We start from the raw sequence: 56,120 nt of genomic DNA, 5'->3' as shown, positions 1-56,120 counted from the left end.
GTGCCCTGGCACCACCCAGGGTGGCAGCGTCGAAGAACGCCGAGACCGTACCGGCGTCCCGGCGGCCCTCTGCGATGCGGGCCAGGTGCGTGCCGACGTCGATGCCCTTGATCAGGTCCGGTGGGAATGAATCCGTTCCCAGGCACATGTTGACCCCGGCGGCTGCGAAGGCGTCAAAGGATTTGAGCATGCCTGAGTAGTGGAACGACGTCAGGGGGCAGTGAATGATGCTGACGTCATGCCGGGCCAGCACATCCAACGGCCCGCCTTCTGCGCTGGAGGACGGGTCGGTGCCGTCGATGACAACCCCGTGCGGGATGAGGAGCCGCGTGTCCAGCAGGCCTGAATCCGCAAGCTGCTCAAGGACTGTACGCCCCGTGAGCTTGACGAGGAAACCGTCTTCATTGGTCCCCTGGAGGCAATGGAGGCGGACCAGCGCGTTGCGTTCGGTGGCCAGTTCGGCAGTCCGGCGCATCAGTTCGTCCGAGAGTGTCTCGATCCGGCATGGCAGCAGGACACCGGTAAGCAACGGGTGTCCTAGCTCGTCGGCGTAGTCGAGGAACCGTGCGGCGTCGGCGAACCCTGTGCGTCCCTCCTCCTCGTCGAAAAGGATCACGCGCTGGCCGTCGTGGTTAGTGACGTTGATCCCCGAACGGTACGCGGAGCCCAGGAAGCCGCGCAGTCCGAGCTCGATGCTGGACTGCGCCATCCCTTTGAGTTCCTCGAAGGTTTCCGCCCAGGAGCTGTGGATCTCCGAGGCAATCGGCATGTAGGTGGTCACGCCGTGCAAGGCCAGCTGCGCCAGCGCAAACTTGCGTACGCTCTGGCGCTGCGCCGCGGTGAAGACATCGCGGCGGCGGTTATGGAAGTAGTCTTCGGACCATTGCAAGCCCGGAGCGATTTCCTCGGTGGGCCAGGAGTCGAAGATCATGTGATCAATGTCCGCCAAGGCGTCGAGATCGATGAGGCCAGGGGAGATGAGGCTCTGTCCAAAGTCCCGGCGTTCGTCAACGGGACCGGCGTAGTCGGTACCCACGTAGATGATCTCGTCATCCCTCATCACCACGTGCCCATCCGTGTGCATGACGTGCCCGGTCCCGTCATAGCCAAGGACGTACCGGGCAGAAAGCTGAGTGATCATAAACCCTCCAAATTTGGTATCCCAAGGTCAAAAAGCTGCACACCGAGTCCGGCATCGGACGATCACGCGAATGCCCTAGGTTTGGGGAATCCGAGCAGCTTTTGTGACATGTCTTGCATTGCGATGTGATCCACCTTACCATCTTTGGTATACCAAATGGCATGGATGTATCCGTCCCTCGCCACTGCAGCACACGAAGGGTGCACAACAATGAAGAACCAATCCACAACCACTCCGGAGGTGGATACGCCCGTAGTCAACGTCGATCACGGACGGGCCCGCCTCTTCACCCCGACCGCACGGCAATGGGGATCGATGATCCTGCTGTCCACAGCCGTCTGCGCCGTCGCCATCCTGGCCGGAACACACAAGATTCCCCTCGGCAACGCCGCTATCGTACTCATGCCCGTCTTGTGGGCCGTGCTGATGGGCGCCGTCATCGGCGTCCAGAAGGTGCGCCCCATGTCCGGCCAGAGCCGTGCCGTGGCCTCGGTATTGCTCAACGTCAGCATCGTCATGTTCCTCGGAGCCCTCGGCACCCAGGTGGGACCCTCCTTCGCCAAACTGACTTCCCTCGGTCCGGCCATCCTGCTCCAGGAAGTCGGCCACATCTTCGGAACCGTCATCATTGCCCTGCCGGTCGGCGTCGCGCTGGGCATGGGCCGCACGGCCATCGGGGCCACCTGGGCAATTGACCGGGAATCTTATTTGGCCTATGCACTGCAGCGTTTCGGCGTGAAGTCCCCGGTCTACCGCGGCGTGTTCTCCGTGTGGCTGCTGGGCAGTGTATTCGGCGCCGTCTTCATCTCCCTCCTGGCCGGCTTGCTCGGCGGAATGGGCATCTTCGACCCGCTTGCACTCGCGTTAGGCCTGGGCCTCGGCTCGGGATCCATGATGCTTGGCGGCGTCGCGGCCCTGTCCATCCTGTATCCCGGGCAAGCACCGGAGATCATGGCGCTTGCAGCCCTGTCGAACCTGGTGACGAACCTTGTGGGCTTCTACGCCGGAGCCTTCCTTTCGTTGCCGATGTCTTTGCGGCTCTACAAGTTCTGGTCGCGCCTCTTCCGCCGCGATGACGAAGGCAAGCGCCTTGACCGCAACGGGAACCCCGTTGCCGCGAAGCTGCGCCGGCCACAGGACCGATCCAAAGTGGACGTTTCAGCCGTGCTCCAGGACCCCGAAGTGCGCACGAAGCCCTCAACGTGGATTATCGCTTTCGGTGCAAGCATCGCCGCGGGCGTGGTCCTCAACGCCTTGGGCACCAAGTCCACCAGTATCAACGACGTCATTGGCGTGGTGATCCTTGGCCTCCTTACCGCGCTGGCATTCGTACTGGCCAAGTACGTTCCCGCCGTGCCGTCGAGCGTATGGGTTCTTGCGCTCGCCACGTTGGCAACAGCTCCGATTCTGCCTTTCAGCGGCTTGATCGTCTCCTTCACCCACAACCTTGACCCGCTCTACGTGGGCCTTGGCTCGATCGCCCTGCTCGGCATGAACGTTGGACGCGACATCAACGCGCTGAAGACACTCAACTGGCGCACGGTCATTGTGGCGACCATCACGTTCTCCGCAAGTTTCATAGCGGCCGCGGCACTTGCACAATTCGTCATCCACGTCTGAGGGCTGACGCCGGACGACTGACGCCGAACAAGGGCGGTGGAATGGACTCTTTCGTCCATTCCACCGCCCTCTCGTGTCTCCGCCCGCCCTCGGCGGCGCCCACGGGTGATGTTCGACGCATCGCGGTTCCTTGATCCCCGGAGCCGCGCGACATACCGAGTCAGATGAACGGCTGAAGGACTCCAGACCATCTATGGCTTGCTAAGATCTAAAGGCTCAACCGGTCCCCCGGAGAGCCCCCATCAACTGGCCCGGAAACGGACGCGCCCCTTCGCGCCCGATACTGGCCGCTGCCCGACCCCAGGAGACCCCTGCTCTCATGACCGCATTGGCCGAACCGGACTATTTCGAGGTCCACGACGAGGATTACCGCACCGAACTGGACTCGCGGTACGAGGAAGGTTTCGGGCGCGGCCCCGAGCTCGACGACGACTACGGCACCGGCTACGACGAACTCGACAAGCTCTTCGATGGTCTGTTTGACGACGAGGATGATGACCTGGACGCCCCGGCCAAGGCCGAAAAGAAGGTTCCGGCCAAGAAGGACGCTCCGAAGGCTGCTGCCGCAAAGACGGCCACACCGAAGAAGGCGCCCACAAATTCGGTGCCCAAGGCCAGCCCGGTCATTACCCGCAGGGTGGTCCCTGCGGCCGCTCCCGTCGTCGAACCCGCCGCCGAACCGGTCGCCACCGTCGTCGAACCCGCCGCCGAACCGGTCGCCACCGTCGTCGAACCCGCAAGCTCCGAAGCGGCTCCCGCGGAAGAATCGGTGACTCCCGCGGTTCCGGACAGCCCTTTCTTCGCCCCGCACATCGCTCCGGTCAACCAGCATGTGGAGTTCCTCCGCAAGCTCCGCCCTGGCTTCGAAGTCCCCTACGTGGATCCGATGCACTCGGTGGAGGATTGCCGGATTGTCAGCCTGTTCTCCAACACCAGCGAGGCCTCCCCACGGGGCGTTGTGTGGGCCGGAGACGACGCCGCCGCCACCCGGCTGCTGGGTCTGCAGTTCCAGCTCGGCCTGCGCCCGGAATGGATGATGCCGTGGAACACCCACCCGTGGTTTACTCCGGGCGAGGCGAACGGAAAACTGACCCCCGAGCAAGTCAGTGCCGGGCTCAAGCCGCTCATCGCGTTCCTCAAACTCGTCCCGCGCGCATCGGCGATCGTCGCGCACGGAACGGAAGCCAACCGCCTGGCGCAGATGCTCCTCAAGACTGACAACCAGCTGATCTGGCGCCGCGGCCTGAAGGTCTACAAGGCCCGTTCGCTGCACGGGCGCGCCTTCGCCGGTTCCAAGGAACGCCAGACCGAATGGCTGATCGAAATGGGCCGCTCCTACGCGGACGCCATGGCCCGCGCGGGTCTCCAGGCGGGTCGGCGCTAGGAATCCTAGCGCCGCGATTTCCGGGCTGGCTTCCCGGCAAACAGTCTCCGGTCCAGCGAAACCGCCCCGGAACCGATGAAGGCGAACGCCAACGCCAACGCGATATACAGGATGAGCAGTTCAGCGTTGATTCCGGGGCTATCGCTCAACAACGGTTTGCCCGATTCGGTGACAAACCAGATCCCTGCGTACATGAGGGCCGCCAGGAAGCCAGCCACCCGCGTCAGGGCGCCGAGCACCAAAAGTGCGCCCAGCCCGGTTTCACCCCAGATGACCAGCCAGGACATCAGCTCCGCTTTTTGAACACCCATCGCGGCGATGGTTGCCTCAAACGCAGGCTGCCCCGCGAGCAGCTTCTGGACTCCGTGCACCAGCAAAAGGCCGCCGAACACGATCCTTAGAAACGCGATGCCGCGCGAAGACGAGGTCTGCGAAGGAAGGAGGAATTTCACCCGATCCAATCTTCCATGCCGAGGGCACAGCTCAAAACAGCCGCTCCGTCCACGGCAGAATGGAAACCGCAGCGGACCTCGGTGGGAGGGCCGCAGGACAGGATGGATGAAGCCGGGATGGATGTTGACGTCGTCGTAGTCGGCGGAGGCGCGATGGGATCAGCTGCGGCCTGGCAGCTCGCACTCAAGGGGCGATCGGTGGTTCTCCTTGAGCAGTTTGAGGAGGGGCACCATGTAGGGGCTTCCCATGGTGCGACGCGCAACTTCAACACGGCCTACGCAGAGGGTGACTACCTCGCCTTGGTCAGCGAAGCGAGGAACCTCTGGGACAGGCTCGCGGAGGAAACCGAAACGCAGTTGTTGGATCTTGTGGGTCTGGCCAACCACGGAAATGTTGCCCGGCTCCGGGAAGTTCGGACCGCGCACGCTGAGCGGGGCATCGCAAGCCAGTTCATCTCCGCCAAGGAGGCGTCAGAGCGTTGGCGGGGCATGGTGTTCCGAAGCGATGTCCTCTTCGTGCCGGAATCGGGCCGGGTCCGGGCGGCCGAGGCCCTCAAGGCGCTGCGCACATCGGCCGAGGCACACGGTGCCCGCTTCGAGTATTCGACCCCTGTTCGCGAGATCCGCGTGCTCGGCGAGGATCGCGCCGTCGTCGTGACCGATTCGCTGGAAATCACGGCGCGCCGGATTGTCATCGCGGCGGGCGCCTGGACCAGCAAGCTTGTCGGGGCGCAGGTCCCACTCCCCCGTTTGGTGGTCACCCAGGAGCAACCTGCGCATTTCACGCCCATCGATGATTCCCAGTCCTGGCCGAGCTTCAACCACGCGCCGGACCCGGGAGATCCCCGTGACGACTATTGGTACAGCCCTGTCTATGGGATGCTCACTTCAGGCGAGGGGGTCAAGGCGGGGTGGCATGGCGTAGGGCCTGTCACCGATCCGGATGCCCGCACATTCGAACCCGAGCCGGTTCAGCTGGAGGCCCTCCGCCGCTACGCTCGTGAATGGCTGCCCGGGGTCGACGCCGAATCGGCGGTTCCCATCAGCTGCACTTACACGAGCACGGCCAACGAAGATTTCCTGCTCGACCGTTTTGGACCGCTGGTGGTCGGCGCGGGGTTCTCAGGCCACGGATTCAAGTTCACCCCGGCTATTGGCCGCGTACTTGCCGATCTTGTCGACGGGATTGACGCGCCGCGCCGCTTCCGCCGCGCTTAAATGCAACTAGCTCGCAGTTGTTGTCGTTCTGAGCGCTCAAAACGACAACAACTGCGAGTTGGGTGGGCGGGGCGCCTAGTTCAGGGTGGCGACAACCTCGTTGAGCTTTGCTGAAGGTCGCATCACGGCCTCCGCCTTGGCGGCGTCGGGGCGGTAGTAGCCGCCGATGTCGGCAGGCGAACCCTGGACTCCGAGCATCTCGGCAATGATGGTGTCCTCGTTGGCCGTCAGGGCCTCGGCGACGGCGGAGAACGCGGCGGCGAGCTCCGTATCGTCGCTCTGCTGGGCCAGTTCCTGTGCCCAGTACTTCGCGAGGTAGTAGTGGCTGCCTCGGTTGTCGAGTTCGCCCACCCTGCGCTTCGGGGACTTGTTGTCGAGCAGGAACGTGCCGGTGGCGCGGTCGAGCGTGTCCGCGAGGACCTGTGCCCGGGCGTTGCCGGTGGTGGTGGCGAGGTGCTCGAAACTGACGGCCAGGGCAAGGAATTCGCCCAGGCTGTCCCAGCGCAGGTGGTTTTCCTGCAGGAGCTGCTGGACGTGCTTCGGAGCCGAGCCGCCGGCACCGGTCTCGAAAAGGCCGCCGCCGTTGATCAGCGGGACCACGGAGAGCATCTTGGCGCTGGTGCCAAGCTCGAGGATTGGGAACAGGTCGGTGAGGTAGTCACGCAACACGTTGCCGGTCACCGAGATGGTGTCTTCGCCCTTGCGGATCCGCTCCAGCGTGAACGCGGTGGCCTTCTCCGGGGACATGATCTCGATCTGCAGGCCCTCGGTGTCGTGGTCCTTCAGGTATTCCTTGACCTTGGCGATCAGCTGGGCGTCGTGGGCGCGGGTTTCGTCGAGCCAGAAGACAGCCGGCATCTTGGAGGCGCGGGCACGGGTGACGGCCAGCTTGACCCAGTCGCGGATCGGCACGTCCTTGGTCTGGCAGGCGCGCCAGATGTCGCCCGGGGAGACCTGGTGTTCGATCAACACGGTTCCGGAAGAATCCACAACCTGCATGGTTCCGGCGTACTCAACTTCGAAGGTCTTGTTGTGGCTGCCGTATTCCTCAGCCGCTTGTGCCATCAGGCCGACGTTCGGAACCGTACCCATGGTGGTGGGATCGAAGGCGCCGTGGGCACGGCAGTCATCGATGACCACCTGGTAGACATCTGCATAGCAGCTGTCCGGGATGACCGCGAGAGTGTCGGCTTCCTTGCCGTCCGGTCCCCACATGTGGCCGGAGCTGCGGATCATCGCCGGCATCGAAGCGTCAACAATGATGTCACTGGGAACGTGGAGGTTGGTGATGCCCTTGTCCGAATCGACCATGGCCAGCGCCGGTCCGTCTTCCAGGCCCTTCTTGATGGCCGCCTTGATGCCTTCGCGGACGTCTTCCGGGAGTTCATCGAGGCCGTTCAGGATGGAGGCGAGGCCGTTGTTGGCGCTCAGGCCGGCAGCAGCGATCTGCTTGCCGTAGGTGTCGAAAAGCTCAGAGAAATACGCCTTGACAACGTGGCCGAAGATGATCGGATCGGAGATCTTCATCATGGTGGCCTTCAGGTGTGCCGAGAACAGCACGCCTTCTTCCTTGGCGCGGACCACCTGGGCAGCCAGGAACTCGTCCAGGGCAGCGGCGCGCAGCACGGTGCCGTCCACTACTTCACCGGCGAGGACGGGGAAGGCCGGCCTGAGGACCTTGACGGTGCCGTCTTCGCGGACGATCTGGATCTTGATGGTGTCGTCGGCCGGGATGACCACGGATTTCTCGTTGGAGCGGAAGTCGTTCTCCGTCATGTGCGCAACGTTGGTCTTGGAGTCGGCGCTCCAGGCACCCATGGAGTGCGGATTCTGGCGGGCGTAGTTCTTCACCGACAGGGGCGCGCGGCGGTCCGAGTTGCCTTCACGCAGGACCGGGTTCACGGCCGATCCCTTGATCTTGTCGTAACGCGAGCGGATGTCCGTCTCTTCGTCGGAGGAGGGGTTGTCCGGGTAGTCCGGAAGCGCGTAGCCCTGACCCTGCAGTTCGGCAATGGCTGCCTTCAGCTGCGGGACGGACGCGCTGATGTTGGGAAGCTTGATGATGTTCGCTTCGGGCTTCTTTGCCAGTTCGCCCAGTTCAGCCAGTGCGTCACTGATCCGCTGCTCTTCAGTCAGGTAGTCACCGAAGACGGCGATGATTCGGCCGGCCAGCGAAATGTCGCGGGTCTCGACCTCCACGCCGGCCGTTGAGGCGAAAGCTTCCACAATCGGCAGGAACGAGTACGTCGCCAGCATCGGCGCTTCGTCAGTGTGGGTATAGATAATCTTTGCCATTGGCGGGGCATCTCCCTGAAAGTCTGCAGATTTCAACATCTCTAACTTACCTGAGGGGGCCGGATTGGCGCGTACCGGGACGGCCTCAAGCGAGCTGTGCAACGTCATACCGCGCCGAACCTTATGTACCTCCGCGCCAAATCGGAGTAGGTTCATTGGGTCAAACTGTGGCCGACAACACGTGGCCGCCAAACGATTGGCAGGACAATCATGACAAAGAAATCACTCCCCATCACTGGTCTCCTGAGCCTCATTACCTCCGCCGTTTTGACCCTCTGTGCCGCTGGAGGGGCGGCAGCCGCAACGCCTACTGCGGTTTCGAGCTTCGCAGCGCCTGGGACGCAGCAGCTCGTCAGCCTGGCGACAACAAACACCGACCCCACGGGGTACTGGACTCCCGAACGGATGCGAGCAGCCATCCCGGGCGATGTCCTCGCCCGCAAAGCCCTCGCACGAGGTGGCGCCACCGCCAGCGGCACGGTCGAAACCGGCCCGCCAGTGAAAATCGCCAGCGCCAAGGGCAGCAGCTCGAGCCTGCACCAAGACGAAGACCCTATTGACCACGTCGGCAAGGTCTTCTTCACCATGGGCGCCTTCGCTTACGTCTGCTCCGGCAACGTCGTCGTGTCGGACAACGACAGCACAGTGGCGACCGCGGGCCACTGCGTCAACGAGGGTCCCGGAGCCTTTGTCCAGAACTTCGTGTTCGTTCCGGCCTATCTCAACGGCAATGCTCCTTACGGCATCTGGCCCGCCAAGGCCCTCTACACCACGCCCCAGTGGCGCACCGCCGGCGACATCCGCTATGACACCGGTTTCGCAGTTACTGCCACAGTGAAAGGCAAGCACTTGGCCGACGTCGTTGGCGCGTCCGGCGTGGAATTCAACCAGGACCGGGGACTGAGCTACCAAGCCTTTGGCTACCCTGCCGCCCCGCCGTTCGACGGACAATCGCTGAAGAGCTGTTCGGGTGACGCCACCAAGGACCCCATCAATCCACAGTTCAAGGCGCAGGGCATTCCCTGCGATATGACCGGTGGGTCATCGGGCGGACCCTGGATGGTCGACTCGGGCCGGGATTCCTACCAAAACTCCATTACGAGCTACGGCTACCCTGGTGGCCCGGCTGTGATCTACGGGCCTTATTGGGGCTCCGTCATCCGGGATGCCTACGATACGGCGTCCACATCCTAGGTCTTTCGGCCAGTTGGAAACTAGGCAGAATTCGCATCTTGTCAAACGAAAGTCAAATCTCACAAAACTTGAACAATTTCTTTACATGCTTGTCACGGCTTCGGTAGTTTCGGTTCCGTCAGTCGGCGGCCTCCACAAACCGGCCGCCGTCCGCTCGATATCTAGGACAACTGTGATGAGAACCAAGACCTTGGCCACAAGCCTGCTCGGCCTCACTGCCGCCGCCTTACTCGCGCTGGGCGCCGGCAGCGGGGCCACCGCGGCCCCGTCCATAAGCGATGGCACCGATGCGTCGACCGTGAGCAGCAATTCGGCGTCGGACGCGAACACCGCTGACTATTGGACTCCTGAACGGATGAAGAACGCCGTCTCCGGTGACCTTCTGGTCACCAAGGCGCTGACCCGGACACAGGCCGCGGTTGGCCTTTCGGACATACCAACTTCTCCCGATCGGGTTTTTCCCGGGCTTGGCCGCGCACTGACAATCGAAGGCCAGAATGCCACCAGCACTGCAGCGCCGTCCCCCGCCGTGGATCGTAAAGCCAACGCAGGTGAGTCTCCCGTTTCACACATCGGAAAAGTGTTCTTCACACTCGGCGGGGTGAACTATGTCTGCTCCGGCAACTCCGTCACCTCCGCCAACCAGAGCACCGTGTCCACCGCCGGCCACTGCCTCAACGAAGGCCCCGGGGCGTTCGCGGGCAACTTCACGTTCGTTCCCGCCTACCAGGACGGCGCCGCGCCCTACGGAAAGTGGACGGCCAAGGCGCTCTACACAACCAGCCAGTGGTCCTCAAGTGGAAACATCCAGTACGACACCGGATTTGCCGTCATGAACACCCTCAATGGCCAAAAGCTCTCAGCCGTGGTGGGCGCCTCAGGCGTCCAGTTCAACGCTGCCCGAGGACTGGCGTACAAGTCGTTCGGCTACCCCGCGGCATCGCCCTTCACCGGGGAATCGCTCAAGAGCTGCTCAGGCACTGCCACAAACGATCCCAACAACCCCCAGTTCAAAACCCAGGGGATCCCCTGCAACATGACGGGTGGCTCCTCCGGTGGCCCGTGGTTCCTTGGAAGCAGCGCCAGCGGATACCAGAACTCGGTGAACAGCTACGGCTACGGAAGCAACTCCACCACGATGTACGGCCCGTACTGGGGCACGGTCATCCAAGGCACGTACCAGACAGCGTCCACAGCCCCGTAACCTCCCCGGCGCAGCAGGGACATGCCCCCTGTTCGCTCCCAGGGTTGGACATATTGCGAATATGCCCAGCGCCGACCACCAAAAATGGACATGTCCTCCCGGGAGGACATGTCCATTTTTTGGTGCCGCGAGTGGACCCGGTGCGAGCGCCCGGACCTAGAGAAAGGACCTAGTGGAAGAAGTGCCTTGCGCCGGTGAAGTACATCGTGATGCCGGCGGCGTTGGCCGCAGCAATGACTTCCTCGTCGCGCACCGAACCGCCAGGCTGGACGACGGCGCGCACACCGGCGTCGATCAGGATCTGGAGGCCATCGGCGAACGGGAAGAACGCGTCGGAAGCGGCCACGGCACCGCGGGCGCGCTCGGGTGCGCCAGTCGCGACGGCGTTGGAGGCACCGCCGGCACCGTCGACGTTGGACTCCACCTGGACGCCCAGGGTGTTGGCGCGCTCAACGGCCAGTTTGCACGAGTCGAGGCGGTTGACTTGGCCCATGCCGATGCCGACTGCCGCCCCGTTGTTGGCGAGGAGGATCGCGTTGGATTTGGCGGCGCGGCAAGCAGTCCACGCGAACGCGAGGTCGGCCAGCGTGGCGTCGTCGGCGGCAACGCCTGCGGCGAGGGTCCAGTTGGCGGGGTTGTCGCCGTCGGCGTCCACCTTGTCGGCCTGCTGGACGAGGACGCCGCCCGAGACCTGGCGGAGTTCCGTCGGGTAGCGGCCGTAACCGTCCGGCAGCGCCAGAAGGCGGATGTTCTTCTTCTTGGACAGGATGTCAACGGCTTCCGGCTCGAAGCCCGGGGCGATGACAACCTCGGTGAAGATCCCGGCCACGGTCTTGGCCATACCGGCCGTGACAATGCTGTTGGCCGCGATGACGCCTCCGAAAGCGGACACCGGATCGCAAGCGTGGGCCTTGGCGTGGGCGTCGGCAATGGGGTCCGCGGCATCGGCCGAACCCACGGCCACACCGCACGGGTTGGCGTGCTTGATGATGGCGACGGCCGGCTCGGAGAAGTCGAACGCGGCGCGGAGGGCGGCGTCGGCGTCGACGAAGTTGTTGTAGCTCATGGCCTTGCCGTGCAACTGGTCTGCCTGGGCGATGCCGGCGGGGGCCGCCTTGTCCACGTACAGCGCGGCCTGCTGGTGCGGGTTTTCGCCGTAGCGCAGCACCTCGGAGCGCTCAAGGGCGAGGCCGGCGTAGGCGGGCCAATCGATGACGCCGTCACCGTCTTCGTCGAGGAACTGGCTGGCGGTCCAGGTGGCAACGGCGGTGTCGTACGTTGCGGTGTGGGCGAATGCCTTCGCGGCGAGGCGGCGGCGCGTCTTCAGGTCGAAGCCACCCGCGGCGGCGGCTTCCACGACGGCGCCGTAGAAGTTCGGGTCAACAACGATCGCGACGGCGGCATGGTTCTTGGCGGCCGAACGCACCATGGCGGGGCCTCCGATGTCGATCTGCTCGACGACGTCGTCCTGCGCAGCGCCGGAGCGGACGGTCTCCACGAAGGGGTAGAGGTTGACCACAACGAGGTCGAAAGGCTCGATCTCCATCTTGGCCAGCGTTTCCATGTGGGCAGGAACGCGGCGGTCGGCCAGGATACCGCCGTGCACGCGCGGGTGCAGGGTCTTAACCCGGCCGTCGAGCATCTCCGGGGAACCGGTGACTTCTTCGACTTCCTTGACCGGAATACCGGCTGCGGCGATCTTCTTCGCGGTGGAACCGGTGGAGACGATGGCGACTCCTGCTGCATGCAGGCCCTTCGCGAGCTCCTCCAGCCCCGTCTTGTCGTAAACCGAGATCAGTGCACGGCGGATGGGAACACGGTCAAGCTGCGTCAAGCTCACAAAAGTCTCCGTCTTATATCGCGGGATTCCGCGGTTGCTGGGGATATGGACGAGTTTATCGTGTTGTGGCTCCTCTTCGTTTTTCGAGACGTGGCCGCGTCCGCAACATATGGTTGGGCCATGGATTCCGCGGATGTGATTTTGGTAGCCGACGTCGGCAAGAGCCGATGCCGGGTTGAACTCAGGCGAGGCGATGAGGTGGTGGGCTCGGCGGACCAGCAGGGCTTCCCCGGCCTCGGCATGGACGACGGCGCCCGGCTCGCCTTCGAGCTGCTCGCGGACACCGCGGCCATGCTGCCGCGGGGGCTTCCGGCAGCATTCCCGGAAGGTTCGTTGCTTGGAATCGGCGCCGCCGTGGCCGGGGTTGAGGCCTCAACGGCCAACTCCCACGAACTCGCCGTCCTCCTTTCCGAGCGCTTCAAGGTCCCGGCCGCGGTTCTCTCGGACGCAACCGCGGCCCAGCTCGGCGCCCTGCACGGCGCACCCGGAACGGTGCTGATTGTTGGCACGGGGGCTGTTGCCTTCCGCTTCGACGACGCCGGAACCCTCCACCGTGCCGATGGTTGGGGACCGCTCTTGGGCGATCGCGGAAGCGGCCGCTGGATCGGCCAGCAGGGCCTTCAGGCCGCACTACAAGCTCACGACGGCGGCCCTGCCACGTCGTTGCTCGGCGCGGCTGCCGCGCTTGTAGGCTCCCCCGCGCAACTTCCGGCGTGGCTCGCCGAATCCGGCAACCCGGCACGGACGATGGCGCGTTTCACGCCCGTGGTGCTGAAAGAAGCGGAGGCGGGAGACGCCGTCGCACGCGGCATTGTGGACGAAGCCTGCAGGCTTCTCGTGAACACCGTGGCCCTTGCCGCGGGCGACACGAAGCAGGTGGCGCTCCTTGGCGGCGTCGTGAAATCGGAGTTCTTCGGCGGGCTCTTGCACAACGCCCTCGCTTCGGCTGGGATTGAGGTGGTTGCGGCTCTCGGCGATGGCTTGGACGGGGCCGCCCTCGCAGCGAACCGCCGCGGGCTCCTCCAGGAAAGGTACATTCACCGTGACGGAACAGCCTGACGCTTCTTCCCCCGGTACCCCGGACTCCCCCGACGGCGACGGGCTCGAGGAACTCCGTTCGGAGCTCGCGGGCCTGCAAACCGAAGCCGCGTTGCCCGCGCTCAGTGAGTTGGACACCATGGGCACGGCCGAACTCGTCGCGGCCATGAATGAGCAGAACCGCGGCGTCCCGGCCGCCGTCGAACAAGCCAGCGGGGAAATCGCCGCAGTGGTCGACGCCGTTGCGGAACGCCTCGCCCGCGGCGGCCGGTTGCTCTACGTCGGCGCCGGAACGGCCGGGCGGCTCGGGGTTTTGGACGCGAGCGAATGCCCGCCCACGTTCGGCACTCCCCCGGGGCTCGTCGTCGGGATCATCGCGGGCGGCACCCAAGCCATCCAGAAGCCAGTGGAGTACGCCGAGGACAACGCCACTGCCGGAGCCCGGGACCTGCACGACATCAGCGTGACCGAGGCGGACGCCGTCGTCGGAATCTCGGCTTCGGGACGCACACCGTACGTGATCGGCGCCCTTGAGGAGGCCCGCAGCCGAGGCGCTTTCACCGCCTCGATCGCTTGCAACCACGCTTCGCCCATCAGCAAACTGGCGGACGTGGCGATCGACGTCGTGGTTGGTCCCGAGTTCGTTGCCGGTTCAACGCGGCTGAAGGCCGGCACGGCGCAGAAACTCGTCCTCAACATGATCAGCACGCTCGCGATGGTCAAGCTCGGGAAGACCTACGGAAACCTGATGGTCGATCTGCGGGCAACCAACAACAAGCTCCTCGCAAGGTCCCAACGGACCATCCAACACGCCACCGGAGTGGACGCAGAGACGGCGATTCGCGCGCTGGATTCCGTGGGCGGATCGGTCAAGGCAGCCATCCTGGTAGTGCTGACGGGGATCGATCCGGGGCAGGCCAAGAGCGCTTTGGACGAGGCCGGCGGCTTCCTGCGAAAGGCGATCGAGAAGCACGGATAGAGTTTTCCCCAGGAGGGGAAATGAATACTTACACGACCGTCCCGAGCGGCGAACAGGTTGTCCAGGAGCTGCCGTGGCGGTGGAAGGTCCAGGGCAGGATCTTCCTGATCGGGGGCCTCGGCTTCATGTTCGATGCCTGGGACGTCACCCTCAACGGCATCCTCATTCCGCTGCTTTCCAAGCATTGGTCCCTCCAGCCCGCCGACGCCGGATGGATCGGGACCGCAAACCTGATCGGCATGGCCTTGGGCGCCTTCGCCTGGGGTACCATCGCGGACACCATCGGCCGGAAACGGGCCTTCACGGCCACCCTGCTGATCTTCTCCATCTTCACGGTGCTGGGCGCAGTCGCGCCGGACATCGTGTGGTTCTGCATCTTCCGCTTCATGGCCGGCTTCGGGCTGGGCGGCTGCATTCCCGTGGATTACGCACTCGTCGGTGAATTCACCCCGCGGAAGCATCGCGGCAAGGTGCTTACCGCTATGGATGGTTGGTGGCCCGTAGGGGCCGCCCTGTGCGGCTTCATTTCGGCCGGACTTGTTGCGGCCTTTGCCGATTGGCGCCTCACCATGCTCGTGATGGTGTTGCCTGCCTTGCTGGTGTTCTGGGTCAGGCGGAGCGTGCCCGAATCCCCGCTCTTCCTCATCCGCAGGGGCCGGCGCCAAGAAGCCGCCGACGTCATCGACAGCCTCGTCCTGGCCACGGGAGCCGAGCCGCGCGCCTACAGCCTGCCCGCGCCACAAGATGCTCCGCGCCTCTCCGCCGGCAGCGCGTGGCAGCAACTGCGACGGATCTGGCAGTTCAACTGGAAGATCACGACGGCGGCCTGGGCCCTGTTTTTCAGCATCCTTCTGGTCTACTACTTGAGCTTGACGTGGATGCCGCGGATTCTGATCGGCGCCGGGTTCGAGGAGTACAAGGCCTTCGTGACGACAGCCGGGATGGCCGGCGTCGGGCTCCTGGGCGTGGCGGTCGCGGCAGTGCTGGTGGAGCGGGTGGGCCGCAAGTGGATCCTGGCCATCACCGCGCCGCTGTCCGCGTTGGCCCTGGTGATCGTGTCATTGGTGGTGGACATTCCGGACGCGGCGGTGTTCTGGCTCCTGGCGTTCGGCTTCGTCATCCAGGTGGCCATCCCGGTGCTCTACACCTACGTGTCGGAGCTCTACCCCACGGAGCTTCGGGGTTCCGGCTTCGGCTGGGCCTCGACCTTCTCACGCGTTGGTGCCGGGATCGGGCCACTCGTGTTCGCTTCGTATTTCTGGCCCGAGCTTGGCCTGGCCACGTCTTTCGCCTTGGCTGGCGGGCTCATCGTGGTGGCGGTGCTGTGGATGGCGTTGTTTGCGCCGGAGACCAAGCAGCTCGAGCTCGACTGAGCATGCCCAACGGGGGTGCCCAACTGACTCGCATTTGTTGTCGTTATGAGCCGCCAAAACGACATCTAATGCGAGCTAGTTGGGCCGAACGGAGGACTTAGGCGTGCTTTCCCGCCGCGAGCTCTGCGAGCGTCCGGACCAGGAGCCTACGCTCCACCACCTTGATGCGTTCGTGCAGGGTGTCCTCGGTGTCGTCCGGGGCGATGTCCACCGCTTCCTGGGCGATGATGGGCCCGGTGTCCACGCCGGCGTCGGCCCAGTGGACAGTGCAGCCGGTCACTTTCACACCATAGGCCATGGCATCGCGGACTCCATGGGCTCCCGGGAAAGCGGGAAGCAGCGCGGGGTGGGTGTTGAGGTACTTGCCTTCGAAGGCATCGATGAACTCCGGACTCACAATCCGCATGAACCCGGACGAGACCACCACGTCCGGATCGTACGAGGCAACGGCTTTGGTAAGTGCCGCGTTCCAATCGGCCCTGTCCGCGTAGTCCTTGAAGTCCACCACGAAGGTGTCCAGTCCGGCTTCGGCAGAGCGTTCCACGCCGTAGGTACCCGGCCGGTCGGCTCCCACGGCTGCGATCTCAATGTCCAGCTCGCCCGCCTTCACGGCGTCGATTACTGCTTGGAGGTTGGAACCGGTGCCGGAGACGAGGACAACAATACGCATTGCACTAGCTTATGGCTGGCTCGCGTAGGCTGGAAAACATGAATTCCGGCGTTGGACCCACCCCGCAGCATCAGCCTCAGAGCGAGGCTGCCAAATCAGCGCTTGCCGTTACCCACACGCTGTTCAGGACTTTCCTGCTGACCGTGCTTGGCGCCCTGTTCGTCTATATCCTGAACATCAGCTACGTCTGGCTCAGTGGAATCCTCACCGTCATCGCCGCGGTGCTTGGAGTGGTGGTCCTCGTGCGGGCGATCCGGTTCAAGCAGCCGCGCATCGTTCTGTTCGGCACCATTTCCGGGCTCGTGGTCACGGCCATCATGTGCCTGCTGGTGCTCACCGCAGTCGTCTTCTTCCAACAGGTCACCACCTTGGAGAACTGTGCACGAGGCGCACTGACGCTCCACGCCCAGAACTCGTGCCAGGTGGATTTCCAGAATTCCCTTCCCTCCGGATTGCGCTAGCCGGGGCGCAAGCCAGGTGAGGCAGGCACCTTAGCGGCGGTCGCCGTCGTACACGGAATCGTCGAGATCCGCTTCGCGGAGCTTCTGCCGCCTCTCGAGCCAGGGCCCCACCCAATAACCGATCACGACGCCGATCCCCACCTCCGCGGCGATCCAGACTGCCGTCCACCGCGGGTCCGGGCCGATCTCGGTGAGACGCCCGATCCCGGCGGAACCGCGCGCCAGCCAGGCGAGGCCTCCGGCCAAAGCCCCTGCGACGGCCCCGATGAGCGCGCCGAGGATCAGCGTGGAAACAGGAGCCGTGAACCAGCGCGCCTTGATCTTGATGGAGAGCCATTCGTCGAAGTGGTTCTCCCCCGCCCGCAGGAACCACCAGCCCGCCAACACACCGGCGATCACCGGCAGGGCGAGGGCCGCGGCGCCGAAGTCGAGCTGCCCGGTGGGCAGTGCGCCGAAGACGGGGATCGCGGGCAGCGGCCCGACGGCGGTGCCCAGCGGCCCGACGTGTGAGCCGATGCCGAGGGAGAACCCTGCGCCAGAGGACCAAGCCAAAGCGAATACCGCCAGATTGGGGAGGTAGCCGAGCTGGGCGATGGTCAGGACGCCACCGCCGAGGGCGCCGGCTTTCAGGCCTTCGTAGACGGCGATGATGTCCGTCCAGTGGATGACAAGGTCGACGGCGAGCAGCGTCGCTGAGAGTGTCAGGGCTGCCATGATCGCGACGAATCCGGCCTTGATGGCGGAGCCGAAGTAGGAACCGGCCCAGCGGGAATGTTGGCTTGTGCGTGCAAGCCAATCGACGGCGTCGACCCCAATGAGCCTGCTCCACGAGCCCGACTCACGCCGGGCACCCACCACCATGCCGAGACCGAACGGGATTAGCGGAAGTAAGGCAGCGAACCAGATGTTGATGACGACGTCCTGCGTCCGGCACACGAATCCGGTGGCCGCGCCGAACGCCCCGTAGACAAGCAACGCTCCGAAGAAGGCCTGCCACAGCTGGTCCGTGTAGGAAGCCCTGGCCAGCCGGCGGCCCGCGCGCCACGCCAAAAGGAAGGGGACCAGCGTCAGTCCGAGCGGGATAAGGGACAACATCCCGGAACCCGGTAGGCCCGCGGTTCCCATGTTCACAGTGGCAAGTTGCAGCGGAACGCCGTGGACCAGCAACCAGGCTTGGCCAGCCAGGCGTGCCAGGAAATCGACGGTGTGGTTCTGGAATCCGTCAGTTGCCCAGACACCGATCAGCGGCAGGACCACCACGAGCGCGGAGATGATGGCGGCCTGGGCCGACTCAAGGGCACCCTGCAGCCACAAAGGCATGGGCAGGCCATGGTTACCAGTCTGATCAGCGCGCAGTTTCATCGTGTTCTATCGTGCCACGGCGTGCCCCGCTCCCCCGGCAGGCGCCCGCACGGCCCGCCAATCCCCCAACGCCCGCTCACTTATGAGGCGTTCCGGGCGGACGCTCGCTCACCAATGAGGCTTTCCGGGCGGACGCTCGCTCACCAATGAGGCTTTCCGGGCCAACGCCCGCTCACCAATGAGGCACGCCGGGCCAACGCGCGCTCACTCCGGCCGCACCGCTGTCGTCGTATATGTGTGCGAGCGTTGGCAGGAAACCCGACATACGTGAGCGAGCGTCGGGGAAAACCCACCGTAGGTGAGCGAGCGTCCGGGGCGCGCAGTGCCTGTTGGGGCCGCCGGGCACGCCGCCGCCAGGCCGGCCGGACGCCGCCGCTCCAAGCGCTTTTTGCATAAGTCAGACGTAAAATTGGATTGTTCGCAATAGGTGGATGGAGGGCATAAATGACTACCGCAACCCCACATGCACATGGTGTTCACTTTGGACGGACGGACATCCAGAACATCGGCATGGGTGTAGGTATTCTGATGGCGCTGGTGGGCCTTCTCGGATTCATTCCGGGAATCACCATGCGGTACGGGGAATTGCAGTTCTTCGGGCCAAATTCGCACGCAATGCTCCTGGGTGTGTTCCAAGTGTCGCTGCTGCTCAACATTGTGCAGCTCCTCATCGGTGGAACCAGCTGGGCGATGTCCCGCTCGGGCGGCCATAGCGCACGCAATATCCTGATGAGCTTCGGCGCCTTGTACATCGTGTTCAGTGTGTACGGACTGAGTGTCGGGGTTGATTCGGCGGCCAACTTCCTGTCGCTGAACACGCTCGACAACTGGACGTTCATGGTCTTGGGCATCCTGATGATTGCCGCTGGCTGGATGTTTTCACGGCATCTGGCCGACGACGCAAAGTAGCCCTATTCAAAGCCCGGATTGAGTTAGCCCGGGATTACAGGAGCCGCCGATGGGTAGGATCTACAGCTAAATCTGAATAGTCATACAAGCGGTTGGTGCAGTTCCTGCGGTGAAGAAGCCGGGAGCTGTGCCAACCTTCTTTGTGCCCGACGCCGTCAGATCCACTTTGGTGCCGCCGGCACGGGCCCAGCGCCCGCGGTCACCCCGCCGGCCCCGCGTCCGGTGGCCCATTGCACGACGCCGGCGAGAGGCCCGGCGACCACGACGGCGGCGTCCGGATCGCCGAACGTGAGGTCCGTGCCAGCGACGCTGACCAACAACCCGGCGTCGGTGCCCCGGGCGGCCCACGAACCGGTGATGTCGCGCAGCAGCCGTTCCAGTACCGACGCCGGGATGTCACCGAACGATGCTCCGTTGTAGAGGTCGACGGCGTGCACCCAGACTTCGCGGGTGCGCATCCAGGCCGTTTCCGACGCCGGGACTTCCCTGCCCTGGATGGTCCGGACCGTGTGGTGCCAGGCGTCTTCGGGCAGGTCGCGCCATTCGACGCTCAGGTGCACTGCGGAGTGGTCGAAGAGGTTCCGCAACGCGATGGGAGACAGGGTGGCGCCGAAGTTGATCTCCTCATCCCGCACTGCAATTGAGGGATACATCGGAGTCTCCACGCCGGTCGACGCCCACTCCACGAGGCGGGCGATGGCCCGGGCGTTGTAGCCCACGTGTGCTACAACGTGGCGGCGGGTCCAGCCGGGAAGCAGCGAATCGCCGTCGAGCCCGGCATCGGTGAGTTCGTTGAGCTTGCGGGCGAAGAACGCGGTCCCCCGCCGGGCCTGCAGGAGCTGTTCCTGCAGGCCCGGATCGGTGGTGAGGTCGTGGCGGGCGACCATCAGGCTTCCTTGACCACGCGGTTGTTCAGCTGGCCCAGTCCCTCGATGGTGGTGACCAGGAGCTGGCCCTCCTGGAGGTACCGCTTCGGGTTCTGGGCATGGCCCACTCCGCCGGGGGTGCCGGTGGCGATGACGTCGCCCGGGTTCAGCGTGATGATGGTGGAGATGTAGGACACCAGGAATTCGGGGGTGAACACGAGGTCCCCGGTGGGGGTCTGCTGCTGGATCTCGCCGTCCACCGCGGAGGTCATGAGCGGCCCGGCCTCGAACTCGTCCTTGGTGACCAGGGCGGGCCCGAACGGGGTGGACTTCTCCCAGGTCTTGCCTTGCAGCCATTGGATGGTGCGGAACTGGTAGTCGCGCATGCTGATGTCGTTCAGCACCGAGTACCCGGCTATGTGGTCGGCCGCGTCGGCTTCGCTGATGCGGCGCCCCTTCTTGCCGATCACGACGGCGAGCTCGGCCTCCCAGTCGACCGTGTCCGATTCCTGCGGCAACGCCAGGTCGTCGTTGGGACCGATTAGCGATTCCTGGTACTTCGCGAACAGGGTGGGGTACTCGGGGATTTCCCGGCCCATCTCCTTGATGTGGTTGCGGTAGTTGTGCCCGACGCAGATGATCTTCCCCGGTGAGGGCACGACGGCGGCGAGGTCGGCGCCGTCGTACGCGTGAGTTGCGCCGTTGGCCGCCTCAGCGATAGTCGCCCAGGCGGGGTCCTGCAGGAGGGCGCCCACGTCGGAGAACCCGTCGATCTCGGTCAGGGTGTCGCCGTCCTGGCGGACGGCCACGGTGCCGGTGCCGGTCCCGTCAGAAATGCGGAGGGTGAGGAGTCTCATTTGTTGCGTCCTTCGATGTACGTGCGGTTGAAATTCAGTCGTTCGAAAATGGGGGCGTCGCTGAAGCGGAACAGATCGAACTCACTCTCGGCGTGGAGCGACCATTCCTGCCAGGACGGCACGACAAAGAGGTCGCCCTTTTCCAGGACCTTGGACTCCCCGTTCAGCACTACGGTGCCGCGGCCTTCGAAGACCTGCCAGACACTGGAACCGACTTCGCGCACGGCCTCGGTGGAAGCGCCGGCCCGCAGGCGGTGGAACTCGGCGCGGATGGTGGGCATGACGTCCCCGCCGGTGGTCGGGTTGGTGTAACGCACGGCGGCGTGGCCCTGGGACACCGTGGCCGGGTGGCCCTCGTCCTCGAGAAGCAATTGTTCGCGCAGGGCGGCGTCGGTGTGTTCCCAACGGTAGGCCGCGATCGGGGAATTCACCGTGTCCTGCAGCCCGGAGAGGGGACGGAGGCCCGGGTGGGCCCAGAGCCGCTCGGAGCGCGAAACGTCCGGGGTGGCCTCGTCAGTGACACGTTCGGTGCCGAATTCGAAGAACCCGGCGTCCGCGTAGTGCACGAACGGGATGTCCAATCCGTCGATCCACGCCATCGGCTGGTCCGTGTCGTTGTGGTGGCCATGGAAGTTCCAGCCCGGCGTCAGCAGGAAGTCCCCGCGGCGCATCGCCACCGGATCCCCGTTGACGACCGTCCAGACGCCCTCACCTTCGACGACGAAGCGGAAGGCGTTCTGCGAGTGGCGGTGCTCCGGAGCTGTTTCGTGCGCGCCCAGATACTGGATGGCAGCCCACAGGGTGGGTGTGGCATACGGAGTACCGGCGAGGCCCGGGTTTGCCAGGGCGATGGCACGGCGTTCCCCGCCACGGCCAACAGGCACCAGGTCCCCGGCACGGGCCGCCAATGGGTACAAATCGTTCCAGCGCCACACGTAAGGCACGGCCTTCGGGGACGGCACCATCGGCATCAGGTCCGCGATCTCGGTCCAGAGCGGAATCAGGTTCCCGGCCTCGAAATCCTGATACAGCTGCTCCAGCTGGGCGGCTTCCTCGGGAGTCGGTTCCGGAACAGCGTTCTCGGCGGCAACTGATTCGTGGGTTGTGCTATCGGCGCTGATGGACACAGAGGCCTCCTCGGGGGTACGGGACAGTTTTGGCGTACTCCAGACCCTAGGGAAGCCCCCAAGTGATCTCCAGCATATTCTGATAGACAGAATCTTCTGGCCCACCTGACGGACCCGCCGACCCAACTGACTAGCAATAGATGTCGTTATGGGCCCTCAAAACGACATCAACTGCGAGTCAGTTGGGTGGGTCACGGCTTGGGTGGGTCACGGCTTGGGTGGGTTAAGGCTGGGACTCGGCCGGATTGGCCGCGATATCGATCTCCAATTGGCGCTGGGTTTCCCGCATGATACCCACAAGACCAGCATCGAAGAGCCTGCGGAACCGTGCCACGGGAGTAGCTACGCTCAGCGCGCCCACGGCGACGCCCCGCCCGTTGTGGAGAGCCACCCCCAAGGCGCTGATCCCTTCCTCGGTGCCTTCGAAATTCGCCGCGAATCCGTTGCTCCGGATCGTCTCAAGCTCGCGCAGGAAAGCCGGATATTCGGCGTCGGGAATGTTGTCGCCGCCGATCTCCGCGTTGTGGCTGCGGAACAATTGCTCGATCATGGCGGGCTCCAGCTCTGCCAACAGCGCCTTGCCGCCCGAGGCTTTGTTCGCGGGCAGGACGGTTCCCTGCCTGTCGCCGACCCGTAGGGCATTGGTCCCCTCCACCGTGGCCAGGAACCTCACCTTGGTTCCCACGCGAACCATGAGATTGACGGTCTCATTGATCCGCCCACTCAGGAGTTCCATGTGCGGCTGCGCCACCGTGCGAAGCAGCCGGCTCCAACTGAGTCCTGCCGGTCCAACCCCCATGGCCGGCCCGGGCACGTAGCGGCGGGTCTCGTCCTGGACCGCGAACCCCCGGTAGACCAGCATGGCCAACAGCCGGTGGGCTGTGGAGGGAGCAACACCCAGCTCCGCGGCGGCGTCCTTGAGGCGCAGGCTGCCGCCGTCGCGCAGGAGCTGAAGGAGATGCAGGGCGTTGTCCACGGCTTCAATGGAATAGGCCGGTTTTTTGCGGGCTGGAAGATTCTGCACGACAGAATTCTATTGGGCTGCATAACCAAACAGCCACACAGTGGTGGGATGAATCACACACCATCCGCTGCAGCGCCGGAGCGGACCCAAGACGGCGTTCACCACCTCCCCAGGGCCTCCGCCCGGTTCTCCAAGCGTTCCGCCGCCGCTGTCCTGGTCTGCTGGTTGCTGGTGGTTTTCGACGGCTACGACCTCATCGTCTACGGCACCGTCCAGAGCGCCCTCATCACCGACACCGGCTGGGGGCTCACGAAAGCCACCGCCGGCACGGTCGGCTCGATGGCGTTCCTCGGCATGATGATCGGGGCCATCTTCGCCGGGAGGATGTCGGACAGCTGGGGGCGCCGCCGGACCATCATCGCCTGCGCCGCACTGTTTTCACTCTTCACCATCTTGTGTGCGTTCTCCCCGGACGCGTTCGTCTTCGGGGGTCTGCGCTTGCTGGCGGGCATCGGCCTGGGCGGACTTGTTCCCTCGGCCAATGCCTTGGTCGCGGAACTGGTCCCCGCCAAATGGCGGTCCACCATCGCCACGCTAATGATGTCCGGAGTGCCGATCGGCGGCTCGATCGCCGCGGTGGCCGGCATTCCGCTCATTCCCGCTTTCGGCTGGCCGGTCATGTTCCTGGTGGCCGCCGTGGCGCTCCTCGTGGTGGTTCCGCTGGGCATGCGCTTCCTCCCGGAGACGCTCCCAGCGACACTCGAGGAACCCCTCCCGGCCGCCAAGAACGCGAACCAAACAGGCGGCTTCAAGTCCCTACTCCGTGCCCCGTACCTCGGCATGAGTCTCCTGTTCGCGGTCTCCACCCTCGTCACGCTCTTTGCTTGGTACGGCCTGGGCACCTGGCTGCCGAACCTGATGCAACTGGCCGGCTACAACCTCGGGTCAGCCCTGACCTTCGCGCTGGCACTCAACCTCGGTGCCGTCGTCGGCTCGGTGGCCACTGCGTGGGCGGGAACCCGATTCGGTCCGATCCCGACGGCGATCGCGGCAGCCGCCGTCGCCGCCGTCGCGCTGGCCGTACTGGTGGCGGGTCCGCCTGTGGGGCTTGTCTACGTCATGTTGGTGCTGGCGGGGGTCGGCACCCACGGAACCCAATGCCTCATCATCGCGGCGGTGGCCAGCCATTACCCGGCGCATTTGCGGGGCACAGCGCTTGGCTGGGCCCTCGGCGTCGGGCGCATCGGCGCGGTCGCGGCACCCCAGGTAGGCGGGCTGCTGCTCGCGGCCGGCCTGGGCGTCAACTCGAACTTCCTGGCATTTGCCGGGGCCGCCGCCGTCGCGGCCATCCTGCTCGGCGCCATCGGCACCAAGATCAAGACCGCGAAGATCACGGCCGCCAAAAACCAACCCACAAACACCACCTCTGTAGGAGCTAGCAATGTCTGACCGCAAAACGTCCACCGAAGTCCTCGTCGTCGGCGGAGGGATGGCCGGCCTTGCCGGCGCCCTGGCCCTGCGCGCAAACGGCGCCGAGGTGACATTGGTTGAGCGGGCGCCCGAATTCGGCGAGGTCGGGGCGGGACTGCAGATGGCCCCCAACGCCTCCCGCGTCCTGAAGCGTTGGGGCCTCCTCGGGAAGGCGCTCGAGATCGGCGTCCGCCCCAAGCACTTGGTGTTCCGCGACGCCCTCACCGGTGAGGAACTCACCCGGCAGACCCTCGGTGGCGAGTTCGAAGAGCGCTACGGCGCCCCGTACGTGGTGATCCACCGCAGCGACCTGCACCGGATCCTGTTGGAGGCCTGCCAGGATGCCGGCGTGCGCCTCGTGAACGACGTCGTCGTCGAGAAAGTCGAGACCGTGAACCACCGCGGCGTGGCGCACACGTCCAGCGGCGATGTTTACGAGGCCGACGTCGTGATCGGCGCCGACGGCCTCAAGTCCACGCTCCGCGCCGCCGTCGCGCAGGACGGGCCGGTGTCGTCGTCGTACGTCGCGTATCGCGGAACGGTGCCCATCACGCCGGAGACCCCGGCCGCCGATCTCGAGGACGTCGTCGTCTACCTCGGTCCGGACTGCCACCTCGTGCAGTACCCGCTGCGCAAAGGCGAGCTGCTCAACACCGTGGCTGTTTTCAAGTCGCCCTCGTTCGAGCGCGGTGAGGAGCAGTATGGCGGCGTCGACGAACTCGAGGCGGCTTACAAGGACTGCATTCCGGCAGTACAGCTTGCGCTGCGGAACCTTGCGACAGGCATCCGCTGGCCCATGTACGATCGCGATCCCATCGAGAACTGGATCCACGGCCGCCTGGTCCTGATGGGCGATGCCGCACACCCCATGCTCCAGTACTTGGCCCAGGGAGCCTGCCAGGCGCTTGAAGACGCCGCGGTCCTCCAGGACTCCACCGTCGGCTCCGTGTTCAACGACGACGGCGTGGACACCGCTGCTTGGGATCGCGCCATCAGCGATTTCAACTCAGCCCGCGCAGCGCGGACGGCCCGCGTCCAACGCACGGCGCGCGTCTGGGGAGAGTCGTGGCACGTGTCCGGCGTCGCACGCGTCTTGCGGAACCTGCTGTTCAAGAGCCGCAAGGACGGCGACTTCCAGTACAACGACTGGCTCTACGGCCAAGAGGACGACGGCGTTCCGGCGGTCCCAGCCGACGGCACCGGCGAGATGAGGACAGTATCGCTCGCGGGAACGCACGCCTAGCAGAATCCGTTGTGTCAATTGTAGGTAAACAAATTGCTGGACTCCTGGAGCAGACCGAAGCAGACTGACTACACGAGCCGCTTGGGTGCTTGCCGTTGAAAGGACAGTCATGTTCGACCTCGTTGCTTATCTCCCGATTCTCGTCACCGTATTGGGGGTAGTTGTCGCCGTTACCGTTATAAGGCTTCTCATCAAATTGATGTGGAAGGTGGCTGAACCAAACGAGGCATTGATCATTTCCGGCCTGACTCGGGGAAGTTTGGACACCAGGGACGGAATGGATTTCAAAATCGTCACGGGAAAGGGCGCCTTAGTGGTTCCCGGGCTCCAAACCGTGAGGACGTTGTCCCTGACGCTGAATGAAACAGAGCTCCAGGTCAACTGCGTGACCTCGCAAGGCATCCAGGTGATCGTGGAGGGCGTGGTGATCTACAAAATCGGTGACGCTGCGCCGTTTATTGCGAACGCCGCGAGGAGGTTTCTCGGCCAACAGCCCAAAATGGAAAGCCAGGTCTACAACGTTTTTGAAGGGCATTTGCGCTCGATCATTGGCAGCATGACCATGGAAGAAATCATCCGCGAGCGTGACAAGCTCGCCTCGTTGGTCCGCAGCGCAAGCGGCATCGAAATGGAAAAGCTTGGCTTGGTAGTTGATTCCCTCCAAATCAAGGACCTCCAGGACCCCACGGGCTACATCCAGAACCTGGCCAAACCGCACATTGCACAGGTCAAAATGGAGGCCCGCATCGCCGAAGCCACCAGGAACCGCGAGGCCGCGGAGAAGGAGGCCGAGGCAGCCGCCCAGATCGCGGATGCCCAGAGCATTTCGGCGATCAAGCAATCAGCGGCCCAAGCCAATGCCGAAACCGCGAGGGCCAACGCCGCGCAGGCCGGTCCGTTGGCAGACGCCACAGCGCGCCAGCAAGTGGTGGTCCAGGAAACCGAGGTGGCCAAGCTGGAAGCGGACCGCGAAGAGCAAAAGCTCCAGACGTCCATCCGGAAGCCCGCCGATGCAAAGGCGTACGCCCAACGCACCGAGGCGGAAGCCCAAAAGGCCGCCGACATCAGTGCGTCCGAGGCGCGGGCACGGCGGACGGAACTCGAGGCTCAAGCGAACGCCCGCAAGGTGGAAGTCGAAGCCCAGGCCAACGCCACGGCGGCCGCCGCCATCGCGGGAGCCACGAAGATCACGGGTGAAGCCGAAGCCGCGGCCACCCGGGCCCGCGGCGACGCGGCAGCCTCGGCCATCAAGGCCAAATCCTTGGCGGAAGCGGACGGCATCAAGGCCCGCGCCGAGGCTCTCGGAACCAACCAAGAGGCCGTCATCTCCCAACAGCTCGCGGAGAACATGCCGGCGATCGTGGCAGCCGCGGCTGAACCCTTTGCCCACGTGGGCAACCTGACCGTCCTCAACGGCGGCGAGGGCCTCAACAGCATGGTGGGTGGGATCCTGTCCCAAGTGGGCAACTACCTGCCATCGATCACAGCTGCGCTCAAGAACGGCAAGGAACCGCCCAAGCGGCCCACCAAAACCCCTGATGCATAGGGACACCGATGCACAAAGAGGTTGATCGGAGCCTGACGGGCAAAATCGGCAGGGTCACGGGTCGTATCGGGCCAGGCACTGTGGGGGAAGTGATGCTGCCGTTCCACGGCGGTACGAGCGCCTTCCACGCGCATCCATTCGACAAGAGCAGTGTTTTCAACGTGGGTGACGAGGTGCTTGTCATCTACTATGAGCCGCCCGGGACCGTATTCGTTGACGAGTTGCCGGACGTCCTGAAGGCTGCCAGATAGCGCGACCGCCAGCCGGCGCAATAGAGAACCCGACAAAAAGCTGAGGGCGGCTAGTCAGCCGCCCTCAGCTTTTTGTCACTGATCGATTGCTCAGCCCAGCGGCGGAGCTCCTACGCTGTCGTACATCGCGTAATCGTCGGTGGTGACCGATCCGTTGCTGAACAAGCTCAACCCGAAACTGATGGCCGTGGCCCCGGCGGGTAGTGCCGGCGTCGTGAAGCTTGCCTGTGTGTAGGTAGTCGCGGTATTCAGCCACGGTCCGGAGGTCCAGTACACCCAGTTGTTTGAGGCGTCACGGTAATACAAGGCGAACTGTGTGACGGCTGTAGAGGTGTACCAAACACGCACCGAATAGGTGTGTCCGGCGACGGCCGCAGGTGGGCAGGTACTGGTGTCCATTGTTGGAAGCAGTTTCGCGTCACCACTGGAGTATCCCGTGATGGTGAGTTTCTCCGCTTTGGTACCGGTGTGCGCGGTAGCAACCGTGCTGAACGTCGCGGTGTTGGTGCCGTATCCGCCGGCCTGCCAGCACTGCGGGAACGAGCCCGTACCGGCCGTTTCAAGGCTGGGGTTCTGTACCAGGTTGCCGCCGGCTGGTGGCGGCGGAGGAGGCGGTGGCGGGGTGCCGACGTCGAACATCTCGTAGTCGTCGGTGGTGAGCGTGCCGTTGCTGAACAGGTTCAACCCGAAGCTGATGCCGCTGGCGCCCGTGGGCAGTGGAGGCGTTGTCCAGGTGGCCTTTTGGAAGGTCGTGGCCGCTGAGAACCAGGGGCTTGATGTCCAATACTTCCAGGAGCCTACGCCGATCCGGTAGTAGAGCTCGAATTGGGTGCTTGTGGTCGATTTATACCAGGCACCGATTGAATAGGAGTTCCCGGGTGTGGCTGTAGGCGAGCACCCTCCTAGGTCAAGGGTCGGCAGCAGCTTGGCGTCGCCGTCGACATAGTTGGTGACCACGAGCTGTTCGGCGACTTTTCCGGTGTGTGCCTGCCTGACGGTGGAAAAAGCTGCCGTGTTAGTGCCATAGCCTGCTGCGGCCCAGCACTGCGGAGCCCCGCTGACCAAGGTTTCAAGGCTTGGGTTCTTGATCAGGTTGCCCGTGCCCTCCGGTGGTGCCGGCGGTCCCGAGACAAGCGGCTTGACGGTTCCGCCGATCACTTGGGCCACCGTCTTGACCGTGGTGGTTGCGGGCCTGGACTTGAGCCACGTGGCGAACTGGTTGAACAGGGTCGGGGTGATGTTCAGCGGATCCGTGCTGGTAGCTGAAATATGGTGGAAGGTGAGCTGGACCCACCCGCCTGCGGGCTCCGCCTGGGTGACCGACTTTTGCAGGTCCGCCAGGGTCCAGGTGTTGTCCACTTCATCCGGGGCCGCCGTGTTGTACGGGTTGGCAGGAGGGATGGTCTCCGCGAGCGGGCACCCCGCGCAGCTGAACCGCGTCTTGATGTCACCAAGGTTGCGGGCGCTATTGAGCCCGCAGTTCTTGACGACGGTTTCGAGGGATGCGTTCTCGGCAGCGAACGGATACGCGAAGTCAGTGATCGTGAATCCAAGGTTTGTGAGGTTGACCCTGTCGTTGCAAATCTGGCGTGTTGCCTCATCCAACGTCACGGTGGTCAGGTCCGGGTGGGTAACAGTATGGCCGGCAATCTCATTGCCGTTTGCCACAAGGCCCTGCATGTCGCTTGTCGTCAGGTAATTGGGGTTGTTGATGAATCCGGACGGCGTGAAGAAAGTACCCACCAGGCCCAGGCTCTGCATGGTCTGCGCGGCGTTGAGTTGGTCGGCATTTGCGTCGTCAAAGGTCAAGGTGACGACGGTTGGATTAGCGGCTTGGGCTGCGGGTGCGGTGATGCCGGCGGTGACGCCGGTGAAAGCAAATACCACCACAACGGTGGAGAACCACGTAAACCATTTACCGGGGATCGTCCCTTTAAACGTCCGGTGCTGGTCAACCTGGTCAGTACGGTTGAAGAGTTTCATAGGGTCTGGCTCGATTCTAGACAACGGCCTGGCCGGACATACGGGCGGCGCAGGGTGAATCACCCAACGTTGTTCAGCATGTGAGGGCGCGCCGCCCAGTCATCGCCCGCTTGCCGAAATACCCCGGTGCCCGGGACAAGCCCCAGTCATGGCCACGAGGTTCACTACCGTTGTCACCGTAAGGCGGGCCGACATGGGGGAATAAGAGTAAGTCCTACCCGTCTTTGAGTTGCGTAATTACCTAGATTTGCGCATGTTCGGTCGCTACGGATCCTCCACTCGGGGAAGCAACGTCAATTTGTTAACCAAACCTTCCCCTTGCGGTCACGCCCATTCCCCCGCTTCGCCAACCGCCGCGCACACCGTGGAGGGGTGAGGATCGCTATCGTTGCCGAATCATTCCTGCCGCTCATGAACGGGGTCACGCACTCCATCCTGCGGGTGCTCGAGCATCTGCAAGAGCGCGGCGACGAAGTGATGGTGATTGCGCCGTCGACGTCCGACACTGCTGTCTCGGACGTCGTGAACGGCGCTTTTGTCCACCGCCTCCCGTCCGTGCCCTTGGCCGGATACACCAATGTGCGGGTGGCGTTGGGCGGTGTGAGCCGGGTCAAGAGAATCCTTGCCGACTACGCACCGGACGTTGTCCACCTCGCATCGCCCTTCGTCCTCGGGTGGCGGGCTGTGCAAGCTGCGCACCAGCTCGGCATTCCGACGGTTGCCATCTACCAAACCGAGGTCCCCAGCTACGCTGCCCGCTATGGGCTCCCCATGCTGGAGAACTGGGCATGGAACCGGGTGGACAACATCCATCTTCGTGCAGACCGGACACTGGTCCCGTCCACGTTCGCGCTCAACCAGTTGCGCGGCCGCGGGATCCTCAGGGTGGGAATGTGGCGGCGCGGTGTGGATACCGCGCGCTTCTCCCCCACCAAGCGCTCGACGGCGTGGCGCACCTCCGTTGCGCCCCACGGCGAGCGCATCATCGGCTACGTCGGCCGCCTCGCGATCGAGAAACAAGTGGAGGACCTCGCCGTGCTGGCGGACCTGCCGGGAACCAGGCTTGTCATTGTGGGCGACGGTCCGCAACGCGCCGCCCTGGAAGCAGCTCTGCCGAATGCCTTCTTCACCGGGTTCCTCGGCGGCGACGAATTGGCCCAAGTCGTGGCGGGCTTCGACCTCTTCGTCCATCCCGGAGAGTTCGAAACGTTTTGCCAGACCATCCAGGAGGCCATGGCCTCCGGCGTTCCCGTCGTGGCCACCGGCCGGGGCGGTCCCCTCGATCTCGTGGAAAACTCGCGCACCGGCTGGCTTTACGAGCCAGGAGACCTCGCGCAGTTGCGGGCCTACGTGCAGGACTTGGTGGGCGACGACGCCAAGCGCCGTGCGTTCGGAACGGCGGCACTCGCTTCGGTCCAAGGCCGGACCTGGCCGGTGCTGAGTGCCCAACTCGTCGAGCATTACGAGGCGGTAATCGCGGGGGAAGCGCTCGTAGAACCGGCCGCCGCTCCCAGCCACCCGGTTCAAGCAGCCGAACTTCAGGCGTCCGAACTTCACGCGGCCGAACTTCACGCGGCCGAACTTCACGCGGCAAAGCCTGCCACCATTTCCGTGACTTCCAGCAAAGGACTCCCAGCATGAAAATCTCCGTTGTAGGCTGCGGCTATCTTGGCGCAGTACACGCCGCCACGCTCGCGTCGATGGGCCACACCGTGGTGGGCATCGACGTCGACGCCCAGAAGGTGGCCCACTTGAACAAGGGTTTCGCACCTTTCCACGAACCCGGCCTCGACGAACTTCTCCGCGACGGCTTCGCTACCAAGCGGCTCACGTTCTCCACCGACTTCGCCGACGCCGCCGGCGCCCAGACGCACTTCCTCTGCGTGGGCACTCCGCAGTCCAAGACCTCCGATACGGCGGACCTCTCCTACGTGATCGCAGCCACGAAGAGCCTGCTTCCGCACCTGGCGAGGGGCGCCGCCGTCGTCGGCAAATCCACCGTTCCCGTGGGAACGGTGGACATGCTCCGCGGCATCCTTGCCCGCAGGCCGGATGTCCTGCTCGGCTGGAACCCCGAATTCCTGCGCCAAGGTACGGCAGTGAAGGACTCATTGGTCCCGGATCGTTTGGTATACGGCGTGCCGGGCGGCAAGGACTCTGCCGCGGGCGCCCCTGTCACGGCTGCGCTCGACGCCGTCTACGAACCTCTGATTTCGGCCGGGATCCCGCGGCTGGTCTGCAACTTCGCGACCGCCGAGCTCATCAAGTCCGCCTCCAATGCGTACCTCGCCACGAAGCTCAGCTTCATCAACGCCATCGCCGAGCTTTGCGACGCTTCAGGGGCCGACGTTACCGAGCTCAGTGAGGCGATGGGGCTGGATCCGCGCATCGGCAACCGGTACCTCCACGCTGGACTGGGTTTCGGCGGCGGCTGCTTGCCGAAGGACATCCGCTCGTTCCGCGCACAGGCACAAGCGCTGTCCGTGCCTTCCCTCGACGAGTGGATGGGTGTGGTCGATTCCATCAACCTGGGCCAGCGCGCCCGCGCCGTGGACGTCGCCCGTGACATGTGCAAGGGCTTCCTGTCCGGCCGCACCGTCACCGTGCTGGGCGCGGCGTTCAAACCGGACACCGACGACATCCGTGACTCGCCCTCCCTCGACGTCGCACTCCAACTCGCCGCGGCCGGCGCCCACGTTACGGTGACGGATCCCAAGGCGATCAACAATGCCTGGATGCGCTATCCGCAGCTCCGCTTCGAAGCGTCCACCACGCGCGCTCTCGAAGGCGCCGAGTTGGTGCTGCTGCTCACCGAATGGGACGAATACCGTGCCCTCTCGCCCGCCGCCGTCGGCTCGCTCGTACGACGCCGGATGGTCCTGGACGCGCGGAACGTCCTGGATGCTCGAGCATGGCGGGCGCAAGGCTGGACGGTTCGCGGGCTCGGAACCGGCTCCTACGATGAGACTTCGGAGCCGCTTACCGAAGCCAAACCTCCCGTCGTTCCCGTCGAACCGCTCAACACACGCCCGTTCATTGTCGGTTCGCCGGCCAAGGCACCCTCCACGCGACGGTAGTCGCGTGGTTCATCGTGTATTCGGGGCTTTGGGGTGCAGTGCATCGGTGATGACGAGGGAGACGTTCTGCCCACCGAAACCGAAGGAGTTGCTGAGCACAGCCTGCTGAGGGACGTTCCGTCGTTGGATGGCGACGTCGAGGTTGATGTCGGGATCGACGTCGGTCGGGGTGAGGTTGCGGGTCGGCGGAATGACGTCGTGCTTCACGCTGAGGACCGCTATGAGAGCCTCGATCGCCCCTGCAGCCCCGAAGAGATGGCCGAGCGCCGCCTTGGGCGCCGTCACGGTCGCGTGCCCGAAAACCTCCCTGATGGCACGGGACTCGGCAGCATCTCCCACCGGCGTCCCAGTAGCATGGGCATTGATGTGCCCGATCTGCTCGGGAGCAAGTCCAGCTTGCGCGAGAGCCTTCCGCATTGCCGATATCTGACCGCTGCCTCCGGGAGCGGGGGCGGTGATGTGGTGGGCGTCGGCCGCGATGCCGGCTCCGGCGAGCACTGCGTGGACCCGTGCACCACGGGCGGCGGCGTGTTCCGCACTCTCTAGCACCAAGACCGCGGCTCCTTCTGCCAGGACAAATCCGCTGCGGTCCGCGGCAAACGGTCGAGACGCTGAGGCTGGCTCCGCGGTGTGGCGCGACAGCGCCCGGGTCTGCTTGAAACCGGCGACTGTGACCGGGGTAATCGCCGCCTCCGTTCCGCCCGCGATGACCACGTCTGCTTCGCCGGCACGGATGAGCCTGGCCCCTAGCGCAATCGCCTCGGCGCCGGATGAGCAGGCGGAGACCGGCGTGTATACTCCGGCGCGCGCACCGTAGGCGATGCTGATCAGCGCGGCAGCGGCGTTGGGCATGAGCATGGGTACGGTTCGTGGCGAGACACGGCGGGCACCCGACAGTTCAAGAACGTCGTCTTGCTCCAACAGGGTCTGCACGCCGCCGATTCCGGTGCCGATCGCCGAGGCAAGTCGCTCCGGGTCGACCTCAGGGGCGCCGGCGTCAGCCCAAGCCTCGGCCGCCGCGACAAGAGCTGCCTGCTGCGAGCGGTCCAGGCGTCTGGCTTGCACCGGCGACAAGTACGTGGCCGGGTCGATCGCCATTGTCCCGGCCACGGTGCCGGCCAGTTCGCCGTCCTTATGGCCGGGTAGAACGTTTCCTCGGATGCCGGACTCACCAGCCAGCAGGGCTTCCCAAGTCGATCTGACGTCGCCTCCGAGTGGCGTGATCGCGCCAAGCCCGGTCACTACAACCTCATTCCATCCCATAACCTTCAAGTTCCTCTCTTGTATGTCATACAACTAACCGTACTTTTGTATCACATACAATCGAGATGTGATTCAGAAGCGAACCGAACCCGAGGCGCAGACCTCGACGCTCGAGCGCGGACGCGCGACCCGGAGGCGACTCATCGAGACCACGGCGCGACTCGGCAAGGAGCGCCACGGAGCCCAGCTGAGCGTCGCGGAGATCGCAGACGCGGCAGGAGTGTTCCCCAACCAGATCACCTACTACTTCGGTTCCAAGGACTCATTACTCGTGCACGCCGCATTCCTTGGTCTGCTTCACGACACCCGGCGGATCGAGCGGATCGGCCGCCAGGCCCCCGACGCTGCGACCTTCCGGCGCAACATCGCCCGTGCGGTCCTCGCCCTGCCCTCGCTCCCTTCGGTCGCGGGAGCACTCGCGACCGGAATCGCCAAGGCCGAGCTCGCCCCCGTGGTCGACGAGCACCTCCAACTGCTGTTCCGCCAATCGGAGCGCTTCGTGACCCAGCTTGTCGGCAGCCGGGGTTGGAGCCTCAAGCGACCCGTCGACGTCGAAGCCAGGACATTCTGGAGCGCCGCACTTGGTGCCGCACTTCTCGCACACGCCGGGGCGCACGGCACCGGCGCAGACCTCGACCTCGCCGGGACATTGACGGTCCACGACCAGACCGGCCACGTCTAAGTTCCTTAGCGTTCCCAGGCCGAGAACGGCTCTCAGTGTTTTTGCCCGGATTACACGTAGACGGGCCACCGCGCACACGGAGATCCGGCTTATTCACACTGAGAAACGGCCTTTTGCACACGGATTTTTCCGTTTTTTATACGGAGACGCCAATTTCACCGAGAGAATCTGAATCGTGGATGGCCTTCCTTTGGGGAGGGTCACCACTCTTCAAGGCCAGCGAAACCGTTGGCCGTTCTACTCGAGAAATGGGGTTGTAGTGGAATCAACAATGACGAAAAGGACCGGCCTTCAGGCTGCGGCCGCGGCTGCGCTGGCCGTGGTTGGCATCTTCGGCGCGAGCTTGGCCGTTTCATGGATCGCGGGGTCCCTTGGGATCTCTGCCGCGGCGGCGTCCCAGATCATGCACGCCATTGAGGTCGGAGGCTGGGCTCTCGTTGTCATCGGCACAATTTTCGGGGCAGGAATCACGGGTGCCTTGATCGCAACGGCTCGAGGCATCCTCTTCCGCATCGGCCGGGCGCAAGCAGTCGCCTAAATCGATGCTTGCTAAGACAGCACGCGTGCTTGGGGGCATCCCTGGATGGTTGCTCCCAAGCACGGGCCTCGCCATGGCAGCCATAGCCATCTTCGGCTACTCGTCGGTGGACCTGTCCTGGATCCGGGACGCCAGGGACATGGGTGGGAGTCCGCTCTACAGCAAAGACTTCCTCCAGATCCTTGGGCGAAACGTCGGCGCGGCCTTGGTGCTCTATTCGGGGGTCGCGACCCTCGGGCTGACCACGCTTCTCGGAGCCGGAATCCTGGCGCTGTATGTCGGGGCGACGGTATCCCTCGGGGTGCATTCCGTCGGCGGTGCGGGCCTGGTTGCGGACGTGATGTGGTACGTCCCGTTCGAGTTCTTCGGCCTGGTGATGGCGGCGACCGCCGGATTCCAGCCCGCCGCGGGCCTGGCTCGGAGGCTGCTGATGAAGAACGAGCCTCCAACCCTGAGGTCGTTCATCGACGACATGGCCCGTTCCCTCGGCACTTTGCTCATTGCCATCGCCCTGATAGTCCTCGGTGCCGTCATCGAGGCCATCGTGATTCAGCTCAAGACCTGAGGAGGAATTCATGACCAGCACGGAAGACGGACGGAAGTCCGAAACCGTCATCAGCGTCGCAAAGGTCGGAAAGTTGCGTCCCGAGCCGTCCTCAGCCAGGGAATGGGTCTCGACGTCCCGGGGTCTGTGGATCGCGGGCTACATCCTGCTCATGGCTTTGGTGGCTCTGCGGCTTCCCCTGACCAGAAAGTATCTCAACGCGAACGTTCCGGCGGACGTGCGCTCGGAAATCGGGGACGATCGCCTCCTGAGCCTCTCCATGACCGTGGGCACCGTTTTGTTCTTCCTTGTCTACGCCGTGATCATCGCTTTGTACTTCTCGCTGGCCGCGTTCTTGGACAAACGGGTGATCCCGGGAAAATCGGTGCTCGCGGGCCGCTTCAAGATCGGGGCCTTCTTTGTGATCGCCATTCTCGCCACGATCCCGGTGAATCTCTTCAGCGTGGCCTTTGGTGTCATCCAACCGCGGGAAATCCCCGGATATTGGGCCTATTTCCCCTCGATGGCCGTGCTGGCCCTGGTGATCTTCTACCGACATTGGCGCGAGTTTTCCACAGGCAGGAAGATCCTCGTTGTGCTTTCGGCCATGGGTCTGTCAACAATAGTCGCCATCGGCTGACCTTCCTCAACCACCACCCACGGACAGAAATTCTCAATGATTACTCAGCTCTTCGGCCTGCTTCTACGAATCGTGGGCCTCCTGGTCGCTGCATTCTCCTGCATTTCAGTCGGCCTGATGTGGGCTTCTCCCGCCCCGGATGGCCTCAAGAACATAGATCCCCTCGCCGTGAAGAACACGATGGTCACCGTGCTTCTCGTCTTCGGAGTGGCGGCACCCTTGCTTGCGGCCTTCAGCAAGGCCGGGAAATGGCTACCGCTCAAGGCGGCCGTTTTCGCCGTCGCCGGTTTCGCCAACGCGGCGGCCCTCAGCCCGGTAATAGTCGTCCCGTTCCAGGGCACGACGTCGGCCATCGCCGCGGTCTGTGCGCTCGGCCTCGCGGTCCTCACCATTGTGGCCTTCATGGACTCAGTCCACAAGAAGAGTCCGCGGAGCAAGTTCTAGGCGCCGATGAGGACCAAAACCCCACCCGCCGACGTCGCAGGCCAAGCTTCTAACGCCAGCGTCCCTGCTGTGTCGGTCCGGAGGTCCGATTACCGAATCCTGCGCGACTTCCGGGCTTTCGAAATCGTCAATGCGATGCGTTTGCCGCTCACGCTGGACGGTTTCAGGGCCCTCGCGATCTTCGGATCGATCGCCTTGGTCCTGCTCGGAACAATGGTGTTCGCATCCACGATGTCTGTTCTCCGCGACGGCCCGCTCCGCCAAGACACGGCTGCTGTGCTCAACTGGGGATTCCTCGCGATCCTCTACTCCGCGGTCGCCTCAGTTCTCACCGAGGTAGTTTCAAGCCGACGGCTGGCAGTATCCGGCACTCCGCATTTGGAGCTCTTCCGGGCGATGGAACTTCCCCTCCCGCAGGTTGTGGTGAGATACGGTCTGGTCCCGGCGTTCCGCCGCACGGGCATCCTTTGGTATTCGGCCGCGGTATTCCTCCTGGTCTTCTTCGAGGAATCGCCGAGCTACTTTGGCGTCGTGGCGGCTTCGGCCTCCGTCCTGGCTCTCGCCTCCTGTGCGTGCGTCTACTGCGTCCTCCATTTCGCTTCAACACCTGCACGAAGGATGGGCCTCCATTGGCGGTATGGCGTCTTGGCGCTCATCCTTGGATTGTTGCTCGGGGCTGCCACGGGATTTCTCCTGCCTCAGCTCTCCCGGCTCGGCGGCCTCGCCGTGGACCCCTCGCGCTTCCTTCCGGCGTTGTACTCCCTGGCAGCGGCCGCGTCCGGGATATTGATCCTGCTCAGCATCCGTGCCTTGCGCCGCCTCAGCTACCGCAGGATTTCTTTCAATACGGAGCGGGGCGGCAGCCAACGGCCGGCGACAAGCTTCGGGCTATTCGTTGTCACTGATCTGTTGAGCAGCAAACAGGGCTCGGTGATCGCCACCATCGTCCTTGCCTGGATCGCCGTCGTTGGCATCCTCTTGGGAGCGAGGGGCGTCTTCCCCCTGCAGTCGGCTCTCGGCTCCGGAGAGCTGCACAAATCCTTGATTGGTGCTGCCGTGCTCCTGAGCCTCGGCGTCACGGAACCGATGCTCTATCGGATCGGGCCCACGGCGAAGCTGTACCACTACCGCTTCGCGTGGGAGAACGGCTTCTCCGCCACCGCGATCGTTGTCCGGCTCGTCGGAATCTACGTCATAGCGGGGGCGGCCATCGGTGGATTTGTTTTCCTAGGGGCATTTCTCGCACTGGACCTTCCGGCTCCTGGTGCTGTCCTCGCGGGTTTGATCGTCGCGGCGTCCGGAGTCGTCGCGGAATCCCTCTCCCGTCCGCCAACCACCACTGGCGGGACCAAGTCCAATGACGTGATGGACGGCCTCTTCACACTCCTCCTGATTTCTCCATGCTCGCTCATTCTTGTTGTCAGCCCCGAGTTCAGCACCGTGCTGTTGTTGGGCTATTCCATCCTCTTGATCCTGGGAGCCGCCGTATGCCTGCATCAACGTCTTTTGAGGCTTCGATCGAAATCGATTCTGTAACCGCCGGCTACCGGCAAGGCACCCCTGTCCTGGACGGACTCAGTCTCAGCATGAACGAGCCCGGGCTTTACCGTGTGGCCGGCAGCAATGGCAGCGGGAAATCGACGCTCCTGGAGCTCATCAGCGGTTTCCTCCAACCTTGGGCCGGAAGCGTTCGGCTTTGCGGTATCGACGCCAGCTCACCGGACGCGCGCCACGTACGGAGCGTCTGCCGTACGACGCCGGCGCTCTACCCCTCCATGACGGTTCACGACCATCTGGCCCTGGCGGCACGTAGCCGTCAGGTCGGTCCGGAGGCCGGGCTCGCCCGGCTGGCCAAGTATGGACTGAAGGACTGGGTGGAGCAGCCCGTCTCCATGCTGTCCACGGGCAATATCCGGAAGCTCTGGCTGCTCATGTGCACTGTGGCCGACACCCCTGTGGTCGCCATCGATGAGCCTTTCAACGGCATGGACGTTCGAGGCATCGAGGCCCTGATCGACGAGCTCGGCGACTGGGCACAGCACAAAGTGGTTGTCCTCATTTCGCACACAATTCCGGAGCAACTGACCGTTAGGCATTCCTTCGTCTTCAAGGAGGAAGGAGCAATCGCGTAGACCGAAGCCCACTGGCAGGCTCACTCGGAAAGCCGCTTTTCGCGGAACGGAGACGAATCCCGGACAAGGTCAAAGAGGGCCGTGCGGGAAGGGCTTCCTGTCTTGCGCAGCGCGTTGGAGATGTGGCTTTCCACGGTCCTGATACTGATTCCCAGATGCTCGGCGATCTCCGGGTTGGAGCGATGACCTGCCAGGGCTGCTATCTCGATTTCCCGGACGGTCAGGGGCGAGTAGCTTCCGGAACTAAACGCGACGGGCTCATCCGGCGAAGGAAAACGTGCCGCGAACATGGAGTACGCCCGGTCCATCGCAGCCGCACCGATCGTGTTGTCCACGAACGCATACCGCTTGAAGGCGCCGCGGAGCAGCATCCGGACCTGGTAGAAATCGGCGTCGGGCTCGTAATGCTCGAGCAGCACGCCGAGCATTTGGTGGTCATCCTCCACCACGGCCGCGGCAATTGCCAAGAGCTGATCATGTGAAGCGGCCGGTGCATACTCTTTCAAGGTCTGCCGGAGGAGATCGAGAACTTTCCGGCCCGGGAGAAGGCACGTGAAGAAGAGCGCGGAATAGATCGCCTCGAGGACATAGCCACGTTCGAGCTGCCGTTGAATGAGTTTCGCGGCCTTCCCGTCGAATACAGCGGGAATGAGGGGTCGCGCGGCGACGAGCTCGTACACGCCTCTCGCTGTCCCGGGGAGCGGGCCGATGTCTTCAGCTTCGCGCCGTGCCTGGGTGGCAAGGGTCGCTGCGGGCAAGATCGCGGACGTCGCCGTCCTGAGCCCGGCGAGCCTAAGCATTGCGTCGTGAAGGGAAGCCACCAGGAAGCCTGGCCGCCCCATGGCAAACACACTGCCCATGAGGTACTCGGCGTCGTCGAAATAGCCGCGGTAGATCAGGGCCTGGGCAGCCACATAGGTGTTGCAAACCATCCCGAACTGGTCCAGCTTGCGGCGGGCATCTCCGCGTTGGTCAAGCGCAAAGACAATCGACTCATCGATCCGCCCCGAGCTGAACAAAGCCATTCCACGGATGAACGGTTCGATTCCCGGAATGCCTCTTAAGCCGCCTGAAGTGTCGATGGCTTTGAGCGCGGCGGAAGGGTTGAATCGGTAGAGTTCCAGGATGCCCCGGATGCTGGCTATCACACCGCTTTCGGGGTGACGATCGTGCAGACGCGCGAAGATCCCGTCGAGGTTCTCCGGCATTCTGTCGTAGGACGCCACGAGGAAAAGTTCTGCCGCTTCGGCTTCGGCGGACCATTTGGGACGTTCCTCCCCGAAGCTCCTGAGGGCGCCGGCCGCAGAGTCCAGTCCTTTGCCTTTATGGATCGCCCAAAGCGCTTTGGTAAATGCCAGGAACAGGAGATCGCACGATTCGCCTTCCGAGGTCACGGTCTGGGCAAGGATCCGCTCAATTCTCGATGCGTCAATCGGCGAGCCCCAATAGACCCTCAGAAGTGCCACCGCATTCGATACTGACCTTTCGGCATTCCACAGCTCGTATCGCTTGCGCTCCAGGACGGATACTTGCTCATGAAAATGGCGTGCCGTTGCGGCGTCGTCCGAGCTCCGTTCAAGGCGCAGCGCAGCCAGGACCCTCATCAGCGAATCAGCCGAGTTGAGGTCAACGTGGGATTCCTGTGGCAAACCGCTGAGGGCTCGGGTGATTCGACTCTTCAGGACCCGCCTGCTTGTGAGCACTCTTTGACCACGGAAGTAGTCGGCCAGGACCGGTGGCGTGATCGAAGCGGAGACAGTGTTGTGGAGGTCCTCCACAACGGAAATGAGGCCGCGCTGTTCGAGCCTGTCGAGAACATCGGAATGAACTACCTGTTGCAGTACGTCGAGGGGCGTGGTCCCGGCGATGGCCATGGCTTGAAGGCCCGTGAGTTCGTCGGCTTCGAGTCCTTCGAGGAGGGATTCCACGGTGCCATGAAGGTGCTCGTTCCACAGGGTGTCGCCCGTCATGCGCCATTGACCATGGCGGAGGACAATCAAGCCACTGAGGGAAGCAGTTTCCGCGATGCGAACCACAAGCCGCGGGTTCCCTGCCGATTTCGTCAGGATCCGGGCAGTGGTGTCGGTGTCCGCCGGGGCTCCCAGAATCCCGGTGAGGAGCTCGTTCACTTGCTCGTAGCGAAGCGGATTCAGGTGAACCCTGGCTTCCGGTCCGGGGCTGAGCACCGCTGGCTGCGCCATCGAGTAGATGGATGACTCGCTCATGGTAACGATCATGGGCCGTTTCGTCCGACGCCGGACGGCGTCCAGAACCGCTACAGTCTCCGTGTCGACGAAGTCGAGGTCATCGACCACAAGCACGCGCTCCCCTGGCCTGGAGAGCCGGCTCGCCAGGGTGTCAGCTACACCGAGGACTCCCAATTGGCCTATTCGAATATCCAGGCTCAGGCTATGTATTCCACCAAAGGGTATTTCGCGATGTGAGCGGAGTCCCGAAACGGAGTAAACCGTTGCTCCGGTATTTTCCAGATCGGCGATAGCCTTTTGCACCACACTCGTGCGGCCGCTGCCAGGCGCGCCGACAATTCGAACTATCATACCGCGAGCAACGTAGTCCAGCGTTCGCCGAACTTCCTGATCGAACACTCGCGATCCAACTTTCTCTGACGCGCTGATCCAGCACTCTCCGGTCCTTAGGTGGTGCGAGGTCCAGACGATTCAACTGTTTCCTGCCCAAAGCCGGGCGTTGGCAGGCGGACTCCCAAGCACTCCCACGGAATCCCCCGGGGTGCGCTGACGAACCTCGTTCCAAGGGAAACGGTAAAGTCCGAAACGGCCATCTAAGTGGTGTTTTGGCAAAACTCAGTGTGCGCGGGGAGCCGTCTACGTGTGCCGACGTGGGGTTTTGTTCCGCATCTCCGTGTGCGCCGAAGAAAACTCAGTGTTCCCCCGGCGTCCAAGGAGGTGGGGGTTCGCGATGAATTTTCCATGGTGCTCCTGGTGGTGGTCTCTTGCTTCCGACGCTACGGGGGTTTCGTGGCCGCCTCTAGATCGAACCTCGCGCATGTGGATATTTATTCGAATCTTGTTTTCATAGATCGAATATAAATTCTAATTTGCAGAATGGACCACAACCTCTTGGGACCCTGTCAAGAGGCTTTCTCGTCCATGTGGACAACTTCTTCTTTTCTCGCATTTCAGATGCTAGGATCTGCTGACATTCGCGTCAAAAACTGAATCATGGGGGCAATAAATGAATACTCGCGCGCCTGAAAACAACGGGGAAATAAAGCACGCGTCGCACGACTTCTTGAAATCTCGGAAGAATATCTTCAAGGTCTTTGCCATCGTCACGTCTACTGCCGCAGCACTCTCCCTTGCCGCCTGCGGCGGAGCCAGCCCAACAACCTCCCAAGCGGGGGCCACTCAATCGGCATCAACTTCCGCCTCGGCGACGCCCACCCCAACTCCCACGCCCACACCGACCGCGCCGAAATCCGCGTCCTGCGTAACGGAGAACGCAACCGAGAGCTACCCGCCCAAGGTGTACATCTGCACAAAATCCGACGCGGGCACCTTAGTTTGGATGGAACGCTCAGAGTCAAAGAAAGTAACCGACGCTCGCGCAGCAGCAGCAGCAGCAGCGGCTGCGGCGAAGGCGGCGGCAGACAAGGCCGCTGCTGACAAGGCGGCGGCAGACAAGGCGGCGGCCGACAAAGCAGCGGCCGACGCGGCTGCGGCTCAAGCCGCCGCAGCACAGGCAGCGCAAGCAGCCGCAGCACAGGCACAGCAAGATCAAGCCCAGGCCAGGCAGGTACAGCCACCAGCGCCGTCGTCCGTTTACTACGCGAACTGTACGGCTGCCCGGGCCGCCGGCGCCGCACCGATCTATCGGGGCCAGCCAGGCTACCGGCCCGCACTGGACAGGGACGGCGACGGCATAGCCTGCGAATAAGGGTTACAGAAAGATCCAGCGACATCGTCGGATTCTGCTGGATCATTCCCTTCGCCGAAGTTGCCGGTCCCGTGATTCCGCGGGACCGGCGTTTGTCCATTCGAATGATTGAGCAGAATCCGACATCCGAGCGAAGACGATCCAGGGAGGGACATGACCAAGCCCAAGGCCGAGCGCTACAGCAAAAGCTCAGCGACACGCGAAATCCCTGTCGCTACCGGAATTCCGGTGTCGACAGGGATTTGGCGTGTCGCCGGGAAATTTGCGCGTCGAGAGGTCGCCACGCAACCCGGAAATGGGCACAAAAAAGCAGGGCCGGTCAATGACCGGCCCTGCTTTTTGAAATCCGAAGCTTAGAGAGCCTGGATGTTTACTGCCTGGGGACCCTTGGGGCCCTGCTCGACGTCGAAGGAAACCTTCTGGTTCTCTTCGAGGGAGCGGTAGCCGCCCGAGTTAATTGCAGAGTAGTGAGCGAAAACGTCCTGGCTGCCATCTTCCGGGGAGATGAAGCCGAAGCCCTTTTCGGAGTTGAACCACTTGACGATACCTGTAGCCATTTTTTCAGTTTCCTTACTGAAGGTGGAGGTTGTCCCGACTGTCGGGCCTCCGGTGTGGGGTGTTCTCCACCGTTACTTCAGAAGGTCGCGGTTGATGAACCGCGGGAACTGCCTGAACTACCAAATGCCAAACACAACAACAGCTCCAAGCATACAGGCCTTTGGCCGGATGGCTACTATTTGTCGAAATCCTTCATCTGCCGCGCGCCGCCAACCGCGGCAACAGGACACCGCCTCGTCGCTTCGATGCTGCTCTACACCGAGCTTCTCGCCGCTCCCCTTGACGCCGGCCTCTCGGTCCTCGGCCCCGGAAAATAGTCCCTCCTCCCCCTCCCTTAGCACCCCAAGAGGCGTAGAGTTCCGCCATGGAGCCGATTCGGGTCGTCCTTCTTCCGGGGAGCGTCCTTCCCGCCGAACCCGCCTACGGGGCGCTGATCGAAGCGCTGGGTCCCGACGTGGACGCCGTCGCGAAGGACCTGGAACTTTACGACGGCGACGAGCCGCCACCGGGCTGGAACCTGGACACCGAAGTCGACGGTGTCCTCCGCGAGGCCGAGGCCCGGGGCTGGGAGACGTTCCATTTGCTCGGCTATTCGGGCGGCGGGGCAGCGTCTTTGGCGTTCGCTGCCAAGCATCCACAGCGACTGCTCAGTCTCACGCTCCTCGAGCCCGCGTGGGCGGGAAGCTGGGATTGGAGTCCGGCGCACACCCGGCTCTGGAAGGACTATGAGGCGCTGGAATCGCTACCGCCAGATCAATTCATGGCCGCGTTCATGAGGTTGGGAGTGAAGCCCGACGTCGTCCTTCCGCCACCGCCCGAAGGCGGACCGCCGCCGTGGATGGCCAAGCGGCCGGCGGGGATCAGGGCGTTCCTGCGGGACTTCAAGATTTACGATCTGGATAGGGCGCGGCTTGCTGCGTTCAATCGGCCGGTGTTCTTCGTCCTCGGCGGCCTGAGCAACCCTGACGACTATGGCGAGGTTGCCGAGCGGCTGTCCACGGTATTCCCGGACTTCCGCCTCGAGGTGTTCCCGGACCGCCACCATTTCGATCCCCCGCACCGGATCGAGCCCGACCGGCTCGGCGCGTTGCTGCGGGACCACTGGGAACGGGCGAATCGGGTCGTTTAGGGCGCGGTGTCGGCTCCCACGAAAACATCAGGTTCCCGCATATAGACTCATCGAAACGGCGCCCTGACATGGGGCGGTTCGGCCAGCCTGAGAGGGATACGGCTCGATGAGTGAAGTGAATGTGCCGGCACAGCCGCCGGTTTTGGACGTCAGCGCGTTGCGCGTCGCGTATGGCGAGCGGACCGTCGTCGACGGCGTCAGTTTTCAGATTCATCGCGGTGAGATCTTCGGCTTGCTGGGGCCGAACGGCGCAGGGAAGACCAGCACACTCAGTGCCATCGAGGGGTTGGTCAAGCCGAAATCCGGGCAACTGCTGGTGGACGGAATCGACGTTCAACAAGAGCCTCTGGACGCGAAAGCGCGCCTCGGGGTACAACTGCAGTCCTCCAGTTTCCAGGCCGAACTGACCATTCAGCAGATCGCAAGGCTTTACGGCGGGCTCTACGGAGTGAAACTCTCGCGTGAGCAGATCGGTACGAGCATGCGGGCCATCGGGCTCGAACAGGAATTGGGCAAACGGTTCAAACAGCTGTCGGGCGGGCAGCAGCAACGGCTGGCACTGTTCATTGCCACCATCCACAACCCCCTCCTTCTGCTGCTCGACGAGCCAACTGCCGGGCTGGACCCGCAGTCGCGCCGTGGGCTATGGCGCCGAATCGAAGAACTTCGTGGAGAAGGCAACAGCATTCTCCTCACCACCCACTCCATGGAAGAAGCGCAGGCCGTGTGTGACCGGGTAGCGATCATCGACCATGGCGTACTTCTCACGGTTGGAGAGCCCTCGGAGCTGATCGACAAGCACAGGGAGGATCCGCGCGTGCTTTCAGTGGCCCACGGTGCGCCCACCCTGGAAGACGTCTTCATCGGACTGACAGGAAGTGAAATCCGTGACTAACGCCGCCGCGGTCAATACCGCCCGCCCGCCGCTCGGCCTGGCGATGGGCTCGCTGCTTCGCGCGGACTCCATTGTGATGCTCAACAGCAAGACCTCACTTGTCTTGAGCGCCCTGCTGCCGATCGTGATCCTCGTGGCCACAACCTTCGGCAAGGGGCAATCACGCCTCGGAGGATCCATGCTCATCATCGGTTTGGCCTTGACCCTTGGCCTGCTCACGTCGTGCTTGCTCGGTTTCACGCTGGCCCTGGCACACGATCGGGACATCGGCGTCCTGCAAAGGCTTCGGGTCACACCGGCACCGAACTGGATGATCATGACCAGCCGCCTCATCGTGCAGGTGGTCACCAATCTGGTCGCTTCCATCATCGTGGTGATCGTCGGTGCAATTGTTCACGGCCTGACGCTGAACGTTGGCCAGTACCTTTTGGTCATCGCCGTCGCTATTCTCGGGGCCGCCGTCTTCCTGGCCATTGGACAAGCGCTCGTCGGCTTGATCCGGTCCACCAACGCCATCAGCGCGATCGGCCGACTGCTCATGATCGCCCTGTTGCTCCTAGGCGTCCTCGGCGGAACCGGCATCCTCGGCGACACGATCAAGTCAATTTCGGACTGGTCTCCGGTCGGAGGCCTCATGACACTCTTTTCGGATGTCCTGAACCAGTCGGCCTGGAGCGGCCAGGACACCGGCTCGCTCCTGGCATGCGTCGCTTACGTCGCGGTGTTCGCCTTCATCGGAATCCGCTGGTTCCGATGGGAATCGCGGTAGTGCGGGGCTAGCTGCGGCGTCCCTGGCAGCGCCGCGCGCCCCCTCACGCTGAGGCGGGCTCCCACGCGAACCCGTCCGGGTCGGTGAACGGGCCGGCGTCGCTGCTGATCGCGAGACGGTGCGATCCGGTGCCGTCGGGAGAGACGCCGGCGTCCTTGGCGAGGGCCCGGCGCGCGTAGAGCCCTAGCTGGACGGGACTCGAGGGCATCGCGAACTCGACGTACTTGCCGAAGCTTTTCCCAACGGCGAGGCCCCGGTCCGCGTAGAACCGTTTGCTAGCCGAAACGTCCGCGACCGCCATCAGGAGCACGATCTTGTCGACCTCCCGGGTGGCGGGACCGCTGTCCTTCTTGGCCGACGTCGCGACTTTCCAGATCGCGCCGTCCGGAGCCTGTACGACGCCGCCGTAGCCCCACAAGGACTTCGCCACTGGTTTGAGGGTCGTGGCACCGGCTTCCAGAGCGGAGTCGATGAGGCTGCTGACGGTGGACGGCTGCGACACGACGAGCGACAGCGTGAACCCGCGGAAGCCGTCAGTAGGAGCGTTCGAGGCCCGCACGCGCACCCGCTCGCCTAATCCGAAGGCGGCATCGTAGAAAGCGGTGGCGGCTGCGGGGTCGGGAACTTCGAGGGTGACTGAGTCGATGGCGGTCATGGCATGTCCTTTAGTGGGGTGGGTTGCTTGGTGATTTCGACTTTATGCCGAGGCCCCACTAGCCGCTTCTTCAATCCTGACCGATGTGTTCCGCACCCGTGCGCCCTGGCTTCATGTCGATGTCAACCGAGGAATGGCCGGGCGGTGGTCGAGTATTCTGATGTCAGTGATACTTCATTTTTCTCTGTGATCCAGCGTCTTTCAGCGCTTCCAGTTCGCTCCTTGGAGGAGCGGTGATTCCCTGCGCCTGCCAGGGGAACTCCTTGTGGATTTCCCCTGCTCACCGGCCCAAAAGCGAACTCACCACTGGAAGATCAAATGGAAACAACATCAACGAACTCAGCCGAGCCCTTTTCGCCTGCCCTAGACCGGCAATCCCTGCGCCCTGACTGCGGAAATTGCTTTGCCCTATGCTGCACGGCCTTCGGATTCTCACGTTCCGCGGATTTTGCGCTCGATAAACCGGCAGGCTCTCCTTGCCAAAACCTCGCGCCTGATTTCTCGTGCACAATCCACCACAGCCTGGGCCCGAGGGGCTTTCGTGGGTGCACGGTCTTTGACTGTTTCGGGGCAGGTCAAAATGTATCGCAAGGGTTCTTCGCCGGAGAGAGTTGGCTTGAGAACCCTGGCACAAAAGACGAAATGTTTTCCGCTTTCAAAGCTGCCCGTCAGCTTCATGAGATGCTCTGGTACCTGGCCGAGGCACAGACCCGGGCTTTCGATCCCGATACGTCACGCCGTGCGGTTCAACTCAGGAACACCATCGAGCAGGCAGTCCGTGGCGAACTGCCCGAGCTGCTTTCACTGGATATTCGAGATCTTCATTCCCAGGTGAGGTCAACGCTCATGGATGTCAGCGCAGAAGTACGGGCCTCCTATTTTGCCGCCGGTGATGACCACCTGGATCCAGCGCTCAAGCCGGGAGCGGACCTGATGGGCAGTAATCTCAGTTCCCGCCGGTTGTGCGGGGCAGACCTCCGCGGGGCCTACCTTATCGCTGCGGATCTGCGGGGCAGTGACTTATCGGGTGTGGATCTGCTCGGCGCAGACCTCAGGGATGTCCGGCTTGAACGCGCCGATCTCTCCAAAGCCTTGTATCTGACCCAACCGCAGCTCAACGCCGCGCAAGGTAGCCGTGCAACTCTTTTGCCTTCGGATCTCGAAATGCCCCCGCACTGGCACAACCGATGATCCCCCTCCCCGCCAGGCACGTCAGTCCAGGCAGAGGCACAAAGGATGACCGGCGGGGTCGAGGAACACGCGGAATGTCGTTCCCGGTTGGTTCTCATGCTTGGTCGCGCCGAGTTCGAGCACAGCCGCCTCAGCTGTGTCGAGGTCGTCGACCACGACGTCGAGGTGCATCTGTTGCGGGACGTCCTGGCCTGGCCATTCCGGCGCCCTGTAGGAGTCGACTTTCTGGAAAGCCATCGAATCGCCGTACTCGGCGCGGACGGACCACCAGTCGTCGTCGTTCTGCTCGATTTTCCACTCGAGCAGGGCGCTGTAGAATTCGGCCAGGGTCTTGGGGTCGGGACAATCGAGTACCACGACGGGGAAGCGTGCGATAGCCATGGCCAACACTCTAGGACCGTTTCCGGAGGATCGCATCAAGTTCATGCGCCGGAATTGGTCGGGATTACCGGTACCGCGTGGCAAGCTCCGGGCTCTGCGCTCCGAAAGCGGCGAGGTCTGCTTGGAAGACTGCGTCGGGGAGCCCGCTGTCCTCTACGCACGGCGCGCAGACGGTTTCGCCCAGTTCCAGGCCGGGCTGGTTGGCGCAGATCTCGGCGACCGAGCCGATACCCGCCGTCGTGGACAGATCGGCGACGACGGTCCGGACCGTCAGTGCTGTCCACCTCCCGCACCTGAATCTCGGGGCGTAAAGTTCTGCCAAGGGACCGGAAGGATCGCTCATGGAGACTGCCCCGCCCACAGCCGCACAACAGAACAGAGCGGCACAACAAAACCGCCCCCTCGAGATCGACACGCTCGTTGTCGGTGGAGGCCAAGCGGGACTGGCCACGAGCTACTTCCTCAGCCGGGCCGGCGTCGAGCACGTGGTCCTTGAACGGCGATACGCGCTGGGCGGCGCGTGGCAGGATCGCTGGGATGCGTTCGTGCTGAACACGCCGAACTTCTCGCTAGACCTGCCCGGGATGCCATACGCGGGGCCGGAGCCGGAGGCGTTCATGGCCCGTGACGACGTGGTGGACTATTTCCGCGACTACGCGACGAGGATCGATGCCCCGGTCCGTACAGGCACGGACGTCACGTGGATCTCGACGTCGGATGGCAGTTTCAGCGTTGAAACGTCCGACGGCGGCTGGCGGGCACGCAATGTGGTGCTGGCGACCGGCGCGTACCAAATACCGAAAATCCCGGCACTGTCCGCCGGAGTCCCAAAGAGTGTCCTGCAACTCCACACGCACGACTATCGCAATCCGGCGCAACTGCCGGACGGCGCCGCGCTGATCGTCGGGACCGGGCAGTCGGGCGGGCAAATCGCGGAAGATCTGCTCGCGGCCGGGCGCGAGGTGCATCTGGCGGTGTCGATGTGTCCGGAGGCGCCCCGCAGGTATCGCGGGCACGACATCCTCTATTGGCTCCTGCAAACTGGAATCCACGGGCCCAAGTACGGGATCAACGCCTTGACGGTCGCACAGTTGCCCTCCCCCGCGGCGCGGTTCGCCTGCAACCCCCTGCTCTCCGGCACCGACGGCGGCCACGACATCCACCTCCGCGAACTCGGCCGCCAAGGCGTCCGGCTGCACGGGCACCTGGAAGCAGCCGACGACGGCGAACTCACCTTCACGGACGACCTCCCCCAACGCCTCGCAACAGTCGAGGCCGGGTTCGGCCAGCGCATGGGCCGTGCGCTCGATGCCTACATCGCCGCCGCTGGAATCGACGCGCCTGAGGCTTTGCCAGCGCCCGCGGACGACTGGCTACCTGTCGCCTCGCCTCGGGTCAACCTGGCCGCAGAGAACATCACCTCGGTGCTCTGGGCCACCGGTTACCAACTGGACCTCAGCTTCGTGGACATTCCTGTCCTGGACGCCTGGAGCTACCCGCGACATACCCGCGGCGTCACCGAACAGCCGGGGCTATACGTAGTGGGGTTGCCGTGGTTGACGGGGCACTACTCGTCGATCGTCGGCGGGGTGGGCGTGGATGCGAAGTATGTCGCGGGGTGCGTGGCGGGGCGGTGAGGCTAGTCTTCCGAGACCAACGTTTGATTGGGCCGGATGTAATAGGCCTCCAATTCAGGATCGCCCAGTATTTCGCCGATCAGGGAAGGTGACCCTCCGATGAAGACCGAGAGAGCATGGATGTCATTAGCGACGCACCACGCTCCATCCAGAGGTAGCCAGTTCAAGGGCAGTCTTCCAGCAGGATTGTCCTCGATGGATTCCAGCGCCAGTTCGAGCGGTCCCCGCAACACATGCAGTCCCCGACCAAGGCCATTGACAATGACGGGCGAAGTTCGAACCCGGCCATTGAGGTCGCCATATCCCTCCCACACCAAAAACAAGCATTCAGGTGACGGCCTGGCGCCCTTCGCTATCCTGGAAACCAACCGTTCGGCCACTACGGAATCAACGGAACCGTTCTGGGGTTCGTAGACTTGATTCGGGTCGGGAACGCACGCCGCCACGATCTCGCTCCATTGGGTGCCACCGTCAACCTCCAGCTGATCACCGGCAAGCTGTGACCAGCGCAAACGTCGACCAGTTGGCGACATAGCGGGATTCAGCACCCGGGCATAAGCGGGATAGACGGGAGGGATAAGGCAGGCCAGCGATCCCGCAGGCTTCCCGATGGTCTGCTGTAGGAACCAACGGATGCGCGACTCCGAGTCTGCTTCCCGGCGATCCATCAAACCAAGCGTCCTCTCATATTCGCTTTCCCGGAAATTTAGCTGAGATCAATTTCCAGAACCCATCCAATGATATTAATGAAGCGCTCAGAGTTGAGTTCGGCCTCGGCATAGAATTCTGAACTGACAGATACAACTACTTTTCCTTGTTGAGGAAAAACATCCTCAGTCAACTCGATATGAATCGCTTCTTGATTCCTCGAAGTTCTGCAGTCGCCGATTTGTTCGACATGACAAGTCAAAGTCCTGTCAGGGCGGGTCAATGGATCCACGTCTGAAGCTGGTCGATGGAATATCGCCACTTGCAAAAATACTGGATTCGCTAACCCCTGAAGGAAGAATCGGCGAGCCAATGACGGAGGAGCCTGGAATGTCTCCGGAACCGTTCCAGTCTTGTCAATCCTCAGAGTTCGTTCCCGGGACTTCCAATCGAGTACATAGGCTTCACGCTCGCTGCCTGCATAATTCAGTATCGGCGGTTCACTTGGAACGTTTTTGAACTCTTCAAGACCGACAGCTGCCTCTTCCGCGCGAAGATGGTCTTGCTGACTGCATCCATGGACGGCTCCGGTCGCACAAATAATGGCTGCGACCGACGCGATCGCGAGGGTTGGCCTTAGGAGTCGCACCCGAAGCGTGTTGCTATGTCGCTGGACGTTCGTGCAATGTAGTTGACGCCTCCAATGTTAACCCGGTGGTAACCGTTTCCTCGGTAGGTCTGATCGGAGTTATTACCGCAAATGGCTTTGGCGTTGACATCAAGTTTTGCAAGGCGGTTGTATGCATCGCCGCTCTTGAAGGCCGATCTGTGCCAGAGGCCGAACCATCCGGCTTTCATGATCTCAGCCCCGACGATCTGGTATGAGGGCGCTCTCGAACAGTCCTTGATGCCAGCGTGGACCGATGACATTCCACCACTAAGATGGACCCTTTCTGTGTAGCCCCCGCATCCATAGGGATTGCCGTTGATCGTGGACCTTGTTAGTAGTGATCCGGGTCGTGCCCCAGATGTCAGTGCGGAGTATGAGGAGTCGCTAAAGACGTCTTCGGCCTTGCCCGAACCATCAGCCGCAAGCGCTGGTCCCACTCCTGAGCACACAATAATCCCCGCCGTAATAGCGGAGATTATTCCTCGTTTTAAAGTTCGATTCAACGCTCTCTCCTTTGATTCTTGCCAGCACGGTTAATGCAGGAATCCGCGAGTCTCTGGTCTTGACGGCTCACGACCCATTAGAAGGTTGGACAATTCTAGCCACGGATAATGCCACTGAGTGTTGAATCTCCAGGAATTGAGTGGTGATAACCGCAAAATTGAGTGCGTTCGCTAGCAACACCTAGATCTTCTCTTCAGAATCCAGGTCGGGACCGTGCGTTACGTAGTGGGGTTGCCGTGGTTGACGGGGCATTACTCGTCGATCGTCGGCGGGGTGGGAGTGGATGCGGAGTATGTCGCGGGGTGCGTGGCGGGGCGGTGAGGACATGGTTGCAGTAAGCCCCCCTTCACCGTGATTTTGTGCAAGACTTCCCGCATGAACGACCCCCGAAGCCGCCTTCTTCCCCTCCTCCGCCAAGGTGAGCAGTTGTTGTGGGCGGGACAACCCGATCCGAGGGTTCGCTTCACTTCGGCTGACGCCTTCCTTGTACCGTTCAGTGTCCTCTGGGGAGGGTTTGCCGTCTTTTGGGAGGTTACGGCTATCACGGCAGTGAGGCAGCCCCTGTTTATCATCTGGGGCATTCCCTTTGTTCTCGTGGGCCTTTATTTCATTTTCGGGCGTTTCATCTTCAAAAAGCGGCGAAAGAGAGCAACGATCTACGGCCTGACCAATTCTCGTGCAATCGTCTGCACGGGCGACAGGTCAGTAGCCGATTCCCCAGTCATCGGAATGCCTACGAAGGTGGACCGAGCCAGGGACGGACGGCATGTAAACGTGACGTTCGGATACCAAGGACTTATGGGTGTTTTGGGCATGTACCAGAACACAGGGCTCGATTTTTTCAGCCTCGGAATGGGACAGGCGGTCGCCTTCTACGATGTCGATGATACTGACGGGCTAATAAGGGCCTTGGACCAAGCGCGGATCGGATGAGTGGCAGTCGCCTCCGCATGGGAAGGTCGTCATGAAGAAGTGGGTCCGGCGGCACCCGTATCTGGCCTTGGCGTTCGGTTACGTTCTCGTCGTCGTCTTTGCCTTTGCTGCCTGGATGGTCTTTGATGCAAGCGACCCTGCAACTGTTATGTTCAAAACCTTCACGAACACCTTGGTCTACTGGCTTTTCGCACTCTTCCACGTAAGAAATGTGCGTAAAACCAAACGGCGCCTCGACGCACACGGCCAGTTCAGGGCTTTTGTCCGCTACCCGGACTCTCGTCCAGGATCGCTCAGCGCCATCTGGAACCAAGGCATCGCAACGCCGGGTGCGGGAACCATCCGGTTTCAGCCCGCGGTCTACGACAATCTGGAACCGTCCGGGCGGTCGACGGAGTTGAAAGTGCAGGAGGTGCTTCCGGAGCGCCGGAAGGTCGGCGGCAAGGAGCGTAAATATATGCCGGTGTACGGGTTCCAATCCGTGACCTTAGTGACGGACGAAGGCAAGGTTGAACTCGCCGCGAGCCCGGAGTCACTGGATAGGCTAGCCAAGGCTGTACCGCCAGGTCGTAGAAAATCAGCAGGTTCAGAGTCTTCGCCCTGAAAAAGATTCCCTCCAGCTCCTTGTCGGAAGCCCCGCCGGATGGTTCAGTTCTGTCATGCCACGGTCCGCGGGCGCCGGTTCCACCCCCGTCATCCGACAACATCATTTTCCAATATGGGCTGGTGCCAACTCGATCGACCATTACAACGAAAGCGAATCTTTTTGGGCATCTTCAGGAAGAAGTCTCAGGAACCGGAAACCCCCGATCCGCACCTCACGTTCCTCACCTTGTCCGCCGCGAATAGTTTCCGAGCGATCACGCGCGAAGTCTTCGCCGAGATGGGACTCGAAGTCCAGATACAGCCCGGTCACGCCGTTGATGACTCCGGACGTGAATTCGGATTCTGGAACGTGGCCGCCGCTTGTCATGACGAGCCGCAGTCTGCATGGCGGAGCCTGATTAGCGCACACCTTCAGCGCGTGCTGGGGAGCTTCGATGCACCCGATCCGTTCGAAATCCTTTCGGCTGCGGATGTCTCGGGACGTGCCTTCGCCCGGCTCTACGATGAGGCGAACATCCCGACGCTCGACGGCTACCCGCACAGGGAGTTCGCCCCCGGCATTGTCGAGATGCTCGCTCTCGACCTCCCAGACACCGTTGCCATCTTCAATCATAAAAACACGAGCAAGTTCGGCGGGTGGGAAGGACTCAGAATTCAAGGGATTACGAACCTTCGCCGCATGGAAGTCGAACAACTTGAAACCATCCCGGCGCCCGGCGGCGGCTCCTTCACAGCCCTTTTGGGTGAATCTGTCTACACCGCCAGCCAGGCCCTGCTTTTACCCGAGCTGGCCTCAGAACTAACGGGCAAGCGCATCCGGGAGAATCTCGGATGGCTGATGAGCGTCCCGAACCGGCATCAACTCGTTTGGCACATCATCGAAGACGACACCGTTGTCGGAGCGGTCAGCGGAATGGCCCGCTTCGCGGCCATGGGCTACAGCGATTCCCCCGGACCGGTGAGTCCCCACGTCTTCTGGTGGAACGGGACAAGCTACGAACAACTAACCCATGTGTCGAACAACGGCGGGCTGACGATCCGGGTAAGCCCAGAGTTCCAGACCGTCCTTGACTCGACAACCATGGACGGATAGAGGCAACCTGGAGCCCGCAACAGCGGGCCCGGTGAAGGATCGACTATGGGGCTTGAACCACTCCTCGGCTTCAATCTTGGTGGCATCATGGACGCATGTGCCAGGAAGCAAATGAAGGCAGCTCATTAATCCGCGATGCGACTCAATCGGACGAGGCCGCCTGCTTGGCGCTGTGGGTCAAGGCGTGCGAGGCACGGGACGGCCGGTCGATAGTTGGTGTTGCCGAGCGCGCGCGACCAAAGTTCAATAATGCGGAATCGTGGATCGTAGCGGACGACCCGGAACTCGGCTTGATGGGATTCCTGCTAGCGACAAAAGCAGGCAGCGGCTTAGGAACAGACCCACCCGAAGCACCTGTCGTGGGGCTCCTCGCAGTCGACCCGAGTGCGCAGGGCCGCGGCCTTGGAGGCAGTCTCCTGTCAGCTATTACGGGTGAACTCGCTCAACGTGGATACGAACTTGCCGTATTACACGTCTTGACCGAGAATCACCGGGCTGTGCGGCTCTACGAGAGCAAGGGGTGGCGACCTCAAGGTGAGCCGTTCCAGCACTCGCTCCTGAAACGCCCGACCCAAACTTATGTACTTGGTTTGCAATCAAGAAATGTCCGGTAAGGGATCCCCCTGCGGGGACGCTAGCGAAGGGGCATTCACTTCCTGCGGCGTACCACCAGCACGAGGTACAAGGCAGCGGCCACAGCAACCCTGACCCCTGCGCTTCCATTGTTGAGCACGCTAGAACTCCTCTACGGCCTCAATTGGCTTCCGACTACACAGCGTAGGCGGTGTTCCGGGTGCTGAATGAGGACCTGGCGAAACTCGAGTCCGGAACAGAGCGACTTCCCGGTGGTCGTCCCCCACTAGAGTCGCGAGTACTGAGTCACCCTGCTCCGTGAGCCAGATGAACATTACTCGGCCAGCACCTTTCAACATCACAAGTCCCACGTCGGCGCCGACGTAGGAAGGAAGCGCATTGAGCAACCAGTCGACGGCCGTCGATGTCGGATGCGCGTCCGGCAACCTTGCCCTGCGCCGCTGGTACACGGCCAGCAACTTTGCGGCTGGGACATAACTCAAGCCGAGGTAATCTGTCTTCATCGCTGCGACCGCATGCGTCACCTCGGCGATCCCACTCATAGAAGACGATGCAGCCTCAAGCATCCGCAACAGCTCAAGCCGTCCAATCATGCCGCTCACGCTATCAGCCGGACGGCCGCAAGGCCTCGAATGAAGATCTCGCTTTCGCCGAAAAGACGCGATATACGCTCCAAAGGCGGGAATACCATCCCTAAGCGTGCGCTGCTTGTGACCGGAGCAGTGACTGGCTGAGACCATGGGCTCATGGAAAACCTGTCAGGGAACCGCGAATGGGTCCGTCGGCTGCTGGGCTTGGAATCCCCTGAGCTTCTCCGCCCGGCGGCCGTGCGCCGTTGCCCGCTTGACCCTGTTGGTTCGATCGCCCTGGAACGGGTCGAAGTGGACACGAGCGACGGTGACACCGTCCCATGCCTGCTTCTGAGCCCTGAGGCGCCCGCCGGAAGGACTGTGATCGCGGTCCACCAGCATGCCGGTAAGTTCTCGATCGGCAAGAGCGAAGTGGCCGGTCTCTGCGGTGATCCTTCGATGGCATACGGGTTCCGGCTCGCCGAACGCGGAGTCCGGGTGCTCATCCCGGACTTGATCGGCTTCGAGGAGCGTCAACGGGGTTGGTCGCCCGCTGGCACGGATGACGAGCAGCTCGATGCGCTCATGCGTATAGCACAAGGCAGC

At 63.0% G+C, this 56,120-nt stretch carries 55 protein-coding genes (2 of these 55 cut by a window edge); 36 read left to right on the top strand and 19 right to left on the bottom strand.

Features of this window, described 5'->3' with window-relative positions; translation table 11 throughout:
• Nucleotides 1–1,141, bottom strand: partial view of a chlorohydrolase family protein gene (locus AC1DJB_RS11265; RefSeq protein WP_476910253.1) — the 5' portion only. The gene continues 356 nt to the left of window position 1, outside the view; only the first 1,141 of its 1,497 coding nucleotides appear in the window; the start codon lies at nt 1,139–1,141; its stop codon lies beyond the left edge, outside the window.
• A gap of 210 nt (nt 1,142–1,351) precedes the next feature.
• Here AC1DJB_RS11265 and AC1DJB_RS11260 point away from each other — a divergent pair, with 210 nt between their 5' ends.
• Nucleotides 1,352–2,761: a DUF3100 domain-containing protein gene (locus AC1DJB_RS11260; RefSeq protein ID WP_476910252.1), complete on the top strand. Its 1,410-nt coding sequence runs from the start codon at nt 1,352–1,354 to the stop codon at nt 2,759–2,761.
• Nucleotides 2,762–3,647: 886 nt separating this feature from the next.
• Entirely contained in the window at nt 3,648–4,145 is a 498-nt protein-coding gene (locus AC1DJB_RS11255) for a uracil-DNA glycosylase family protein (RefSeq protein ID WP_284992035.1), read from the top strand.
• A gap of 5 nt (nt 4,146–4,150) precedes the next feature.
• Here the strand turns inward: AC1DJB_RS11255 and AC1DJB_RS11250 are convergent, their stop codons facing one another.
• Nucleotides 4,151–4,597, bottom strand: a complete 447-nt coding sequence (locus AC1DJB_RS11250; RefSeq protein ID WP_306964029.1) for a DoxX family protein — start codon at nt 4,595–4,597, stop codon at nt 4,151–4,153.
• 117 nt (nt 4,598–4,714) lie between these two features.
• Here AC1DJB_RS11250 and AC1DJB_RS11245 point away from each other — a divergent pair, with 117 nt between their 5' ends.
• Nucleotides 4,715–5,815: an FAD-dependent oxidoreductase gene (locus tag AC1DJB_RS11245; RefSeq protein WP_476910291.1), complete on the top strand. Its 1,101-nt coding sequence runs from the start codon at nt 4,715–4,717 to the stop codon at nt 5,813–5,815.
• 75 nt (nt 5,816–5,890) lie between these two features.
• Here AC1DJB_RS11245 and AC1DJB_RS11240 read toward each other — a convergent pair whose 3' ends face one another.
• Complete coding sequence (locus AC1DJB_RS11240) at nt 5,891–8,110, bottom strand: NADP-dependent isocitrate dehydrogenase (RefSeq protein ID WP_476910251.1); 2,220 nt, start codon at nt 8,108–8,110, stop codon at nt 5,891–5,893.
• Between the two features lie 210 nt (nt 8,111–8,320).
• Between AC1DJB_RS11240 and AC1DJB_RS11235 the strand changes: the two genes are divergently transcribed.
• Together AC1DJB_RS11235 and AC1DJB_RS11230 are read left to right on the top strand one after the other, a co-directional pair.
• Nucleotides 8,321–9,304: a trypsin-like serine peptidase gene (locus AC1DJB_RS11235; protein WP_476910250.1), complete on the top strand. Its 984-nt coding sequence runs from the start codon at nt 8,321–8,323 to the stop codon at nt 9,302–9,304.
• 172 nt (nt 9,305–9,476) lie between these two features.
• Nucleotides 9,477–10,508: a trypsin-like serine peptidase gene (locus tag AC1DJB_RS11230; protein WP_476910249.1), complete on the top strand. Its 1,032-nt coding sequence runs from the start codon at nt 9,477–9,479 to the stop codon at nt 10,506–10,508.
• A gap of 169 nt (nt 10,509–10,677) precedes the next feature.
• Here AC1DJB_RS11230 and purH read toward each other — a convergent pair whose 3' ends face one another.
• A complete protein-coding gene (gene purH / locus AC1DJB_RS11225; protein ID WP_307053053.1) occupies nt 10,678–12,348 on the bottom strand; it encodes a bifunctional phosphoribosylaminoimidazolecarboxamide formyltransferase/IMP cyclohydrolase in 1,671 nt (556 codons plus the stop codon).
• 120 nt (nt 12,349–12,468) lie between these two features.
• On the opposite strand from purH, the gene AC1DJB_RS11220 reads away from it, so the two are divergent.
• The 3 genes from AC1DJB_RS11220 to AC1DJB_RS11210 are packed head-to-tail and all read left to right on the top strand — an operon-like array spanning nt 12,469 to nt 15,738.
• Entirely contained in the window at nt 12,469–13,407 is a 939-nt protein-coding gene (locus AC1DJB_RS11220) for an N-acetylglucosamine kinase (protein ID WP_476910248.1), read from the top strand.
• A complete protein-coding gene (gene murQ, locus AC1DJB_RS11215; protein WP_284991730.1) occupies nt 13,391–14,365 on the top strand; it encodes an N-acetylmuramic acid 6-phosphate etherase in 975 nt (324 codons plus the stop codon). The genes AC1DJB_RS11220 and murQ overlap by 17 nt, the downstream gene beginning before the upstream one ends.
• A gap of 20 nt (nt 14,366–14,385) precedes the next feature.
• Nucleotides 14,386–15,738 (top strand): MFS transporter, encoded by a 1,353-nt coding sequence (locus AC1DJB_RS11210; protein WP_306964017.1) that lies wholly within the window; start codon nt 14,386–14,388, stop codon nt 15,736–15,738.
• 97 nt (nt 15,739–15,835) lie between these two features.
• Here the strand turns inward: AC1DJB_RS11210 and purN are convergent, their stop codons facing one another.
• Nucleotides 15,836–16,408 carry a phosphoribosylglycinamide formyltransferase gene (purN, locus tag AC1DJB_RS11205; protein WP_284991732.1) on the bottom strand — a complete coding sequence of 191 codons (573 nt, stop codon included), beginning with the start codon at nt 16,406–16,408 and terminating at the stop codon, nt 15,836–15,838.
• A gap of 38 nt (nt 16,409–16,446) precedes the next feature.
• Between purN and AC1DJB_RS11200 the strand changes: the two genes are divergently transcribed.
• Nucleotides 16,447–16,869: a hypothetical protein gene (locus tag AC1DJB_RS11200; RefSeq protein WP_253257189.1), complete on the top strand. Its 423-nt coding sequence runs from the start codon at nt 16,447–16,449 to the stop codon at nt 16,867–16,869.
• Between the two features lie 30 nt (nt 16,870–16,899).
• Here the strand turns inward: AC1DJB_RS11200 and AC1DJB_RS11195 are convergent, their stop codons facing one another.
• Nucleotides 16,900–18,231: a cell division protein PerM gene (locus AC1DJB_RS11195; RefSeq protein WP_284991733.1), complete on the bottom strand. Its 1,332-nt coding sequence runs from the start codon at nt 18,229–18,231 to the stop codon at nt 16,900–16,902.
• A 444-nt stretch (nt 18,232–18,675) separates the two neighbouring features.
• Here AC1DJB_RS11195 and AC1DJB_RS11190 point away from each other — a divergent pair, with 444 nt between their 5' ends.
• Nucleotides 18,676–19,140: a DUF4383 domain-containing protein gene (locus tag AC1DJB_RS11190; protein WP_284991734.1), complete on the top strand. Its 465-nt coding sequence runs from the start codon at nt 18,676–18,678 to the stop codon at nt 19,138–19,140.
• Between the two features lie 155 nt (nt 19,141–19,295).
• Here AC1DJB_RS11190 and AC1DJB_RS11185 read toward each other — a convergent pair whose 3' ends face one another.
• The 4 genes from AC1DJB_RS11185 to AC1DJB_RS11170 form a co-directional block, all read right to left on the bottom strand.
• Nucleotides 19,296–20,027, bottom strand: coding sequence for a maleylpyruvate isomerase family mycothiol-dependent enzyme (locus AC1DJB_RS11185; protein ID WP_441433631.1), 732 nt, complete (start codon nt 20,025–20,027; stop codon nt 19,296–19,298).
• Nucleotides 20,027–20,863, bottom strand: a complete 837-nt coding sequence (locus AC1DJB_RS11180; RefSeq protein ID WP_441433630.1) for a fumarylacetoacetate hydrolase family protein — start codon at nt 20,861–20,863, stop codon at nt 20,027–20,029. The genes AC1DJB_RS11185 and AC1DJB_RS11180 overlap by 1 nt, the downstream gene beginning before the upstream one ends.
• Entirely contained in the window at nt 20,860–21,990 is a 1,131-nt protein-coding gene (locus tag AC1DJB_RS11175) for a cupin domain-containing protein (RefSeq protein ID WP_284991737.1), read from the bottom strand. Before AC1DJB_RS11175 ends, AC1DJB_RS11180 begins: the two co-directional genes overlap by 4 nt.
• 223 nt (nt 21,991–22,213) lie before the next feature.
• The gene (locus AC1DJB_RS11170) at nt 22,214–23,014 is read right to left on the bottom strand and encodes an IclR family transcriptional regulator (protein WP_059388029.1); all 801 of its coding nucleotides are present in this window, start codon (nt 23,012–23,014) and stop codon (nt 22,214–22,216) included.
• Nucleotides 23,015–23,062: 48 nt separating this feature from the next.
• Here AC1DJB_RS11170 and AC1DJB_RS11165 point away from each other — a divergent pair, with 48 nt between their 5' ends.
• From AC1DJB_RS11165 to AC1DJB_RS11150, 4 genes are all read left to right on the top strand, one after another.
• A complete protein-coding gene (locus tag AC1DJB_RS11165) occupies nt 23,063–24,403 on the top strand; it encodes an MFS transporter (protein ID WP_441433629.1) in 1,341 nt (446 codons plus the stop codon).
• Nucleotides 24,396–25,667 carry an FAD-dependent oxidoreductase gene (locus tag AC1DJB_RS11160; protein ID WP_441433628.1) on the top strand — a complete coding sequence of 424 codons (1,272 nt, stop codon included), beginning with the start codon at nt 24,396–24,398 and terminating at the stop codon, nt 25,665–25,667. The genes AC1DJB_RS11165 and AC1DJB_RS11160 overlap by 8 nt, the downstream gene beginning before the upstream one ends.
• Nucleotides 25,668–25,776: 109 nt before the next feature.
• Nucleotides 25,777–27,213 (top strand): flotillin family protein, encoded by a 1,437-nt coding sequence (locus AC1DJB_RS11155; protein WP_284991740.1) that lies wholly within the window; start codon nt 25,777–25,779, stop codon nt 27,211–27,213.
• An 8-nt stretch (nt 27,214–27,221) separates the two neighbouring features.
• On the top strand, nt 27,222–27,464 hold the full coding sequence (locus tag AC1DJB_RS11150) for a hypothetical protein (RefSeq protein WP_284991741.1): 243 nt from the start codon (nt 27,222–27,224) through the stop codon (nt 27,462–27,464).
• A gap of 90 nt (nt 27,465–27,554) precedes the next feature.
• Here AC1DJB_RS11150 and AC1DJB_RS11145 read toward each other — a convergent pair whose 3' ends face one another.
• Nucleotides 27,555–29,447, bottom strand: a complete 1,893-nt coding sequence (locus AC1DJB_RS11145; RefSeq protein WP_284991742.1) for a polysaccharide deacetylase family protein — start codon at nt 29,445–29,447, stop codon at nt 27,555–27,557.
• A gap of 372 nt (nt 29,448–29,819) precedes the next feature.
• Between AC1DJB_RS11145 and AC1DJB_RS11140 the strand changes: the two genes are divergently transcribed.
• Together AC1DJB_RS11140 and AC1DJB_RS11135 are read left to right on the top strand one after the other, a co-directional pair.
• Nucleotides 29,820–31,088, top strand: coding sequence for a glycosyltransferase family 4 protein (locus tag AC1DJB_RS11140; protein WP_441433627.1), 1,269 nt, complete (start codon nt 29,820–29,822; stop codon nt 31,086–31,088).
• Nucleotides 31,085–32,524, top strand: coding sequence for a UDP-glucose dehydrogenase family protein (locus tag AC1DJB_RS11135; RefSeq protein WP_441433626.1), 1,440 nt, complete (start codon nt 31,085–31,087; stop codon nt 32,522–32,524). The genes AC1DJB_RS11140 and AC1DJB_RS11135 overlap by 4 nt, the downstream gene beginning before the upstream one ends.
• Before the next feature lie 9 nt (nt 32,525–32,533).
• Here AC1DJB_RS11135 and AC1DJB_RS11130 read toward each other — a convergent pair whose 3' ends face one another.
• Nucleotides 32,534–33,787 (bottom strand): beta-ketoacyl-[acyl-carrier-protein] synthase family protein, encoded by a 1,254-nt coding sequence (locus AC1DJB_RS11130; protein ID WP_441433625.1) that lies wholly within the window; start codon nt 33,785–33,787, stop codon nt 32,534–32,536.
• A 67-nt stretch (nt 33,788–33,854) separates the two neighbouring features.
• Between AC1DJB_RS11130 and AC1DJB_RS11125 the strand changes: the two genes are divergently transcribed.
• From AC1DJB_RS11125 to AC1DJB_RS11095, 7 genes are all read left to right on the top strand, one after another.
• Nucleotides 33,855–34,469: a TetR/AcrR family transcriptional regulator gene (locus AC1DJB_RS11125; RefSeq protein WP_284991746.1), complete on the top strand. Its 615-nt coding sequence runs from the start codon at nt 33,855–33,857 to the stop codon at nt 34,467–34,469.
• A 271-nt stretch (nt 34,470–34,740) separates the two neighbouring features.
• Nucleotides 34,741–35,007 carry an uberolysin/carnocyclin family circular bacteriocin gene (locus AC1DJB_RS11120; protein ID WP_059388033.1) on the top strand — a complete coding sequence of 89 codons (267 nt, stop codon included), beginning with the start codon at nt 34,741–34,743 and terminating at the stop codon, nt 35,005–35,007.
• Nucleotides 35,008–35,011: 4 nt separating this feature from the next.
• Complete coding sequence (locus tag AC1DJB_RS11115) at nt 35,012–35,572, top strand: stage II sporulation protein M (protein ID WP_441433624.1); 561 nt, start codon at nt 35,012–35,014, stop codon at nt 35,570–35,572.
• 10 nt (nt 35,573–35,582) lie between these two features.
• Complete coding sequence (locus AC1DJB_RS11110; protein WP_059388035.1) at nt 35,583–36,191, top strand: hypothetical protein; 609 nt, start codon at nt 35,583–35,585, stop codon at nt 36,189–36,191.
• Nucleotides 36,192–36,227: 36 nt separating this feature from the next.
• Nucleotides 36,228–36,635, top strand: coding sequence for a hypothetical protein (locus AC1DJB_RS11105; protein WP_476910247.1), 408 nt, complete (start codon nt 36,228–36,230; stop codon nt 36,633–36,635).
• A gap of 6 nt (nt 36,636–36,641) precedes the next feature.
• Complete coding sequence (locus AC1DJB_RS11100) at nt 36,642–38,171, top strand: hypothetical protein (RefSeq protein ID WP_476910246.1); 1,530 nt, start codon at nt 36,642–36,644, stop codon at nt 38,169–38,171.
• A complete protein-coding gene (locus tag AC1DJB_RS11095; protein WP_172465515.1) occupies nt 38,123–38,767 on the top strand; it encodes an ABC transporter ATP-binding protein in 645 nt (214 codons plus the stop codon). The genes AC1DJB_RS11100 and AC1DJB_RS11095 overlap by 49 nt, the downstream gene beginning before the upstream one ends.
• A 20-nt stretch (nt 38,768–38,787) precedes the next feature.
• On the opposite strand, the gene AC1DJB_RS11090 is transcribed toward AC1DJB_RS11095, so the two are convergent.
• Complete coding sequence (locus AC1DJB_RS11090; RefSeq protein WP_441438316.1) at nt 38,788–41,148, bottom strand: helix-turn-helix transcriptional regulator; 2,361 nt, start codon at nt 41,146–41,148, stop codon at nt 38,788–38,790.
• Between the two features lie 1,165 nt (nt 41,149–42,313).
• On the opposite strand from AC1DJB_RS11090, the gene AC1DJB_RS11085 reads away from it, so the two are divergent.
• Together AC1DJB_RS11085 and AC1DJB_RS11080 are read left to right on the top strand one after the other, a co-directional pair.
• Entirely contained in the window at nt 42,314–42,682 is a 369-nt protein-coding gene (locus tag AC1DJB_RS11085) for an excalibur calcium-binding domain-containing protein (RefSeq protein ID WP_476910245.1), read from the top strand.
• Nucleotides 42,683–42,835: 153 nt separating this feature from the next.
• Complete coding sequence (locus AC1DJB_RS11080; protein ID WP_476910244.1) at nt 42,836–43,039, top strand: hypothetical protein; 204 nt, start codon at nt 42,836–42,838, stop codon at nt 43,037–43,039.
• Here AC1DJB_RS11080 and cspE read toward each other — a convergent pair.
• The gene (cspE, locus tag AC1DJB_RS11075) at nt 43,036–43,239 is read right to left on the bottom strand and encodes a transcription antiterminator/RNA stability regulator CspE (RefSeq protein WP_028266315.1); all 204 of its coding nucleotides are present in this window, start codon (nt 43,237–43,239) and stop codon (nt 43,036–43,038) included. The genes AC1DJB_RS11080 and cspE overlap by 4 nt on opposite strands.
• A gap of 180 nt (nt 43,240–43,419) precedes the next feature.
• Between cspE and AC1DJB_RS11070 the strand changes: the two genes are divergently transcribed.
• The 4 genes from AC1DJB_RS11070 to AC1DJB_RS11055 all read left to right on the top strand — a co-directional run bounded on the left by AC1DJB_RS11070 (nt 43,420) and on the right by AC1DJB_RS11055 (nt 46,033).
• Entirely contained in the window at nt 43,420–43,557 is a 138-nt protein-coding gene (locus AC1DJB_RS11070) for a hypothetical protein (protein ID WP_332601578.1), read from the top strand.
• A gap of 47 nt (nt 43,558–43,604) precedes the next feature.
• The gene (locus tag AC1DJB_RS11065) at nt 43,605–44,369 is read left to right on the top strand and encodes an alpha/beta fold hydrolase (protein WP_441438220.1); all 765 of its coding nucleotides are present in this window, start codon (nt 43,605–43,607) and stop codon (nt 44,367–44,369) included.
• Between the two features lie 106 nt (nt 44,370–44,475).
• On the top strand, nt 44,476–45,264 hold the full coding sequence (locus tag AC1DJB_RS11060; RefSeq protein ID WP_084784388.1) for an ABC transporter ATP-binding protein: 789 nt from the start codon (nt 44,476–44,478) through the stop codon (nt 45,262–45,264).
• Complete coding sequence (locus AC1DJB_RS11055; protein WP_441438221.1) at nt 45,257–46,033, top strand: ABC transporter permease; 777 nt, start codon at nt 45,257–45,259, stop codon at nt 46,031–46,033. The genes AC1DJB_RS11060 and AC1DJB_RS11055 overlap by 8 nt, the downstream gene beginning before the upstream one ends.
• Before the next feature lie 43 nt (nt 46,034–46,076).
• Here AC1DJB_RS11055 and AC1DJB_RS11050 read toward each other — a convergent pair whose 3' ends face one another.
• Complete coding sequence (locus AC1DJB_RS11050) at nt 46,077–46,688, bottom strand: glyoxalase (protein ID WP_441438222.1); 612 nt, start codon at nt 46,686–46,688, stop codon at nt 46,077–46,079.
• 642 nt (nt 46,689–47,330) lie between these two features.
• On the opposite strand from AC1DJB_RS11050, the gene AC1DJB_RS11045 reads away from it, so the two are divergent.
• A complete protein-coding gene (locus AC1DJB_RS11045; RefSeq protein WP_441438223.1) occupies nt 47,331–47,879 on the top strand; it encodes a pentapeptide repeat-containing protein in 549 nt (182 codons plus the stop codon).
• A gap of 21 nt (nt 47,880–47,900) precedes the next feature.
• Here the strand turns inward: AC1DJB_RS11045 and AC1DJB_RS11040 are convergent, their stop codons facing one another.
• Both AC1DJB_RS11040 and AC1DJB_RS11035 read right to left on the bottom strand, forming a co-directional pair.
• Nucleotides 47,901–48,260 (bottom strand): VOC family protein, encoded by a 360-nt coding sequence (locus AC1DJB_RS11040; protein ID WP_441438224.1) that lies wholly within the window; start codon nt 48,258–48,260, stop codon nt 47,901–47,903.
• Between the two features lie 64 nt (nt 48,261–48,324).
• A complete protein-coding gene (locus AC1DJB_RS11035) occupies nt 48,325–48,603 on the bottom strand; it encodes a hypothetical protein (RefSeq protein WP_306963975.1) in 279 nt (92 codons plus the stop codon).
• On the opposite strand from AC1DJB_RS11035, the gene AC1DJB_RS11030 reads away from it, so the two are divergent.
• Complete coding sequence (locus AC1DJB_RS11030) at nt 48,602–49,897, top strand: flavin-containing monooxygenase (protein WP_441438225.1); 1,296 nt, start codon at nt 48,602–48,604, stop codon at nt 49,895–49,897. The two genes, AC1DJB_RS11035 and AC1DJB_RS11030, sit on opposite strands and share 2 nt — an antisense overlap.
• 2 nt (nt 49,898–49,899) lie before the next feature.
• Here AC1DJB_RS11030 and AC1DJB_RS11025 read toward each other — a convergent pair whose 3' ends face one another.
• A complete protein-coding gene (locus tag AC1DJB_RS11025) occupies nt 49,900–50,565 on the bottom strand; it encodes a hypothetical protein (protein WP_284991756.1) in 666 nt (221 codons plus the stop codon).
• A 38-nt stretch (nt 50,566–50,603) separates the two neighbouring features.
• A complete protein-coding gene (locus AC1DJB_RS11020; protein ID WP_284991757.1) occupies nt 50,604–51,194 on the bottom strand; it encodes a hypothetical protein in 591 nt (196 codons plus the stop codon).
• A 900-nt stretch (nt 51,195–52,094) separates the two neighbouring features.
• Between AC1DJB_RS11020 and AC1DJB_RS11015 the strand changes: the two genes are divergently transcribed.
• The 5 genes from AC1DJB_RS11015 to AC1DJB_RS10995 form a co-directional block, all read left to right on the top strand.
• Nucleotides 52,095–52,652 (top strand): hypothetical protein, encoded by a 558-nt coding sequence (locus tag AC1DJB_RS11015; RefSeq protein WP_284991758.1) that lies wholly within the window; start codon nt 52,095–52,097, stop codon nt 52,650–52,652.
• Between the two features lie 31 nt (nt 52,653–52,683).
• Nucleotides 52,684–53,256 carry a hypothetical protein gene (locus AC1DJB_RS11010; protein WP_284991759.1) on the top strand — a complete coding sequence of 191 codons (573 nt, stop codon included), beginning with the start codon at nt 52,684–52,686 and terminating at the stop codon, nt 53,254–53,256.
• 162 nt (nt 53,257–53,418) lie between these two features.
• Nucleotides 53,419–54,351 (top strand): hypothetical protein, encoded by a 933-nt coding sequence (locus tag AC1DJB_RS11005; protein WP_441438226.1) that lies wholly within the window; start codon nt 53,419–53,421, stop codon nt 54,349–54,351.
• A gap of 95 nt (nt 54,352–54,446) precedes the next feature.
• The gene (locus tag AC1DJB_RS11000) at nt 54,447–54,965 is read left to right on the top strand and encodes a GNAT family N-acetyltransferase (protein WP_441438227.1); all 519 of its coding nucleotides are present in this window, start codon (nt 54,447–54,449) and stop codon (nt 54,963–54,965) included.
• 726 nt (nt 54,966–55,691) lie between these two features.
• Nucleotides 55,692–56,120: the beginning of an alpha/beta hydrolase gene (locus AC1DJB_RS10995; protein WP_441438228.1), read on the top strand. Its footprint extends 465 nt past the window's final position; only the first 429 of its 894 coding nucleotides appear in the window; it begins with the start codon at nt 55,692–55,694; its stop codon lies off the right edge, out of view.

The sequence above is a fragment of the Arthrobacter sp. 01T428 genome (assembly GCF_056398685.1).
The sequence above is the reverse complement of the archived record's forward strand: the minus strand, read 5'-3'. Positions and strand labels throughout refer to the sequence as shown.

Excerpts from the sequence above, each read along its gene's own strand:
- AC1DJB_RS11260 (WP_476910252.1), top strand. The coding sequence starts at position 1,352 with ATGAAGAACCAATCCACAACCACTCCGGAGGTGGATACGCCCGTAGTC.
- AC1DJB_RS11255 (WP_284992035.1), top strand. The coding sequence starts at position 3,648 with ATGCACTCGGTGGAGGATTGCCGGATTGTCAGCCTGTTCTCCAACACC.
- AC1DJB_RS11245 (WP_476910291.1), top strand. The coding sequence starts at position 4,715 with ATGGATGTTGACGTCGTCGTAGTCGGCGGAGGCGCGATGGGATCAGCT.
- AC1DJB_RS11240 (WP_476910251.1), bottom strand. The coding sequence starts at position 8,110 with ATGGCAAAGATTATCTATACCCACACTGACGAAGCGCCGATGCTGGCG.
- AC1DJB_RS11235 (WP_476910250.1), top strand. The coding sequence starts at position 8,321 with ATGACAAAGAAATCACTCCCCATCACTGGTCTCCTGAGCCTCATTACC.
- AC1DJB_RS11220 (WP_476910248.1), top strand. The coding sequence starts at position 12,469 with ATGGATTCCGCGGATGTGATTTTGGTAGCCGACGTCGGCAAGAGCCGA.
- AC1DJB_RS11210 (WP_306964017.1), top strand. The coding sequence starts at position 14,386 with ATGAATACTTACACGACCGTCCCGAGCGGCGAACAGGTTGTCCAGGAG.
- purN (WP_284991732.1), bottom strand. The coding sequence starts at position 16,408 with ATGCGTATTGTTGTCCTCGTCTCCGGCACCGGTTCCAACCTCCAAGCA.
- AC1DJB_RS11200 (WP_253257189.1), top strand. The coding sequence starts at position 16,447 with ATGAATTCCGGCGTTGGACCCACCCCGCAGCATCAGCCTCAGAGCGAG.
- AC1DJB_RS11195 (WP_284991733.1), bottom strand. The coding sequence starts at position 18,231 with ATGAAACTGCGCGCTGATCAGACTGGTAACCATGGCCTGCCCATGCCT.
- AC1DJB_RS11190 (WP_284991734.1), top strand. The coding sequence starts at position 18,676 with ATGACTACCGCAACCCCACATGCACATGGTGTTCACTTTGGACGGACG.
- AC1DJB_RS11185 (WP_441433631.1), bottom strand. The coding sequence starts at position 20,027 with ATGGTCGCCCGCCACGACCTCACCACCGATCCGGGCCTGCAGGAACAG.
- AC1DJB_RS11180 (WP_441433630.1), bottom strand. The coding sequence starts at position 20,863 with ATGAGACTCCTCACCCTCCGCATTTCTGACGGGACCGGCACCGGCACC.
- AC1DJB_RS11165 (WP_441433629.1), top strand. The coding sequence starts at position 23,063 with ATGAATCACACACCATCCGCTGCAGCGCCGGAGCGGACCCAAGACGGC.
- AC1DJB_RS11160 (WP_441433628.1), top strand. The coding sequence starts at position 24,396 with ATGTCTGACCGCAAAACGTCCACCGAAGTCCTCGTCGTCGGCGGAGGG.
- AC1DJB_RS11155 (WP_284991740.1), top strand. The coding sequence starts at position 25,777 with ATGTTCGACCTCGTTGCTTATCTCCCGATTCTCGTCACCGTATTGGGG.
- AC1DJB_RS11150 (WP_284991741.1), top strand. The coding sequence starts at position 27,222 with ATGCACAAAGAGGTTGATCGGAGCCTGACGGGCAAAATCGGCAGGGTC.
- AC1DJB_RS11145 (WP_284991742.1), bottom strand. The coding sequence starts at position 29,447 with ATGAAACTCTTCAACCGTACTGACCAGGTTGACCAGCACCGGACGTTT.
- AC1DJB_RS11135 (WP_441433626.1), top strand. The coding sequence starts at position 31,085 with ATGAAAATCTCCGTTGTAGGCTGCGGCTATCTTGGCGCAGTACACGCC.
- AC1DJB_RS11130 (WP_441433625.1), bottom strand. The coding sequence starts at position 33,787 with ATGGGATGGAATGAGGTTGTAGTGACCGGGCTTGGCGCGATCACGCCA.
- AC1DJB_RS11120 (WP_059388033.1), top strand. The coding sequence starts at position 34,741 with ATGACGAAAAGGACCGGCCTTCAGGCTGCGGCCGCGGCTGCGCTGGCC.
- AC1DJB_RS11115 (WP_441433624.1), top strand. The coding sequence starts at position 35,012 with ATGCTTGCTAAGACAGCACGCGTGCTTGGGGGCATCCCTGGATGGTTG.
- AC1DJB_RS11110 (WP_059388035.1), top strand. The coding sequence starts at position 35,583 with ATGACCAGCACGGAAGACGGACGGAAGTCCGAAACCGTCATCAGCGTC.
- AC1DJB_RS11105 (WP_476910247.1), top strand. The coding sequence starts at position 36,228 with ATGATTACTCAGCTCTTCGGCCTGCTTCTACGAATCGTGGGCCTCCTG.
- AC1DJB_RS11100 (WP_476910246.1), top strand. The coding sequence starts at position 36,642 with ATGAGGACCAAAACCCCACCCGCCGACGTCGCAGGCCAAGCTTCTAAC.
- AC1DJB_RS11095 (WP_172465515.1), top strand. The coding sequence starts at position 38,123 with ATGCCTGCATCAACGTCTTTTGAGGCTTCGATCGAAATCGATTCTGTA.
- AC1DJB_RS11085 (WP_476910245.1), top strand. The coding sequence starts at position 42,314 with ATGGAACGCTCAGAGTCAAAGAAAGTAACCGACGCTCGCGCAGCAGCA.
- AC1DJB_RS11080 (WP_476910244.1), top strand. The coding sequence starts at position 42,836 with ATGACCAAGCCCAAGGCCGAGCGCTACAGCAAAAGCTCAGCGACACGC.
- cspE (WP_028266315.1), bottom strand. The coding sequence starts at position 43,239 with ATGGCTACAGGTATCGTCAAGTGGTTCAACTCCGAAAAGGGCTTCGGC.
- AC1DJB_RS11065 (WP_441438220.1), top strand. The coding sequence starts at position 43,605 with ATGGAGCCGATTCGGGTCGTCCTTCTTCCGGGGAGCGTCCTTCCCGCC.
- AC1DJB_RS11060 (WP_084784388.1), top strand. The coding sequence starts at position 44,476 with ATGAGTGAAGTGAATGTGCCGGCACAGCCGCCGGTTTTGGACGTCAGC.
- AC1DJB_RS11050 (WP_441438222.1), bottom strand. The coding sequence starts at position 46,688 with ATGACCGCCATCGACTCAGTCACCCTCGAAGTTCCCGACCCCGCAGCC.
- AC1DJB_RS11045 (WP_441438223.1), top strand. The coding sequence starts at position 47,331 with ATGTTTTCCGCTTTCAAAGCTGCCCGTCAGCTTCATGAGATGCTCTGG.
- AC1DJB_RS11040 (WP_441438224.1), bottom strand. The coding sequence starts at position 48,260 with ATGGCTATCGCACGCTTCCCCGTCGTGGTACTCGATTGTCCCGACCCC.
- AC1DJB_RS11030 (WP_441438225.1), top strand. The coding sequence starts at position 48,602 with ATGGAGACTGCCCCGCCCACAGCCGCACAACAGAACAGAGCGGCACAA.
- AC1DJB_RS11035 (WP_306963975.1), bottom strand. The coding sequence starts at position 48,603 with ATGAGCGATCCTTCCGGTCCCTTGGCAGAACTTTACGCCCCGAGATTC.
- AC1DJB_RS11025 (WP_284991756.1), bottom strand. The coding sequence starts at position 50,565 with ATGGATCGCCGGGAAGCAGACTCGGAGTCGCGCATCCGTTGGTTCCTA.
- AC1DJB_RS11015 (WP_284991758.1), top strand. The coding sequence starts at position 52,095 with ATGAACGACCCCCGAAGCCGCCTTCTTCCCCTCCTCCGCCAAGGTGAG.
- AC1DJB_RS11010 (WP_284991759.1), top strand. The coding sequence starts at position 52,684 with ATGAAGAAGTGGGTCCGGCGGCACCCGTATCTGGCCTTGGCGTTCGGT.
- AC1DJB_RS11000 (WP_441438227.1), top strand. The coding sequence starts at position 54,447 with ATGTGCCAGGAAGCAAATGAAGGCAGCTCATTAATCCGCGATGCGACT.